At 73.3% G+C, this 44,926-nt stretch carries 42 protein-coding genes (2 of these 42 cut by a window edge); 17 read left to right on the top strand and 25 right to left on the bottom strand.

The window, feature by feature from the left end; genetic code table 11:
• Positions 1–328 carry the 5' portion of a hemerythrin domain-containing protein gene (locus tag JOF41_RS10085; RefSeq protein WP_189226246.1) on the bottom strand. 218 nt of this gene lie to the left of the window's left edge, so 328 of the gene's 546 nt are visible here — the first part of the coding sequence; its start codon is at positions 326–328; its stop codon lies off the left edge, out of view.
• Between the two features lie 153 nt (positions 329–481).
• Here JOF41_RS10085 and JOF41_RS10080 point away from each other — a divergent pair, with 153 nt between their 5' ends.
• Complete coding sequence (locus JOF41_RS10080; RefSeq protein ID WP_189226247.1) at positions 482–1,102, top strand: DUF47 domain-containing protein; 621 nt, start codon at positions 482–484, stop codon at positions 1,100–1,102.
• The gene (locus JOF41_RS10075) at positions 1,102–2,091 is read left to right on the top strand and encodes an inorganic phosphate transporter (protein WP_209618049.1); all 990 of its coding nucleotides are present in this window, start codon (positions 1,102–1,104) and stop codon (positions 2,089–2,091) included. The genes JOF41_RS10080 and JOF41_RS10075 overlap by 1 nt, the downstream gene beginning before the upstream one ends.
• 12 nt (positions 2,092–2,103) lie before the next feature.
• Here JOF41_RS10075 and JOF41_RS10070 read toward each other — a convergent pair whose 3' ends face one another.
• The 4 genes from JOF41_RS10070 to JOF41_RS10055 all read right to left on the bottom strand — a co-directional run bounded on the left by JOF41_RS10070 (position 2,104) and on the right by JOF41_RS10055 (position 6,422).
• Complete coding sequence (locus tag JOF41_RS10070) at positions 2,104–3,105, bottom strand: zinc-binding dehydrogenase (protein WP_189226249.1); 1,002 nt, start codon at positions 3,103–3,105, stop codon at positions 2,104–2,106.
• An 83-nt stretch (positions 3,106–3,188) separates the two neighbouring features.
• A complete protein-coding gene (locus tag JOF41_RS10065; RefSeq protein ID WP_209618046.1) occupies positions 3,189–4,376 on the bottom strand; it encodes a serine hydrolase domain-containing protein in 1,188 nt (395 codons plus the stop codon).
• 142 nt (positions 4,377–4,518) lie between these two features.
• Positions 4,519–5,178 (bottom strand): response regulator transcription factor, encoded by a 660-nt coding sequence (locus JOF41_RS10060; protein WP_189226251.1) that lies wholly within the window; start codon positions 5,176–5,178, stop codon positions 4,519–4,521.
• Positions 5,166–6,422 (bottom strand): sensor histidine kinase, encoded by a 1,257-nt coding sequence (locus JOF41_RS10055; protein WP_209618043.1) that lies wholly within the window; start codon positions 6,420–6,422, stop codon positions 5,166–5,168. Before JOF41_RS10055 ends, JOF41_RS10060 begins: the two co-directional genes overlap by 13 nt.
• Positions 6,423–6,547: 125 nt before the next feature.
• On the opposite strand from JOF41_RS10055, the gene JOF41_RS10050 reads away from it, so the two are divergent.
• Positions 6,548–6,763: a hypothetical protein gene (locus JOF41_RS10050; protein WP_209618040.1), complete on the top strand. Its 216-nt coding sequence runs from the start codon at positions 6,548–6,550 to the stop codon at positions 6,761–6,763.
• Positions 6,764–6,833: 70 nt separating this feature from the next.
• Here JOF41_RS10050 and JOF41_RS10045 read toward each other — a convergent pair whose 3' ends face one another.
• The 5 genes from JOF41_RS10045 to JOF41_RS10025 all read right to left on the bottom strand — a co-directional run bounded on the left by JOF41_RS10045 (position 6,834) and on the right by JOF41_RS10025 (position 14,071).
• Positions 6,834–7,307, bottom strand: a complete 474-nt coding sequence (locus JOF41_RS10045; protein WP_189226254.1) for a carboxymuconolactone decarboxylase family protein — start codon at positions 7,305–7,307, stop codon at positions 6,834–6,836.
• A gap of 171 nt (positions 7,308–7,478) precedes the next feature.
• Positions 7,479–8,960, bottom strand: coding sequence for a sialidase family protein (locus JOF41_RS10040; protein ID WP_209618037.1), 1,482 nt, complete (start codon positions 8,958–8,960; stop codon positions 7,479–7,481).
• Positions 8,961–8,969: 9 nt separating this feature from the next.
• Positions 8,970–9,860 (bottom strand): M23 family metallopeptidase, encoded by an 891-nt coding sequence (locus tag JOF41_RS10035; RefSeq protein ID WP_189226256.1) that lies wholly within the window; start codon positions 9,858–9,860, stop codon positions 8,970–8,972.
• A gap of 25 nt (positions 9,861–9,885) precedes the next feature.
• A complete protein-coding gene (locus tag JOF41_RS10030; RefSeq protein WP_307867355.1) occupies positions 9,886–11,094 on the bottom strand; it encodes a DUF8814 domain-containing protein in 1,209 nt (402 codons plus the stop codon).
• Between the two features lie 85 nt (positions 11,095–11,179).
• Positions 11,180–14,071 carry an AfsR/SARP family transcriptional regulator gene (locus tag JOF41_RS10025; protein ID WP_209618035.1) on the bottom strand — a complete coding sequence of 964 codons (2,892 nt, stop codon included), beginning with the start codon at positions 14,069–14,071 and terminating at the stop codon, positions 11,180–11,182.
• A 135-nt stretch (positions 14,072–14,206) separates the two neighbouring features.
• On the opposite strand from JOF41_RS10025, the gene JOF41_RS10020 reads away from it, so the two are divergent.
• Together JOF41_RS10020 and JOF41_RS10015 are read left to right on the top strand one after the other, a co-directional pair.
• Positions 14,207–14,869, top strand: a complete 663-nt coding sequence (locus JOF41_RS10020) for a hypothetical protein (RefSeq protein WP_209618032.1) — start codon at positions 14,207–14,209, stop codon at positions 14,867–14,869.
• Between the two features lie 12 nt (positions 14,870–14,881).
• Positions 14,882–16,417, top strand: a complete 1,536-nt coding sequence (locus JOF41_RS10015; RefSeq protein ID WP_209618029.1) for an alkaline phosphatase D family protein — start codon at positions 14,882–14,884, stop codon at positions 16,415–16,417.
• A 94-nt stretch (positions 16,418–16,511) separates the two neighbouring features.
• Here the strand turns inward: JOF41_RS10015 and JOF41_RS10010 are convergent, their stop codons facing one another.
• Both JOF41_RS10010 and JOF41_RS38200 read right to left on the bottom strand, forming a co-directional pair.
• The gene (locus tag JOF41_RS10010) at positions 16,512–18,692 is read right to left on the bottom strand and encodes an MMPL family transporter (RefSeq protein ID WP_209618026.1); all 2,181 of its coding nucleotides are present in this window, start codon (positions 18,690–18,692) and stop codon (positions 16,512–16,514) included.
• 6 nt (positions 18,693–18,698) lie between these two features.
• Entirely contained in the window at positions 18,699–19,307 is a 609-nt protein-coding gene (locus JOF41_RS38200; protein WP_189226261.1) for a TetR/AcrR family transcriptional regulator, read from the bottom strand.
• Positions 19,308–19,475: 168 nt separating this feature from the next.
• Between JOF41_RS38200 and JOF41_RS10000 the strand changes: the two genes are divergently transcribed.
• Entirely contained in the window at positions 19,476–19,856 is a 381-nt protein-coding gene (locus JOF41_RS10000) for a hypothetical protein (protein WP_189226262.1), read from the top strand.
• Positions 19,849–20,274, top strand: a complete 426-nt coding sequence (locus tag JOF41_RS09995; protein ID WP_209618023.1) for a hypothetical protein — start codon at positions 19,849–19,851, stop codon at positions 20,272–20,274. Before JOF41_RS10000 ends, JOF41_RS09995 begins: the two co-directional genes overlap by 8 nt.
• 61 nt (positions 20,275–20,335) lie before the next feature.
• Here the strand turns inward: JOF41_RS09995 and JOF41_RS09990 are convergent, their stop codons facing one another.
• Entirely contained in the window at positions 20,336–21,505 is a 1,170-nt protein-coding gene (locus JOF41_RS09990) for an RtcB family protein (protein WP_189226264.1), read from the bottom strand.
• A 441-nt stretch (positions 21,506–21,946) separates the two neighbouring features.
• Between JOF41_RS09990 and JOF41_RS09985 the strand changes: the two genes are divergently transcribed.
• The 3 genes from JOF41_RS09985 (at position 21,947) to JOF41_RS09975 (ending at position 24,307) form a co-directional block, all read left to right on the top strand.
• Positions 21,947–22,303, top strand: coding sequence for a hypothetical protein (locus tag JOF41_RS09985; RefSeq protein WP_189226265.1), 357 nt, complete (start codon positions 21,947–21,949; stop codon positions 22,301–22,303).
• A gap of 349 nt (positions 22,304–22,652) precedes the next feature.
• Positions 22,653–23,771 carry an LLM class flavin-dependent oxidoreductase gene (locus JOF41_RS09980; RefSeq protein WP_189226266.1) on the top strand — a complete coding sequence of 373 codons (1,119 nt, stop codon included), beginning with the start codon at positions 22,653–22,655 and terminating at the stop codon, positions 23,769–23,771.
• Positions 23,768–24,307 carry a GNAT family N-acetyltransferase gene (locus JOF41_RS09975; protein ID WP_189226267.1) on the top strand — a complete coding sequence of 180 codons (540 nt, stop codon included), beginning with the start codon at positions 23,768–23,770 and terminating at the stop codon, positions 24,305–24,307. Before JOF41_RS09980 ends, JOF41_RS09975 begins: the two co-directional genes overlap by 4 nt.
• A gap of 89 nt (positions 24,308–24,396) precedes the next feature.
• Here JOF41_RS09975 and JOF41_RS09970 read toward each other — a convergent pair whose 3' ends face one another.
• The 8 genes from JOF41_RS09970 to JOF41_RS09930 form a co-directional block, all read right to left on the bottom strand.
• Positions 24,397–25,449: an LLM class flavin-dependent oxidoreductase gene (locus JOF41_RS09970; RefSeq protein WP_189226268.1), complete on the bottom strand. Its 1,053-nt coding sequence runs from the start codon at positions 25,447–25,449 to the stop codon at positions 24,397–24,399.
• Between the two features lie 16 nt (positions 25,450–25,465).
• Complete coding sequence (locus tag JOF41_RS36860) at positions 25,466–25,762, bottom strand: LLM class flavin-dependent oxidoreductase (protein ID WP_189226269.1); 297 nt, start codon at positions 25,760–25,762, stop codon at positions 25,466–25,468.
• 10 nt (positions 25,763–25,772) lie between these two features.
• Positions 25,773–26,324 (bottom strand): NADPH-dependent FMN reductase, encoded by a 552-nt coding sequence (ssuE, locus tag JOF41_RS09955; RefSeq protein ID WP_189226270.1) that lies wholly within the window; start codon positions 26,322–26,324, stop codon positions 25,773–25,775.
• Between the two features lie 17 nt (positions 26,325–26,341).
• The gene (locus JOF41_RS36855; protein WP_229796147.1) at positions 26,342–26,638 is read right to left on the bottom strand and encodes a hypothetical protein; all 297 of its coding nucleotides are present in this window, start codon (positions 26,636–26,638) and stop codon (positions 26,342–26,344) included.
• A gap of 93 nt (positions 26,639–26,731) precedes the next feature.
• The gene (locus JOF41_RS09945; protein WP_189226271.1) at positions 26,732–27,949 is read right to left on the bottom strand and encodes an acyl-CoA dehydrogenase family protein; all 1,218 of its coding nucleotides are present in this window, start codon (positions 27,947–27,949) and stop codon (positions 26,732–26,734) included.
• Positions 27,946–29,082, bottom strand: a complete 1,137-nt coding sequence (gene sfnG, locus JOF41_RS09940; protein WP_189226272.1) for a dimethylsulfone monooxygenase SfnG — start codon at positions 29,080–29,082, stop codon at positions 27,946–27,948. The genes JOF41_RS09945 and sfnG overlap by 4 nt, the downstream gene beginning before the upstream one ends.
• Positions 29,083–29,362: 280 nt before the next feature.
• Positions 29,363–31,567, bottom strand: coding sequence for an RNA polymerase recycling motor ATPase HelR (helR, locus tag JOF41_RS09935; RefSeq protein ID WP_189226273.1), 2,205 nt, complete (start codon positions 31,565–31,567; stop codon positions 29,363–29,365).
• Positions 31,568–31,813: 246 nt separating this feature from the next.
• Entirely contained in the window at positions 31,814–32,728 is a 915-nt protein-coding gene (locus tag JOF41_RS09930) for an RNA polymerase sigma-70 factor (RefSeq protein WP_209618020.1), read from the bottom strand.
• 166 nt (positions 32,729–32,894) lie between these two features.
• On the opposite strand from JOF41_RS09930, the gene JOF41_RS09925 reads away from it, so the two are divergent.
• The 3 genes from JOF41_RS09925 to JOF41_RS09915 all read left to right on the top strand — a co-directional run bounded on the left by JOF41_RS09925 (position 32,895) and on the right by JOF41_RS09915 (position 35,675).
• On the top strand, positions 32,895–33,380 hold the full coding sequence (locus JOF41_RS09925) for a carboxymuconolactone decarboxylase family protein (protein WP_189226275.1): 486 nt from the start codon (positions 32,895–32,897) through the stop codon (positions 33,378–33,380).
• Positions 33,381–33,520: 140 nt separating this feature from the next.
• Positions 33,521–35,068: an FAD-dependent oxidoreductase gene (locus JOF41_RS09920; RefSeq protein ID WP_189226276.1), complete on the top strand. Its 1,548-nt coding sequence runs from the start codon at positions 33,521–33,523 to the stop codon at positions 35,066–35,068.
• 118 nt (positions 35,069–35,186) lie between these two features.
• A complete protein-coding gene (locus JOF41_RS09915; RefSeq protein WP_189226277.1) occupies positions 35,187–35,675 on the top strand; it encodes a hypothetical protein in 489 nt (162 codons plus the stop codon).
• A gap of 10 nt (positions 35,676–35,685) precedes the next feature.
• Here the strand turns inward: JOF41_RS09915 and JOF41_RS09910 are convergent, their stop codons facing one another.
• Both JOF41_RS09910 and JOF41_RS09905 read right to left on the bottom strand, forming a co-directional pair.
• Positions 35,686–36,825, bottom strand: coding sequence for a hypothetical protein (locus tag JOF41_RS09910; RefSeq protein WP_209618018.1), 1,140 nt, complete (start codon positions 36,823–36,825; stop codon positions 35,686–35,688).
• Positions 36,826–36,935: 110 nt separating this feature from the next.
• Positions 36,936–37,334 carry a MerR family transcriptional regulator gene (locus JOF41_RS09905; protein ID WP_189226279.1) on the bottom strand — a complete coding sequence of 133 codons (399 nt, stop codon included), beginning with the start codon at positions 37,332–37,334 and terminating at the stop codon, positions 36,936–36,938.
• A 148-nt stretch (positions 37,335–37,482) separates the two neighbouring features.
• Here JOF41_RS09905 and JOF41_RS09900 point away from each other — a divergent pair, with 148 nt between their 5' ends.
• Genes JOF41_RS09900 through JOF41_RS09890 form a run of 3 tightly spaced genes read left to right on the top strand, consistent with a single transcriptional unit; the run spans position 37,483 to position 40,846 of the window.
• Complete coding sequence (locus JOF41_RS09900) at positions 37,483–38,805, top strand: hemolysin family protein (protein WP_307867354.1); 1,323 nt, start codon at positions 37,483–37,485, stop codon at positions 38,803–38,805.
• Entirely contained in the window at positions 38,802–39,869 is a 1,068-nt protein-coding gene (locus JOF41_RS09895) for a hemolysin family protein (RefSeq protein WP_189226281.1), read from the top strand. The genes JOF41_RS09900 and JOF41_RS09895 overlap by 4 nt, the downstream gene beginning before the upstream one ends.
• Positions 39,869–40,846 (top strand): sporulation protein, encoded by a 978-nt coding sequence (locus JOF41_RS09890; protein ID WP_209618012.1) that lies wholly within the window; start codon positions 39,869–39,871, stop codon positions 40,844–40,846. The genes JOF41_RS09895 and JOF41_RS09890 overlap by 1 nt, the downstream gene beginning before the upstream one ends.
• Before the next feature lie 46 nt (positions 40,847–40,892).
• Here JOF41_RS09890 and JOF41_RS09885 read toward each other — a convergent pair whose 3' ends face one another.
• The gene (locus JOF41_RS09885) at positions 40,893–42,356 is read right to left on the bottom strand and encodes a class I adenylate-forming enzyme family protein (RefSeq protein WP_209618009.1); all 1,464 of its coding nucleotides are present in this window, start codon (positions 42,354–42,356) and stop codon (positions 40,893–40,895) included.
• Complete coding sequence (locus JOF41_RS09880) at positions 42,346–43,899, bottom strand: NAD(P)-binding domain-containing protein (protein WP_209618007.1); 1,554 nt, start codon at positions 43,897–43,899, stop codon at positions 42,346–42,348. The genes JOF41_RS09885 and JOF41_RS09880 overlap by 11 nt, the downstream gene beginning before the upstream one ends.
• A gap of 62 nt (positions 43,900–43,961) precedes the next feature.
• On the opposite strand from JOF41_RS09880, the gene JOF41_RS09875 reads away from it, so the two are divergent.
• On the top strand, positions 43,962–44,926 hold the 5' portion of the coding sequence (locus JOF41_RS09875; RefSeq protein ID WP_307867353.1) for an aromatic amino acid ammonia-lyase. Its footprint extends 583 nt past the window's final position; 965 of the gene's 1,548 nt are visible here — the first part of the coding sequence; it begins with the start codon at positions 43,962–43,964; the stop codon falls past the right edge of the window.

Here is a 44,926-nt window from a genome sequence, read left to right as displayed (position 1 = left end):
TCAGCTCGCTCAGCAGCTGGTCGAAGCCGGGGTCGGTGGGTGCCAGGCCCTCCAGCTCCCTCATCACCTGCTCGGCTTCGGCGTGCTCCCGCAGTTCGTGGTCGGCCACCTCGTCGCCGTCGGGCAGCGCCTGCCGCGCCGCCGGGTACATGAACTGCTCCTCGGCCGCCGCGTGGCGGGCCAGCTCGCTGATCGCCCGGTCGGCCAACGCGCGGCGGTGCTGCGGGGTGCCGCGCCCGCTCTCCAGCTCTTGGAACAGCCGCTCGACCGCGCGGTGGTCGGCGGTGATCACGCGGATCAGGTCGGTGTCGTAGTCGTTGGCGGCCACGGGTCCTCCAGACGCTCGGGTGGCCGCGGCGTACCCGTGCCGCGGGTGACCAACCGACGATCACCTGATCGTGTGCCACGCCATCGGTGCAAGGGGCCAGCCCGAATGGGGCCTTTCCGAGTCGGCGGCGCTGACCGGGGGTATCCGCAGCTCATGCGCTTCAGCCGCAAGCCGACGGGCAAGCAGTTCTTCGAGCTGTTCACCGCGATCGGGTCGAACATCGGGCACAGCGTCGAGGTGCTGCGCGAGTTCGTGCGGGCACCCGCCGAGCAGCGCGCGGAGCTGGCCGCCCGGATGCGGGAACTGGAGCACGCGGGCGATGACGCTACCCACGCGATCATCGAGCACCTCGACCGGTCGTTCGTCACGCCGTTCGACCGGGAGGACATCTACCGCCTGGCCGTTCGGCTCGACGACGTGGTGGACCACATGGACGCGGCGGTCGACCTGGCCACCCTCTACCGGGTGCAGGAGCTGCCCGATGGCGTGGAGGCGCTGGTCGGTCTGCTGTGCCAGGCGGCCCAGCTGACCGCCGAGGCGATGCCCCGGCTGGCGTCGCCGCAGAACCTGACCACCTACTGGGTCCGGGTGAACGAGCTGGAGAACGACGCCGACCAGGTGTACCGGAGACTGCTGTCGGCGCTGTTCAACGGCAGTCGGGACGCGCTGGAGGTGCTGAAGCTGAAGGACGTGGTGGACGAGCTGGAGTCGGCCGCCGACGCGTTCGAGCACGTGGCCAACGTGGTGCACTCGATCGCGGTCAAGGAATCCTGATGCTGACCACCGGGCTGGTGCTGGTCGTCGTGCTCGCCCTGGCGTTCGACTTCACCAACGGCTTCCACGACGCGGCCAACGCCATCGCCAGCGCGGTGTCGACCCGAGCGCTGGGCCTGCGGGGCGCGCTGGCGCTGGCCGCGGTGATGAACCTGATCGGGGCGCTGCTGGGCACGGGGGTCGCGGTCACCATCGCCTCCGGCGTCATCGACACCCCGGTCGGCGAGGACGCGCTGCACGTGGTCACCGCAGCGCTGGTGGGCGCGATCACCTGGAACCTGATCACCTGGTACTTCGGTCTGCCGTCGTCGTCATCGCACGCGCTGGTCGGCGGGCTGGTCGGGGCCGCGCTGGCCTCGGCGACCTCCGTGCACTGGGCGGGCGTGCTGGAGAAGGTCGTCGTGCCGATGGTGGCCTCGCCGGTGGTCGGTCTGCTGCTCGGCTACGCGGTGATGACGGCGATCCGGTGGGCGTTCCGCAACACCAACCCGCACCGGGCGGGCCACCTGATGCGGCGGGCCCAGGTGTTCTCCGCGGCGAGCCTGGCACTGGGGCACGGCCTGCAGGACGCCCAGAAGAGCATGGGGGTCATCGTCCTGACACTGGTGGTGACCGGGCACCAGCAGGACTACCGGGTGCCGCTGTGGGTGGTGGTGGCGTGCGCGCTGGCGTTGGCGGCGGGCACCTACTCGGGTGGCCTGCGGATCATGCGCACGCTGGGCAGGCGCATCTTCCACCTGACCCCGCCGCACGGCTTCGCGGCGGAGCTGTCGGCCTCGTCGGTGCTGTACCTGACCGCCTTCGCGTTCGCCGCCCCGATCTCCACCACGCACGTGATCACCTCGGCGGTGATGGGCGTGGGGGCGACCACGCGCCGCTCCGCCGTGCGCTGGTCGGTGGCGGGTGACATCGCGAAGGGCTGGGTGCTCACCCTGCCGTGCTCGGCCGCCGCGGCCGCCGCCGCGCACGTCGTCGTGTCGCTGCTGTGAGGACCGGGCCGCTCATGGCCGCAGCACCAGGCGGACCGGGTCGCCCTCCTTGCGGATCAGCCGGTCCACGGCCTCCTGCGCCCGCGCCAACGGCAGCACGTCGGTGACGGAGCGGCTGAAGTCGATCCGCCGGTGGGCGACCAGCGCCACCAGCTCGGTCAAGTGCTGGGGCTCGGAGCCGTAGTGGCCGCGCACCTGCTGCTGGAAGTAGCTGAACGCGGTGCCGTTGGTGATGGTCAGCGGCTGGTTGGTCAGCCCGACCAGCACCAGCCGCCCGCGCGCCGCCAGGCAGGACACCGCCTGCTCGCGCACCGCGGCCACACCCGCGAAGTCGAAGGCCGCGGCCAAGCCCTGCCCGCCGGTGACCTCGCGCACCCGCTGCGGCAGTTCCGCGTCGGCCGGGTCGAGGACCAGGTCGGCGCCGAAGGCCAGGGCGCGCTCCCGCGCGGCGGGCAGCGGGTCGACGGCGACGACGGGGGCCGCGCCCACCAGGCGCAACAGCTGCACGGCGTGCGCGCCCAGGCCGCCCGCGCCCCACACCCCCACCGGCTCGGCCGGGCGGACCTGCCCGGTGGCGGTGATGGCCGCCCACGGTGTGCTGACCGCGTCGGGGATGATCGCGGCCTGCTCGAACGGCAAGTCGTCCGGGATGGGCACGACCGTGTCCGCCGCGGCGAGCGCGTGCTCGGCCCAGCCGCCGTCGTAGTCGACCCCGCGCGTGTAGACCACGCCCTCGCGCTCCTCGCCCGCCTGCAGCAGCACCCGCTGCCCCGTGGCCACGGCGGTCACGTCCGGGCCGAGCGCGTCCACGGTGCCCGCCACCTCGTGACCGAGGGTGACGCTGTCGTCGGCCAGGAACAGCGGCGAGAGGCTGCCGTCGATCAGGTGCACGTCGGACAGGCACACGCCCGCGGCGGCCACCCTGATGCGGACCTGCCCCGGTCCCGGTTCCGGCGTGGGCACCTGGTCCACCACCAGCTCGCGGGTCCTGACGTTCAACCGGGCTGCCAACATGGACGACTCCTCACAGCAGGACTGTCGGCCTCGGACTGTTCCGTCCTACTGACCGGGCGGCGGACCCGCAACAGGAGGTCGGGCTACTCGCACAGCGCGGTGTCCAGCGCCGCCTCGACGCGCTGGTAGGCGGGCAGCGTCGAGGACAGCGCGGTGACCACCACCGTGGCCGCCTTCCCGTCCGGTCCGACGCCGTTGGCGGTGGTGTAACCGGGGGCCAGCCCGCCGTGGGTCCAGGCGAACCCGCCGCAGCTGAGCTTGAAGGTGGCGATGCCCAGCCCGTAGCGCGACTCGCCCACGGTGTCGAAGCCGGGGGCCTCGACCGTGGTCCGCATCTGCCGCAGCAGTTCCGGCGCGAGCAGGGTGCCGTCCAGCAGCGCGGTCATGAAGCGGTTGAGGTCCCTGGGGGTGCCGACCAGCTGGCCTGCGGCCCAGCCTCCCGAGGGGTCGGACTCGGTGACGTCGACCGGCGTGGTGCTGCCCTGCGGGGTGAGGTAGCCGTGCGGGTGCGCGCCCCGGATGCGCTGCTCGCCGACACCGGGCCAGTAGGTCTCGCGCAGTCCGAGGCGGTTGATGATCCGGTTGGTGATCTCCTCGCCGATCGGCCTGCCGGTGACCTTCTGCACGACCAGTCCCGCCAGCACGTAGTTGGTGTTGGCGTAGCTCCACCCCGGTTCGGGTCGCGGCTGCGCCAGCGCCACGTCGACCAGCTCCCTCGGTTCCACGTGGACGTGCAGCGTGGAGACGACGTCCTTGAGCACCGCCTCGTCGTAGTCGGGCAGGCCGCTGGTGTGCTGCAGCAGCTGGCGGACGGTGATCCGGTTGCCGTCGAAGCCGTTGCCGCGCACCACGCCGGGCAGATAGGTCTCCACCGGTGCGTCCAGGTCGATCCTGCCCTCGCCCACCAGTTGCAGCACGACGGTCGCGGTGAACATCTTGGTGTTGCTGGCGATGCGGACCTGGCCGTTGACGGGGACCTCCGCCTTGGTCTTCAGGTCGGCGACTCCCGCTGTGTAGTCGCGGACCCGGCCGTCGCGCTCCCGCACCGAGGCCAGCGCGGCGGGGAACTGGTGGTCGCGGACCAGGCCGTCCAGGCTCCGCTGCACCGCGTCGGGGTGCCGGGCGGATTCGGTGTCGGCGGCGCTCGCCCGGACGGCGGTCACCCCGCCCGCGACGGCGAGCGCGGTCAGCACCGCGATCCAGCCACGCCCTGCCCGCGCACGGGTGGGGCGGGACTTGACGGAGGTGGTCTCGACTGGACGAGCGGACATGGGATCTCCCCTGCTGCGCCGGTGTTCCTCGGACGTGGCCAGCATGTCCGAGAACCGGCGCCCCATCGATCCCGTGGCCTGGACAGTGGTGGTACGGCTGGCTGTACCACCACTGTCCGCAAAGGACCGCGGAGCAGGCGGATCAACGCCGCCGACGGGTGTCGTCCAGGTAGCGCAACACGGCGGTGACGCGGCGGTCCGAGCGGTCGGTCGGCGCCAGGTCGAGCTTGGCGAAGATGTTGCGGATGTGCTTGTGCACCGCGCCTTCGGTGACCACCAGCCGGTCGGCGATGGCGGTGTTGCCCAGCCCCTCGGCCATCAGCGCCAGCACGTCGCGCTCCCGCGGGCTGAGGCGCTCCAGCCTGCTGTCGGGGCGCGTGCGGGCCAGCAGCTGGGCGACCACCTCGGGGTCGATGGCGGTGCCGCCCCCGGCCACCCGGTGCAGCGCGTCCAGGAACTCCTGCACCCGCCCGACCCGCTCCTTGAGCAGGTAGCCGAGGCGGGCACCGCCGTGGGAGAGCAGCTCGGTGGCGAAGGCCTGCTCCACGTAGGCCGACAGCACCAGCACCGCCAGGTCGGGGTGCCTGCGGCGGGCCTCGACGGCCGCGGTGATCCCCTCGTCGCTGTGCGTCGGCGGCATCCGCACGTCCACGATGGCGGTGTCCGGCCGGTGCTCGTCGACCGCGGCCAGGAACTCGTCCGGGGTGCCGGTGGTGGCCACGACGTCGAGGGACTCGGCGCGCAGCAGCAGCGCGAGGCCCTCGCGCAGCAGTGGGTCGTCCTCGGCGATCACGATCCGCACGGCAGGCTCACCACCAGCGCCGTCGGTCCGCCGGGCGGGCTGGTGAGGACGAAGGTCCCGTCGTGCGCCTCGACGCGGCGGCGGATGCCCGCCAGGCCGGACCCGGTGCCCTCGTCCGCCCCGCCGCGGCCGTCATCGGTGATCTCGATGCGCAGTCGGTCGTCATGGCGGCGAAGCGTAACGGTGGCCTGTCGGGCGCCGCTGTGCCGGGCGACGTTGGTCAGCGCCTCGGCGACCGCGAAGTAGGCGGTGGCCTCGACCGACGCGGCGCACCGCTCGGGCAGGTCGGCGTCGACCCGGCAGGGCACCGGGCAGTCCGCCGCCAGCGCGGACAGGGCGTCGGAGAGGCTGCGGTCGGCCAGCACCGGCGGCAGGATGCCGCGCACGACCGCGCGCAGCTCGGCCAGCGCCTGCTCGGCGGCGCCCTGGGCGCGGTCGAGGGCGGCCTCGGCCGTGGCGGTGTCGCGGGTCAGCGCGCGGCGGGCCGCGCCGAGCAGCACGGTGACCGCCACCAGCCGGTTCTGCGTCCCGTCGTGCAGCGCCCGCTCGATCCGCCGCAGCTCGGCGGTGTGCGCGTCCAGCGCGGCGGCCCTGGTCGCGGTCAGCTCGGCCACCCGCAGCGCCAGGTCCGCGCCTCGGTCGGGCGGCAGCAGGCGACGTCCCGGCCACGCCTGCAGCCGCGCCATGCCCGGCGTGACCGCGAGGCTGACCACCAGCCACAGCAGACCCAGCAGGGAGGTGGCGAAGGCGCCTGCCCAGTCGTGCACCACCCACAGACCGAGGCCCGCGGTGGTGTCGACGTCGCCTTCGAGCTTCCACCACAGCGGGTAGGACAGGTCCCGCACCGCGTTGAGGGGGAGCGTCAGCGCCGCCAGGCCGAGGAACAGCCCCAGTGTCGAGTGGACCGCCACCCACCCCAGCTCCCGCCGGACCGACGCGTCCCGCAGTGCCTCGCGCAGCCTCGGGGGCACCGGGTCCGGACCGAGGATCTCCGGTCCCCACCGGGACAGCCGGGCGCGTTCCCGGTCCGCCACCACCCGCAGCACGCGCAGGGTGGTGGGCGCGAGCACCACCCCCACGCCCACCAGGCAGGCCACGGCGGTGACGAGCAGGAGGAACAGCGCGACCACCGAGAGGATCGCCGTGCCCAACCCGCCGACGAGGTGTTCCAATCCGTCCAGCGTGGTGCGGGCGCGGGCGGCGACGTCCCACCGCCGGGCGGGTTCGGCTCCACTGGTCGACACCGGCCAAGGACACCACTTCACCGGGCGGGACGCCAGGGCGGGGTCCGAGGAGTACAGCCTGCTGTACCCGGTCCGGCCTGCTGGCGGGATCGCCGAGGCCGGTGCCCGCTGCGTAGCTTCCGGGTATGACGAACATCCGGTCGAACTCGCACAACTCCTCCCCCGTCGGCTCCAGCGCGGCGCGCCCGGTGCTCTGGGTGGTCCTGCTGGTCAGCGGGGTGGCCAACATCATCACCGCCCCCATGGACATCAACGTGGTCGTCGACACCGCGCTGGGCCTGATCACGCTGTCCTCGGGCGCCGCGCTGATCGTCGACCACTACAAGCGGCGACGTCGTTGAGCGGCCGTGGGCGGGGCCGGGCAGTGGTTACCGGCCCCGCCGGGGGCGTCGGGTAGTACTTGCCGGTGGGTCAGGCGAACTGGCCCACCTGGTAGTCGCCCGCGGGCTGGCGGACGATGACGTTGAGCCGGTTGTAGGCGTTGATGAGGGCGATGAGCGACACGAGCGCGCCGAGCTGCTCCTCGTCGTAGTGCTTGGCGGCGTTGGCCCACGCCTCGTCGGTGACGCCGCCCGCGGCGTCGGCGATGCGGGTGCCCTGCTCGGTCAGCTCCAGCGCGGCGCGCTCGGCCTCGGTGAACACCGTGGCCTCCCGCCAGGTGGCGATCAGGTTCAAGCGCAGCTGCGTCTCCCCCGCGTGCGCGGCTTCCTTGGTGTGCATGTCGGTGCAGAAGCCGCAGCCGTTGATCTGGCTGGCGCGGATCTTCACCAGCTCCTGGGTCGCCGGGGGCAGCGTCGAAGTGGTGATGGCCTTGCCCGCCGGGGTGAGGTGCTTGACGAACTTGGCGGCGACGGGGTTGCCGAAGAGGTTCAGACGCGCGTCCATGGTGATCTCCTTGCCGTGTCGGTGCTTCCACAGCGATGACGGGGCGGGAGGAGCAGATGTGACAGCTCGGCTTGTGACGTGCGTCGCACCGGTGACGCGCTCCCCGGCGAGCACGCGGAACGCCCGCCACCTCGGGGGGTGAGGTGACGGGCGTTCCCCTGCGGCAACGGATCAGCCGCAGTGCTCGAACTGGCTCTCGTACGACGACGCGCCCGCGCCGCCGCCCCATTTGACGCACTTGCCCGGCGCGGCGGCGGAGACCGGTCCCGCGAAGTACCCGAACTCGCCCGCGTCGACGCGCCGAGCCGAACCCTGGACCTCCAGGAAGGCCGAGGTTTGCGACGGCGTGCCCAAGGAGGCGGTCTTCGTGGTGGCCACGCAGTTGTTGCCGTTGGCCGCGTTGTAGGACAGGTACACCCGGCCGTCCCGGCCCAGCGGCGCGGAGTCGACCACCGAGTAGCCGCTGCCGCACACCGGCGCGCCGAGGTCGGCTTCGGTCACCACCGACCAGCGGATCGTGGCGTTGGCGTTCATCGCGGGCCCGGCCTCGTACAGCACGCCCGCCGAGGTGGCGGAGAGCTGCACCATGTCGGAGTAGGCCGCGTCCTGGTCCCAGACCACGACGCCGCCTGCCTTGCCGCCCCAGTTGCCCCCCTCGTCGAACGAGGAGCGGATGACCAGCTCCTTGCGGCGGTCGCAGACCGACGGCGCGGCGAACAGGACGCGGTTGTGGCCCGCGCCCCGGTCGGTCGCGCTCATCCGCAGCGTCGAGCCCTGGACCACCGGGGTGACCAGGTCCTCCTCGAAGGCGAACCCGCCGTCGAAGGTCGCGCCGCCGTCGGCGCTGATCGCGTACGCCCGGTTGTTCCGGCCGCCGTTGAGGCACTTGTCGTCGTTGTTGGCGTTGTTGCGGGCCGCTGCGTAGACGCGGCCGTCGGCCAGCTCGACCAGGCTGATCTCCTGCGGGTTCAGGCTCGCCGTGCCCGTGCCGGTGGCCCCGCGCTGCCAGGTGACGCCCTTGTCGTCGCTGTAGATGATCGAGCCGTGGTTCTTGCCGTTCCAGTGGTAGCTCATCCCGGCCACCAGCCTGCCCGCGTGCGCGCCCCTGGTCAGCACCAGCCCGTGGGACGGGCCGGTGGCCAGCCAGCTCGGCGCGCCGCTGAAGCCCAGCTGCTCGGTCAGCACCCTGGGCGCGGACCAGGTCTGCCCGTTGTCGTCGCTGATCGAGACCCGCGGGATGCGGTTGCAGTCGGGGTTGCGGTCGCACTCCATCACCGACAGCAGCACGATCCGGTCGCTGCCGGGGACGACGATCGGGGTCGGGTTGCCCTTGGTGTCGCCGTGCCCCTCGATGACGACCTTCAGCGCGCCCCAGGTCCGGCCGCCGTCGGTGGAGCGCTTGACCACCAGGTCGATGTCGCCCAGGTCGTTGCAGAAGCTCGCGCCGCCGTTGCGGCCCTCGGCGAAGGCCAGCAGGTCGCCGTTGCCCGCCTTGACCACCGCCGGGATGCGGAAGCAGTCGTAGCCCTCGGTGTTCTCCTTGTAGACCACCGTGTTCGGCACGTCGTTGGCCGCTCGCGCCGGGGTGGGCGACAGCGCCGAGACGGCCGAGGCGGCGGCCAGGACGACCGCCGCTCCGGTCAGCAATCGCATGTCAGCCTCTCAGCCGCAGTGCTCGAACTCGCTGTCGTAGGCGGCGGTGCCGACGGAACCGCCCCACTTGACGCACTTGCCCGCGGCCACCGCGCTCACCGGGCCCGCGTAGTAGGTGAAGTTGCCCTGGTCGGTGATCCGCGCCTGGCCTTGGACTTCCAGGTAGGCCGTCGTCGCGCTGGCCGTGCCGATCGAGGTGCCCTTGATGGTGGCCACGCAGTTCTTGCCGGTGGTGGCGTCGTAGAGCAGGTGCACGGTGCCCGCCGAGCCGGGCAGCTGCGCCGTGTCGATCACGCTGTAGCCATCGCCGCAGACGTCCTCGGCGTCGTGCGGGTTGTCGCTGCCGCCGCCGTCGCAGGTGTTGCGGGAGGTCAGCGTCTGGTTGGGGTAGCCGAACCGGACGCCGTTGAAGTAGGCCGGGCGGAGGTTGCCGGGGTAGGACCCGTCCACGCGCACCTCGTAGTGCAGGTGGGCGCTGATGTTGTTGCCCGGCTTGCTGGTGTGCCCGACCTCGCCGATCTTCTGGCCCTGCGCCACGGTGGCGCCCACCGAGACGGTGCGGACGCGCAGGTGGGCGTAGTAGGTGTACCAGCCGCCGCCGTGGTCGATCTTGATCAGGTTGCCGTAGCGGTTGACCTCGCCCTGGTGGGCGGAGATCACCACGGTGCCCGCGGCGGCGGCCACGACGGTGTCACCCTCGTCCGCGCCCGCGCTGCTGCCCCGGTTGAAGTCGATCTCCCAGCTCTGGTGCGCGTTGCTGTTGTCGTTGTCCCCGTTCCACGACTGGCCGCAGGGGAACGGCAACTGGAAGCGCGGCTCGGCGGCGGACGCCTGCGCGTTGGAGAGCACCAGCCCGGACAGCGCCGTCACCAGCGCCAGTGCCGCGGTTCTGATTCTCATGTCGGTTCTCCTCTGGGGGCGGAAGTCAGCACTTGGGCGCGACGGGCGCGTCCGAGCCGGTCAGCAGGTAGGTGTCGGAGACGTAGTGGTCCGGTCCGATGCGGTCCCAGATGGTGCTGGTGCCGTACGGGCCGGTGACCTCCTCGCCCTCGACGTAGCACTCGACGATCACCTTGGCCTTGTTGGCGGCCAGGCCCTTGATGGCGGCGGTGGTGCTGGGCGCGGCGCGCAGGTTCAGCGGGCTGCCGCTGGTGTTGACCACGCCGGTCGGACCGGTGCCGGTCCACAGGTAGGACACGTTGATCCAGCCGTTGTCGGACATCTTCAGGCCGTCCCAGAAGGTGCCGTCACCCAGGTCGATGCCCGCCGGGTTGGCGGGCCTGCGGCCGAACTCGTCCTTGCCCCCGTTGTAGCCGTCCTGGTAGGCGGCCTGCGCCTCGGGCTTGCCCTGCGGCAGGTCCTTCCACATCTGGCGGGTGGCCGAGGGGTTCCAGTAGTCGTCCATGGTGTTCCACGGGCCGACGTCCCACACCGGCGCGTACTCGCAGCGGCTGTTGTCGGTGCGGCACAACCGCACGGTGTAGTCACCGGTGTTCTTGGGCGCCAGGCCGCGACGCGAGGGCAGAGCGACGAAGTGGTCCCGGTTGCCGATGACGTGGCCGTTGGCGGTGGTGCGCCCTGCCAGCCCTTCCCTCGTGGCGAACACGCGGTAGGTCAGCGGCGCGGCAGCGGCACCGACCTCGGCGGCCCGCGTGCGCGGCGCGGCGTCGGCGGTGAGGTCGACGCGCTCGACGCTGGGCGCCGCACCGGTGGCGGACAGGGTCACGCGCACCTGCACGGTGGTCACCGAGGCGGGCAGCACTTCACCGGCGGGCGTCCACTCCGTCCAGTCGCGGTCGGAGGTCTTGCCGCGCACGTCCACCTCGACCGCGGCACCGGCCGGGACGTCGGCCTCGGCGCGGGCGCTGATCCGGTCCACCGGTCGGTCCAGCGACCGCTCGCCGAGCAGCAGGTAGCCCTGACCGGCGCGCTCGGCGCTGCCCAGGGTCAGCTCGCCGTCGCGCACCGCGACACCGACGTCGTCCCCGTCCACCGCGGACAGGTCGGCTGACCAGCTCGGTCCGGACTGCTCGGCCTGCGCGGGCGCCACGGCCGCGGCCAGCGCGGCGGGCACCGACAGGGCGGCGACGCCGAGCGCCACCGCCCGACTGGAGATCTTCGTTCGCCTGGTCACCGCAGAAATCCCCTTCCCCAGTGGCACGGGGTGTCCGTGCCAGGGCAGGACTCAACGGGTCGCGGCTACAAGATCCGTACAAACCTCAGGCGAGCGCGGTGCGCAGCCGCTCCGCCAACGCCCGCTCCTCGCGCGAGGCGGACAGCTCCCGCCACAGCGCCAGCGCCGCCTCGAAGTGCTCGCGCGCCTGCTCCAGCCGCCGCGCCCGCTGGTGCAGCTCCCCCAGCAGCTCGCGGACCACCGCCTCGGAGCGGCGGTCGCGGTTGCGGCGGTGCGCGGCCAGGCAGCCGCCCAGCAGCACCTCGGCGTGCGCCGGGTCGCCACCGCGCAGGTGCACCTCGGCCAGGTCCTGGTGGGCGTAGACGACGCACTTGTGGTCGCCGAGGTCGTCGAAGATCGCCACCGCCTCGTCCAGCCGCTGCCTGGCCTGGTCGAGCTCGCCCCGGCGGCGGGCCAGCTCGGCCAGCCGCTGCCGGGCGTGCGCGGCGCGGTGCCGGTCGTCCACCGCCTCGGCCAGCGCCAGTGCGCCCGCGAACCACCGCTCGGCGTCGCGCAGGTCGCCGCGCTCCATCCGCACCGCGCCCAGCGCCAGCTCCAGCGCCGCCTGGCGCTGCCGGTCGCCGCGCCTGGTGAACACCGCCAGCGCCCGGCCGCCGCGGTCCAGTGCGGCGTCGTGCTCGCCGCGGATGCGCAGCACGGTGATCGCGCCGGTCAGCGCGATGGCCGCGCCGTGCTCGTCGCCCGCCCGCTCGAACAGCTCGCGGGAGGCGTCGAACGCGGCCATCGCCTCGGCGTAGCCGTCCTGGTAGACGTGCACCAGGCCCAGGTTGCGCAACAGGATCGCCTCGCCCCGCTCGTCGCCCGCCCGGCGCGCGGCGGCCAGCGCCACCCGGTGCGTGCGCAGCCAGTCCTCGTGCCTGCTGCGCAGGTCGAAGTACGGCGCGAAGGCGGCGGCCAGCCGCCAGGCCAGGTCGTCGTGGCCCCACTCGGCGGCCAGCGCCACCACGGAGACGCCGGTGCCGGTCGTGGTGTCGTACCAGACGTCCGGTCGCGCCACCAGCGACTCCACGGCGGGCGGGCGCCACGCTCCGGCGGTCTCCCAGGACGGCACCAGGCCGAAGTAGTTCGTCGGCAGGCCGTCCGCGGCGGTGACGGCCAGCGCGAGGAAACCCTCCGCCACCCGGCGCACGGCCGCGCGGCGGTCCTGCCGCGGATCGTTCTCGGACTGCTCGCGGGCGTAAACGCGCAGCAGGTCGTGCAGCCGGTACAGGGGCTCGCCCCGGCTGTCCGCGCTGGCCAGCTCGACCAGGTGGGCGTCGACCAGCACGTCGAGCACGTCGTCGGCCTCGGGGCGGTCCAGCAGCGCGGCCACCACCCAGGAGGGGAACTGCCCCCGGCCGAGCAGGCCCAGACCGCGGAAGGCGCGGGCGGCGGTGCCGGACAGCTGGTCGTAGCTCAGCGCGACGCTGGCGCGCACCGCCAGGTCGCCGACGCGCAGCTCGTCGAGCAGCCGCCGCTCGTCGGCCAGCCGCTCGGCGAACCGGCGCAGCGTCCACTGCGGGCGGTGCGCCAGCCGGGCCCCCGCGACCCGGATCGCCAGCGGCAGGTAGCCGCACGACTCCAGGATCGCGGTCGCGCCATCGGGCTCGGCGGCCACCCGCGCGGCACCCGCCACGTCCGACAGCAGGCCCGCGGCCTCGTCCAGGGGAAGCACGTCCAGCTCGACGGTGTGCGTCCCGCCCAGGTCCGGCAGCCGGGTCCGACTGGTCAGCAGCACCGCCGACCCGCCCGCACCGGGCAGCAGCGGCCGCACCCGCGCGGCCTCGCCCGCGTCGTCGAGCACCACCAGAACCCTGGACGCGGCCAGCTTCGACCGCAGCAGCGACGCCCGGTCGGCCACCTCGCGGGGCAGCGCGGTCTCCGGCACGCCCAGCGCGCGCAGCAGCTCCACCAGCACGTCGCCGGGCCGCCGCGGGTGGTCGGTGGTGCCGCCGAGGTCCACGTGCAGCTGGCCGTCGGGGAAATCCGCCCGCACCTCGTGCGCCACCCGCACCACGACCGCCGACTTGCCCACGCCGGGCGGGCCGGAGACGATCGCGACGGTGGGCCGCCCGGCCCGGCCGCGCTCGCGCAGCAGGCCGACCAGCCGGTCCACCACGGCCTGCCTGCCGGTGAAGTCGAGCAGGTCCAGCGGCAGCTGGCAGACCGGCTCGTGCTCACCCGCCTCGGCGGTGACCAGCGCCGAGCGCAGCCCGCGCAGCCGGGGGCCCGGCTCCACGTCCAGCTCCTCGCGCAGCACCCGCTCGGCCTCGGCGTAGGCGCCCAGCGCCTCGGCCCGGCGGCCCGCCCCGTCCAGCGCGGTCATCAGCTGCACCCAGCGCTCCTCGCGCAGCGGGTCGTCGTTGAGCAGACCGCGCAGCTCGACCACGGCCTCGCCGTAGCGGCCCAGCTCGATCTGCACGCGGGTGCGCAGCTCCTGAGCGGACAGCCGCAGCTCGGCCAGCCGGGCCAGCGGCGCGCTCCAGGCGTGCCCGTGCGGCAGGTCGGCGAGCACGGGGCCGCGCCACAGCGCCTCCGCGCGCGTCAGCTCGACCAGGGCGGCCTCCTGCTCGCCAGCGTCGAGGGCGCGCTGGGCGGCGGCGACGCGGGCCTCGAAGACGACCCGGTCGACCTCATCGGGGGCGGCGTGCAGCAGGTAGCCCGCCGAGCGGGCCTCGATGCGCTCGGCCAGCTCGGCCTCGTGCTCGGCCAGGCCGCGGCGCAGGGCGTGCACGTAGGTGCGGATGTTCGCGGCGGCCGACCTGGGCGGCCCGCCGGGCCAGAGCACGTCGGCGAGGACGTCGGTGGACACGGTCACGCCCGCCTCGAGCACCAGCGCGGCCAGCAGGGCGCGCGGCTTCGCCCCGCCCAGCGCGACGCTGCGGCCCCCGACCACGACTTCGAGCGGTCCGAGCAGGCGAAACTCGACGGCAGACACGCAGCTGGCTCCCCCCAGAGACCTGGCCTTCGGAAACGGGCCGTTCTGGATCGTATGGGCAGGCCAGACCGACGACAATGGCCTCGCGCCGAACGCTTGTACGGCTCGTGTGCGCACCGCCGCGACGCTGCGCCCATGACGTCTTCACGGATCAGGCGGATGGGTGCGGCCGCCGCGGTGCTGATCACCGCGGCGGTGGGATTGGCGGCGGGCGTGACGCCCGCGGTGGCGGCGGCGGCGACCGGCACGGTGGTGACGGCGGGCGATCCCCTGACCGTGCGCCGCGCGCCCACCACCTCGGCGACCGCGATCGGCTCGGTGGCCAACGGGACCTCCGTCGGCATCGACTGCCAGCTCAACGGGGTGTCGGTGGCAGGCCCCCTGGGCACCACGACCATCTGGGACTACGTGCCCGCCCTGGGCGGGTACATCTCCGACGGCTACGTGCGCACCGGCTCCGACGGCCGGGTGGCCCCGGACTGCGGGGTGGGCACCGGCAGCGCGGCCTGCTCGACCGGCGCGTGCGCCGGGGAGGCGCAGTTCCGCTCGAACGGCCCCCGCTTCTCCGTGTACGACCGCGACGCCGACGGCAAGTCCGCGGTGGTGGCCTACTGGCTCAGCAACGGCACCGGCCCGTTGTACGCCTGGAACTCCGGCGGCGAGGGCACGGTCGCGGAGAGGACGGTCTCCGCGACCAAGGGCGACTGGATCTCCTACAAGGTCTGCGTCGCGGACTACTCGGCCACCGACCCCACACTCCAGTCCTGCAGCGCCGGGCTGACCGACTACGTCGCCTGAAAGGGAACCGCGATGCCTCCGATGAAACGACGCGCCGTGCTGCTGGGCGGACTGGCCACGGCGGGCGCCGCGGCGCTGCCCTCGTGGGCGCACGCCCGCACCGCCGCCGCCGCGCCCGCGATCCGCGACCCGTTCCAGCTCGGCGTGGCCTCGGGCGACCCGCTGGCCGACAGCGTGGTGCTGTGGACGAGGTTGGCGCCCGCGCCGCTGAACGCCGACGGCTTCGGCGGGATGCCCGACGCCACCTACGACGTGGAGTGGGAGATCGCCACCGACCAGGCGTTCTCCTCGGTGGTCCAGCGCGGCACCACGACCACCACCCGCGCGCTGGGGCACAGCGTGCACGTCGAGCCGGTGGGCCTGGCCTCGGGCCGCGAGTACTTCTACCGCTTCCGCACCGGCGGGCACATCTCCCCCGTGGGCCGCACCCTCACCGCGCCCGCCGCCGGGGCGTCGGTGAGCCAGCTGAAGTACTGCTTCGCCTCCTGCCAGCACTGGGAGGAGGGGTGGTACCACGCGCACCGCGGCATCGCGGCCGACAACCCGGACCTGGTGCTGTTCCTCGGCGACTACATCTACGAGAAGCCCTCCGGCAGGGACGCGGCCGAGAAGGTGCGCGGGGTGTTCTACACCGACGAGACCACCACGCTGGCCGGGTACCGCGCACGGTACGCCCAGCACCGCACCGACCCCAACCTCCAGGCTTCGCACGCCGCCGCGCCGTGGCTGGTGGTGTTCGACGACCACGAGGTGGAGAACAACTGGAACAGCTCGACCAGCCCGGCGACCGCGGCCCGCAAGGCCGCGGGCTTCCAGGCGTTCTACGAGAACATGCCGGTCCGCTCCACGGTGAAGCCCAGCGGGTCCGCCATCAAGCTGTACCGCAACTTCCTGTGGGGCGACCTGGCCCGGTTCCACATGCTCGACACCCGCCAGTACCGCAGCGTGCAGACCAGCGGCACCACCTGCACGCCCTACCGCGACACCTCGCGCACCATCACCGGCGCCGCGCAGGAGCAGTGGCTGCTCAAGAGCTTCGAGTCGCACCCGGCCACCTGGGACTTCCTCGGCCAGCAGGTGTTCTTCGCGCAGCGGGACGGCGACGGCGACAAGGCCACCTGCGAGAGCCCCGACTCCTGGGACGGCTACCAGGCCTCCCGCGACCGCATCGCCAAGGGCTGGGTGGACCGCCGCGTGCCCAACCCGATCGTGCTCACCGGCGACGTGCACCGGCACTGGGCCGCCGACCTGCGCCTGGACTACTACGACCACAGCGACCCGATCATCGGCTCCGAACTGGTGACCACGTCGGTGACCAGCCAGAACGACTCCTCCGCGCCGAGCTCGGCCTGGCGGTCCAACAACCCGCACATCAAGTACGTGCAGAACAAGCGGGGCTACGTCCGGGTGACCGCCACACCGGATCGGCTGACCGCCGACTTCCGGGTGGTGTCCAACGCCCTGGAGATCGATCCCGCCAAGGCCCTGCTCAGCACCGACGCCAGCTACGTCGTCGAAGCGGGCGCCAAGGGCCTGAAGCGGGCCTGATCACCGTGCTTCCCCGCCCAGGGGCCCTGGGCGGGGAAGCCACTCCTCGGCACCACGCGAGGCCGTCTGGGGGCGGCCTCGCGTGGTGCCGGGATCACGCCGAGCCGACCTCGGCGCGGGGGCGCTCCCGCGTCGCGGCACCCGGCTGGTCGTCCAGGTCGGTGCCCTCCACGTCGAGCGCGGGCAGCCAGCGCAGCCACTTGGGCAGCCACCACGCCTTCTCGCCCAGCAGCGCCAGCGCCGCGGGCACCAGGACCATGCGGACCACGAAGGCGTCCACGAGGATGCCGACCGCCAGCGCGAAGGCGATGGACTTGATCGGGCCCTCGCCCGCGGGCACGAAGCCCGCGAACACCGAGAACATGATCAGCGCGGCGGCCACGACCACCGGCGCGGCCTGCCGGAAGCCGGTGGTGATCGCGTCGCGGGGCGAGCCGCCCCGGTGGTGCGCCTCGTGCATCCGGGAGACCAGGAAGATCTGGTAGTCCATGGCCAGGCCGAACAGGATGCCGACCATCAGGATCGGGGTGAGGCTGAGCAGCGGGCCGGTGGTGTCGAGGTTGACCGCGTCGGCCAGCCAGCCCCACTGGAACACCGCCACCGTGGCGCCCAGCGACGCGCCGATGGTCAGCAGGAAGCCCAGCACGCCCACCAGCGGCACCAGCAGCGACCGGAACACCAGCACGAGCAGCACCAGCGCCAGGCCGACGACCAGGGCCAGGTAGACCGGCATGGCCTCGTCGAGGGCCACGGCCACGTCGACGCTGACCGCGGTGGTGCCGGTGACGTAGGCGGTCGCGCCGTCGACCTCCGCCAGCCGGTCGCGCAGGGCGGTGACCAGGTGCTCGGTGGCCTCGCTGGTCGGGCCGGACTTCGGGATGACGGTGAGCATGGCGGCGCTGCCGTCGGCGTTGGGCACCGGCGGGGTGACCAGGGCGACGTCCTCGACCCCCCGGACGGACTCGGCGGCCCGCGTCGCGGTCCCCACCGCCTGGCTGCCCTCGAACAGGACCACGAGCGGGCCGTTGAAGCCCTCGCCGAAGCCACGGGCGAGCAGCCGGTCGGCGCGGGCCTGGGTGCTGTCCTCGGCCGGGGTCTGCACCAGGGTGGTCTGCATCGAGGTCACCGGGAGCGCGACCGCGCCCAGCGCCACCACCGACAGCAGCAGGGCCACCACGCGGTTGCGGGTGATCCCGCCGATCCAGCCCTGGTAGAAGCCGCGCTCGTGGGCGTCGGCCCGCTCGGCGGGCGCGGTGCGCTGCTTGCGCGGCAGGGCGCGCTTGCCGAGGTAGCTGAGCACCGCGGGCACCAGGGTGATGGCGACCAGGACGGCGACGACGATGGTCAGCGCAGCGGCCACGCCCATCTGGGTCAGGAACGGGATGCCCACGACGGCCAGCCCGGCCAGCGCGATGACGACCGTCAGGCCCGCGGTGACCACAGCCGAGCCCGCGGTGCCCACGGCGGTGCCGATGGCCTCGCCCACGTCCAGGCCGCGGCGCAGCTCCTGCCGGTAGCGGTTGATGATGAACAGGGCATAGTCGATGCCCACCGCCAGGCCCAGCATCGCGGCCAGGATGGGGGTGGTGGACTGCAGGTCCATGAAGCCGGTGGCGATGGTGATGCCCAGCGCGCCGATGCCCACGCCGACCGCGGCGGTCAGCAGGTTCATGCCCGCGACGACCAGCGAGCCGTAGGTCAGGGCCAGGATCAGCAGAGCCACCACCACGCCGATGACCTCGGCCGCGCCGCCGATGTGCGGCGGGGCCTGCGCGGCCTCGCCGGTGACCTCGACGGTCAGCCCGCCCGCGCGGGCGTCGGTCACGGCCTCGGTCAGCGCGGTGCGCTGCTCCTCGGTCACCTCACCGGCCTTGGCCTGGTAGGTGACCGTGCTGTAGGCCGTGTCCTGCTGGGGGTTCACGGTCGGGGCCTGCGGGTCGAGCGGGTTGCTCGCCGAGGTCACACCGGGCAGCGCGCCCAGTTCCCGCACCAGCCCGACGATCTTCTGCGCGTTCTCCGGCGCGGTGAGCTGCTGCCCGTCGGGGGCCTTGACCACCACGCGGGCGGTCGCGCCGCCGCCGGAGCCGAACTGCTCCTTGATCTTGTCCAGGGCGGTGGTCGACTCCTGGCCGGGGATGGCGAAGGAGTTGGCGGTGGCCCCGGCCAGGGTGGTCGCGCCGATGGCGGTGCCCACCAGCACCACCAGCCACAGCAGGACCACCGCCAGTCTGCGCCGGTGCGCGCCGAATCCGAGTCGGTACAACAGACGTGCCATGCGAGATCAGGCCTCCACCTGGGCGGAACGGGATGCCGACGCGTCCGGACCTCGGTGGCCGAGCGCGTCGAGACAGGTAGTGATGATGTGCGGCCGCCAGCCGGTCCGATCGCCCGCGCGGTTGGCGGCCAGGCTGAGCACGGCCAGGGCGCTGAGCGTGCCGACGACCCGGACCAGGCGCTCGGTGTCGCCGGAGTCGGGGTCGACGTCGAACACCGCGAAGACCAACCGGTCGACGCCGTCCAAGCCGTCGTCGGCGGAGGCGTCGACATCGGTGCCCAGGGTGTTGATCGCCCTGGACGCCAGTGCCACCAGGCCGGGGCGGTCGAGCGCGAAGTCGGTCATCAGCTGCACCGCCCGCCGGTCGCGGGCCTGCCCAGCGGGCGTCCGCATCACCTGGTCGAGCACCTGCTGGCACTGCGCGCGGCCCATCGCCGTCGCCGCCTCGAACAGGGCTTCCTTGCTGGGGTAGTGGTGCAGCAGACCGGCCTTGGACAGGCCGACGGCGTCGGCGAGGTCCTTCAGCGAGGTGTGGGCGAAGCCGTGTCGCGCGAACAGGCCCGCCGCGCGGTCGAGGATCTCCTCGTCGGCTTGCTGCCGGAACGATCGTGCCACTCGACCGAATCTACTAGCCCACCGACCGAACTGGTCGGTAAACCGACCGCATCGGTTTGTGACGCTGCTCGCAGCGGCCCGACCGGTGCGGACCACCGCCCGACCCCGCCGCACCGGCGTGGGGCTACCGTCTCGGCAGGTACCCGACCACTGCCCGAGGACTTCCCGATGATCGACTCGCTGGCCCTGGCGCTCACCGTCGCCGCGCTCGTGGCCGCGGCGTGGGCGCTGCTGCTCGTCGCGCTGAACAAACCCCTGGCCCTGGACACCAAGCTCACCCTGGGCATCGCCGGGCTGACCCTGCTGCTGGAGGCGGGGCTGCTGGTCCAAGCGGTGATCGGGATCGTGCGACTGGTCGGCACCGACCGCGAGCTGTCCGGCGCGACCTTCGTGGGCTACCTGCTCGCCCCGGTGGTGGTGCTGCCGCTGGCCGGGCTGTGGGCGGTGGCCGAGCGCAGCCGCTGGGGCGCCTCCGTGCTGGCGGTGGGCTTGCTGAGCGTGCCGGTGATGATCGTGCGCCTGCAGCAGATCTGGGCGGGCCATGCCTGAGGACACCTTGGCGCGGACGACCCGCTCCGGACCGGGCAGGCTGCTCATCGCCGTCTACGGCGTCTTCGCGCTGGCCGCGACCGCCCGCTCGGCGGTGCAGATCGCCACCCGCTTCGACCAGGCCCCGCTGGCCTACCTGCTCTCCGCGCTGGCCGCGGTGGTCTACGTGCTGGCCACGGTCACCCTCGCGCTGGGCAGCCGGGCCTGGCGGCGCGTCGCGCTCGCCTCGTGCGCGGTCGAACTGGCGGGTGTGCTCGCCGTGGGTGCGATCAGCTTCCTCGCGCCGGACTTGTTCCCCGACGCCACGGTGTGGTCGCACTTCGGCAGCGGGTACGGCTTCATCCCGCTGGTGCTGCCGGTGCTGGGCCTGCTGTGGCTGCGCCGCACCGCGAGCGCGCCGCGCGACCGGGCCGCCTGACCGGGCGGGGCGACCGGGCTGCCGGTCCCGGTCACCCCGCGCCGATGACCGTCCACAGCGGTCAGTCGCCCTTCACGTTGACGATCTGCCGCAGGGTGTGGCGCACCTCGACCAGGTCCCGCGCGTCGCGCATCACGACGTCGATGTCCTTGTACGCGGCCGGGATCTCGTCGATGAAGGCGTCCGTGTCGCGGTACTCGATGCCCACCATCGCCTTGCGCAGGTCCTCCCGGCTGAACGTCCTGCGCGCGGCCGAGCGCGAGTACTCGCGGCCCGCGCCGTGCGGCGAGGAGTTCAGCGAGACGGGGTTGCCCTTGCCCACCACCACGTACGAGGCGGTGCCCATCGAACCGGGGATCAGCCCCGCCCTGCCCTTCTCGGCGTTGATGGCCCCCTTGCGGGACAACCACACCTGCTTGCCGTAGTGCGTCTCCCGCTCGGTGTAGTTGTGGTGGCAGTTGACCACTTCCGACCGCCGCACCTCGAGCCCCATCCAGTCGGACACGCACGCCACGACGCGGTCCATCATCTCCTCGCGGTTGAGCCAGGCGAACCGCTGCGCCCAGCGCATCTCGCGGATGTACCGCCAGAACTCGTCCTCGCCCTCGACCAGGTAGGCCAGGTCCGGGTCGGGCAGGTCGACCCAGCGGCGCTCGCACTGCTCGCGGGCGACGCGGATGTGCTTCTGGGCGATCTTGTTGCCCACCCCGCGCGACCCGGAGTGCAGGAACAACCAGACCTGCCCGGTCTCGTCGACGGTGACCTCGATGAAGTGGTTGCCGCTGCCCAGGCTGCCCAGCTGGAGCTCCCAGTTGCCCGCGTAGGAGCCGGGGTCGAACTCGGCCTGCTCGGCGGCCCTGGTCAGCTCCTCCACCCGCTCGCGCGCGGTGTCGGTGAGGCGGGTGTTGTGCTTGCCCGCCGACAGCGGCACGGCCTTCTCGATGGCGACCCGCAGCCGCGCCAGCGGGCGGGCGCGGAACTCGTCCTCGGTGAACTGGGTGCGCACGGCGATCATGCCGCAGCCGATGTCGACGCCGACCGCGGCGGGGATGATCGCACCCAGGGTGGGGATCACGCTGCCGACCGTGGCGCCCTTGCCCAGGTGCGCGTCGGGCATCAGCGCCAGGTGCGGGTGGATGAACGGCATCCGCGCGGTCTTCTCCGCCTGCACGCGCGTGCCGGGGTCCAGGATGGACGCCCAGTTCACCAGTCGCTTGCTGATCTGCTCCACGGCGGTTCTCTCCTCTGCTCGAGGTAGAAGTTAAGCGCCTGCGGGCAGGTTCGCGAGCGAGATTCACGGCCCCTCGGCCGACACCCACGCGCGGCAGGCCCGCCCACCGGGTGGGTTTCCGATGTGCGGACTTCGACCACCCGCACCGGTCGACGGTCGGCGGAGCCCGCCGCTGTCGACCAAGCCGGTGAGCGCGGTGAGGAGCAGGCGACGATCCGTGGACGCCCCTTCGGCAGGCCCTCACCGGTGAGAATTCGCGATGATGACACGCGCCTTCGGCGGCACGTTCACCCACAAGGCGGAATCTGCCCGAAAGTCTCCGATCCCTGCACTAACCGGAAGAGCCCCCCAGTTAAGGCTTAAGATCGACACGTGGCATGGACGAGGTAATTGCCCACCTCCTCGTCGGCCCCGTACAACCCCCAGGAAAGGGCGAGACCGATGTCGTTCCTCCCCAAGAAGTTCGCTGTCGCCGCGGCCGGAGCCGCGGTGCTGGCCGCGGTGGCCGCGGCCCAGCCCGCCGCGGCGGCCACCCCCCAGATGGTCTTCTACACCGGCGCCTTCCTGACCGGCAGCAAGACCGTCGCCGACCTCGACACCTCCGGGCAGTGCCAGAACCTGGACCCGGTCGCCTGGTCCGCGCACAACCCCTCCTCGGAGAAGGTCGAAGTCTTCTACAAGGCCGACTGCGCGCCGGGGTTGCCCGGCATCCCGAACGACGACAGGCGCGTCACCATGTTGGCCGGTTACTACGAGAGCTTCCGGCTTCCCGCGCTGAGCTACCGCGTGGTCGACTGAGCACCGCGAACACCTCCGCCGCCCCGTCGTCACCTGCCGGTGACGACGGGGCGGTTCGCTTTCCACGGGTGCGCGGCCCCGCACGGCGTCGCGGCGGTTGCGAGTCCACCGAGGACGACCGTCCACGACTCCATCCCCGTGGCCCGTGGACCAGTTCACACCCCACTACCCGGTGGACCGAAGAAACCCAGCGCGTCAAGGGTGTCCGACTGCTGGACCCGGCCGCCGCGCCGTTGACGGCCGGGTCACCGCGCTGGTGCACTGATCGCGCTGGAGTCCCCGCGAGGCGTGCCGGGCGCGAGTCGAAATCCCGGCTTCCCTTGCCCTCAACTCGTCGAAGGGTATGGACGTGCCCGTCGAATTCCTCGGCATGGGCGGCACCAACGACGGCTCGGAGACGAGCCCGCGCACCGGTCCCGCCTTCGACAAGGACTACACCCTGCGGCTGGCCAAGGCGCACGAGGAGCACGGCTGGGACCGCGTGCTGTTCGCCTACGCCTCGGGCGCGCCGGACCCGGCCCAGGTCGCCGCCTACGTGGCGGCGCGGACCGAGCGGCTGGAGATCCTGCTGGCGCACCGGCCCAACGTGTCCTACCCGACCTTCGCCGCCAAGACGTTCGCCACGCTGGACCAGATCAGCGACGGCAGGCTCACCGTGCACTTCATCACCGGCGGCACCGACCACGAGCAGCGCCGTGAGGGCGACTTCCTGGTCAAGGACCAGCGCTACGCGCGCACCCGCGAGTACATCGGGATCGTCAAGCGCGCGTGGACCTCCCGGCAGCCGTTCGACCACGAGGGCGAGCACTACCGGTTCGCCGACTTCGTCAGCGACGTGTTCCCCGCGCGGTCACCGCGCCCGGACGTGTCCTTCGGCGGCTCCTCCCCCGCCGCCTACCGGGCCGGTGGCGCGGAGGCCGACATCTACTGCCTGTGGGGCGAACCGCTGGCCGACACCGCCGAGCAGATCGAGTCGGTCCAGCGCGCGGCGCGGGAGGCCGGGCGCACCGACGTGCCGCGCATCCAGGTCGCGTTCCGGCCGATCATCGCGCCGACCGAGGAGAAGGCGTGGGAGAAGGCGCGTGACGTGGTCGAGCGGATCACCGCGCGCACGAGGGGCGGCACCGCGCCGCTGACCCGGCGGCGCTCGCTGACCAACCCGGAGAACCGGGGTTCGCAGCGGCTGCTGGAGGTGGCCGCGCGCGGTGAGCGGTTCGACCGGGCGCTGTGGACGGCGACGGCCGCGGCCACCGGGGGCGCGGGCAACTCCAACGCGCTGGTCGGCACGCCCGAGACGGTCGCGCAGGCGCTGCTGGACTACTACGACCTCGGCGTGGACATCATCTCCGCCCGTGGCTACGACACCCTCGCGGACGCGATCGACTTCGGTGAGCGGGTGATCCCGATCGTGCGCGAGGAAGTGGCCAAGCGCGATCGGGAGCGCGCGGCGCTCGCGGGCCGCGGATGATCAGACGGATCTCGGTGCACCGCACGCGGGCGGACGCGCCGGAGGCGGCGGTGATGATGCGGGAGCTGACGCACGAGTACGTCAGCCGCTACGGCGATGGCGGGTTCCGCGAGATGACGCGCTTCCCGCCCGAGGAGTTCGCCCCGCCGCACGGGAGCCTGCTGCTGTTGCTGGAGGGCGGCTCGCCGGTGGCGGGCGGGGCGCTGCGCCGCCGCGACGAGCGCACCGCCGAGGTCAAGCGGGTGTGGACGCACTCGGCGCACCGCAGGCGCGGGCTGGCCCGGCGGGTGATGGCGGAGCTGGAGCGGGAAGCGGTCGCCCTGGGCTACTGCCGCGTCTACCTGACCACCGGCCCACGCCAGCCCGAGGCCAGGCAGCTCTACCTGGCGACGGGCTACACACCGCTGTTCGACCCGGCGTGCCCGCCTTCGGCTGCCCCGCTGCCGTTCGAGAAGTCGCTGGAGCGAGGAGGTGGCCCGTGCGGTGGTGTCGACGGCGGGGGCGACGGGCGGCGGTCTTCACCACCTCGCTGCTGACCTACGTCCTCAAGCTCGTCGCGTCCGGCTGACGCGGCAGGAGAACCGGGGTGCCCGCCGGAACTTCGCCCGGCGGGCACCCCGGCCCGTCACTCCTCCAGCTCCGCCCACGCCAGGGCCAGCAGTTCGAACGAGCGCACGCGGTCGGCGTGCGCGTGGACCGTCGTGGTGACCAGCAGTTCGTCGGCACCGGTGCGCTCGCGCAGCGCGGCCAGCTGCTCCGCGGCCCGGCGCGGTGAGCCCACGATCTGGGTGTCCAGCCGGTCGCGCACCAGGCCGCGCTGCGCCTCGGTCCACGGGAACGCGGCGGCTTCGAGCGGACCTGCCACCGGCACCGCGCCCCGCCCGCTGCGGATGGACAGCACCCACGACCCGTACGGCTCGGCCAGTTCCCGAGCGGTGGCGTCGTCCTCGGCCACGACGACCTCCGCGGAGACCAGCACCCTGGGGCGGTCCAGCCGCTTGGACGGCACGAACGCCTCGCGGTAGGAGGCCACCGACTCGTCCACCGTGTTCGGGCTGACGTGGAAGTTGGCGGCGAACGGCAGCCCGAGCCCACCCGCGGCCAGGGAGCTGGGGCCGGCGCTCGACCCGAGCACCCACACCTCCAGATCGGCGCCGGTGGCCGGGAGCGCGAGCCTGCCGCCCTCGCCCGAGATCAGGTCCAGGATCGTCCCGACCTCGCCCGCGTAGTCCTGCCCGCCGTCGGGCCGCACGCCCAGCAGCCGCTGCTGCTCCTCCAGGCGTGCCACCAGCTCCTCGGTCACCACCGGGGATCGCCGCAGGTCCTGCGCGCGCAGCAGGCCGGAGCGGCCAAGGCCGAGGTCCACCCGGTCGGGGTGCAGCTGGGCGACGGTGCCGAACTGCTCGGCCACCACCACCGGCTGGTGGTGACCCAGCAGCACCGCTCCCGAGCCGACGCGGATGCGGGAGGTGGCCGCTGCGAGCAGCCCCACCAGCACGGCCGGGGCGGAGGAGGCGACACCGGACACGAAGTGGTGCTCGGCGACCCAGAACCGGTGGTAGCCGAACTCCTCGGCGCGATGCGCCAGTTCCACGGTGTTGCGCAGCGCGTCCGCGGCCGTGCCGCCGGCGGGCACCGGGGACAGGTCCAGCACGGACAGCGGGGTGTGTCGCGTCATCGGGCTCCTCGCCGGGTCAGCGCGTTGGCGCGAACGCCACCGCGCTCGCGGTGTCCTCGGGCAGGACGACCTCGGTGACACCCGCCGCGTGGTACTCCGCGATCCGCTCGGCGACCTCGGCGTGGCTGCCCACCAGCGCGGTGCCCGCGCCGGTGAACCCCGGCTGCTCGGCGCGGCGGGCGACCTGGCCAGGGCGGGCCGGGGTGACGGGCCGGTCGCCGCCCGCGACGGTGGTGGCGACCCCGTGACCGCCGCCGACGAGGTAGCGGCTGTCGCCGCGGGTCGGCAGGGACCAGTGGAGGGTCAGCGACATGGTGTCCTCGTCAGGGGGTGGTGATCAGCGTGCGGCGGTGGCTCACGGCGGCGGAGAAGCCGTCGAGCACCTCGTGCAGCGGGCGCTGCGACTCGGGGGCCAGCGCGAGGGTGTCGCCCTCGGTGGTGATGTGCTTGTCCAGCACGAACCACCCCTGCACCACGTGGTGGGCCCCCAGCGCGGACAGCACCGGCCGCAGCGCGTAGTCCACGGCCAGCACATGCGCGGGGCTGCCGCCGGTGAGGACAGGAAGCACCACCTTGCCCGCCAAGGCGAACTGCGGCAGCAGGTCCAGCAGCGCCTTCAGCACGCCGCTGTAGGCGGCCTTGTAGACCGGTGAGGCCACCAGCACGCCGTCGGCGTCGGCCAGCGCCGCGACCACCTCGGCGATCCGCGGGTCGCCCACGTCGGCGCTCAGCAGCGCTTCGGCGGGCAGGTCGCGCACGCGCACGGTGCGCACCGCGTGGCCGTCACCGCGCAACCGGTCCGCCAGGTGCTCGGCCAGCGCCGCGGTGCGGGAGGTCGGGGAAGGGCTGCCGGACAGCACCAGGATCGAGGACATGTCCACCTCCGGTCAGATCAGCGGGGTGCCGTTGAGGCGTAGCGGCCGACGTGCTGGACCTTCCAGCGCACCGGGTCGTGCAAGGTGTGGGTGCGGGTGTTGCGCCAGTCCCGGTGCGGGTTCACCCCGTCCAGGCAGGCGCGGGCGCCCGCGACCTCGAACAGCGCGCCGGTCGCGTAGTGCTTGGTGCCGTCGAGCACGAACCCGCCTTCGGAGTGCCGGAGCAGCCGGGTCCGGCAGTCCTGCGCGTGCCCGGCCCGCGCCTCGCAGCGGGCGTTGCCGAACCGCTTGCCCGCCAGCACCTCGCCGAACAAGAACGCCTGCTGCTCGGGCGGGCACCGTGATGCCCAGCAGCCCGCCCGCCGACAACTCGGCCGCCGTCCGCGGGGCCTCGGCGTCGTCGGCGATCAGGTGTACCACGTGGGCTCCGGCACCTGGCCCAGCAGCGCGTAGCGCCCGACCTCCGCCCGCTTGTAGGCGATCGGGTCGTGCAGGCTGTGGGTGCGGATGTTGCGCCAGAAGATGTCCAGTCCGACCGAGTTGGCCGACGCCCGCGCGCCGGTCACCTCGAAGATCCGGGTGCCGATCTCCAGACCGGTGTCCACCGCCCGCTGCTTGGCCGCGGCGATGACGACCGCGGCCTCGCCGCGCTCCCGCGCGGTCACCTCGTCCGGGTGCGCGTTGATCCGCTCGATCAGCTGCGCGGCCCGCTCGGCCAGCGCCTCCGCCGCCCACAGCTTGGCCTGCAGGTCGCCGTAGGTCTCCAGCACGTGGAACTCCTCGGCCGCGGATTCCTTGTTGTCCCCGCCGTAGGGCCATGGCCGGGTCCGGTCCCTGGTGTAGGCGGTGGCGGTGGTCAGCGCCCCCTTGGCGATGCCGAGGTAGAAGTTGGTGAACACCAACTGGATCAGCGGCACGTTGAGGGTGTTGTAGGTGCGGGGCCGGAATTCCTTGTCCACATACCCCGCGGCCTGCGTCCACGGCACCCGCACGCCGTTGACCTCGACGCTGCCGCTCTCGGTGAGCCGCTGGCCCAGGTTGTCCCAGTCGTCGTTGAAGACGATGGCGTCCTGCCTCGACGGCACGATGGCGAAGATGTGCTTGTCGCTGCCTTCCAGGACCCCTTCCAGCACCGTGACGTCGGAGACCTTGCCGCCGGTGGAGAACGACTTGCGGCCGGTGAACACGATCTCGTCGCCCTCGTCGGTGATCACCAGGTCGTCGTCGCGCGGGTTGACCGCGCCGCCGAAGAACCACCGCTCGCGGGTGGCCCGCTCCTCCACGGCGACCACCTGTTGCGGGGTCGCCACCAGTCGGGCGGCCCAGAACCACAGGTAGTGGTAGCCGATCAGCTGGCCGATGGACCCGTCGCCCGCGGCGACCTCCCGGATGACCCGGTAGGCGGTGGTCCAGTCCTGCCCGCCGCCGCCGTGCTCGACCGGGCCGAGCAGGGTGACCAGCCCGGAGTCCTTGAGCAATCGCACCTCCGCGTGCGGGGTGGCGCCCGCCCGGTCGCGCGCCAGCGCGTCGGTGGCCAGCAGCGCGGCGACCTCCCGTGCGCGGGCGACCCACTCGTCCGAAGTGGTGGGCGCGGTGGTCCACACGCGCTGCGCGGCACCGGTCACGGCTGGACTCCGATCGGTTCGGGGGTGGCGGAGGAGGTCTCCAGGGACGCTTCGAGCTCGCGGACCAGGGGCAGCACGCGCTCGCCGAAGTAGGCGATTTCTTCCTTGTAGTGCAGGAAACCCAGCAGCAGCAGGTCCACCCCGCGCCGCTTGTACTCCACGATCCGGTGCGCGATCTGCTCGGGCGTGCCGATGAGCTTGGACCGGAAGCCGTCGTTGTACTGCACGAGATCCTCGAACGAGGAGTCGGCCCACATGCCCTTCTTGTCGGCGGTGGAGCGACCCGCCTGCCGCACCGCGTCGCCGAAGCCGCGCACCGCGTCGACATCGGCCTTGGCGACGATCTCCCGCAGCACCTCGCGCGCTTCCGCCTCGGTGTCGCGGGCGATGAGGAACCCGTTGAGCCCGAAGCGCACCCTGCGACCGTGCGCCGCCGCCGCGGCGCCGACCTCGTCGACCTGCTCGGTGACGCCGTCGTAGTCCTTGCCGTTGCTGAAGTACCAGTCCGACACCCGAGCGGCCATCGCGCGCGCCGCGGTGGAGTTGCCGCCCTGGAAGACCTCCGGGTGCGCCCGGCCGGGCAGTTCCAGCGGCTTGGGCTTGAGGGCGTAGCCGCGCAGCCGGTAGAAGTCGCCCGCGAACTCGGCGGACTCCTCGGTCCAGCTCGCCCGCAGCACGCGGATGAACTCCTCGGCGCGGCGGTAGCGCTCGTCGTGCTCCAGCCACGGTTCGCCCAGGGCGGTGAACTCGCCCTTGAACCACCCGCTGACCACGTTCACCGCGGCCCGTCCGCCGGAGACGTGGTCGACCGTGGCGATGAGCTTGGCCAGCACGGCGGGGTGCCACAGGCCGGGGTGCACGGCCGCGATCACCTTCAACCGCCGGGTGGCCAGCAGCAGGGCGAGGCTGAAGCTGGTCGACTCGTGCTGGTGGGCGGCGCCGTAGCTGGCCAGGTAGCGGACCTGGCTGAGGGCGTACTCGAACCCGTTGTCCTCGGCGAGCACGGCGAGTTCGCGGTTGTAGTCGTAGGACCAGTCGGTGCGCTGCTCGATCTCGCTGACGACGAGGCCACCGCTGACGTTGGGCACCCAGTAGGCGAACTTCAGCGGCTCCCGCTCCCGGTTCTCGGGCACGGCAGGACTCCAAGCTTGAGGTGGCGAGGGTGGGGTGGGACCGTCCGCGAGGGACGGCGCGCGGTGTCGTGGTCTAGTCGCGATGTGACCGGCGCGGGAGACAGCCCTGAGCCGCCACGCGGACGAAGTCCACGTGGCGGCGTCGGGTCAACACCACCGGTCGCTGCACGTCCCCCACTCCAGCAGCACAGCGCTACCCGGTCAACGCACGCCGTGCGGCTCCCACATGATGAACGCGCCGGACCCGCATCACCCGGACGGACCTGCCGCGCTCGGGCCGCTACGCCGACCGCGCGCTTCCCGTCCCCGCCGGTGCGCCGGTGTCCGCGAGCCCGACCAGCGCCCGCGGCAGCGGATCCCGGTGCAGGACGCCGAGGCGCTGGGTGGCGCGGGTGAGGGCGACGTAGAGCTCGGCCGCGCCGCGCGGGCCGTCGGCGAGGATGCGGCCGGGGTCCACGACCAGCACGGCGTCGAACTCCAGGCCCTTGGTCTGCGACGGCAGCAGCGCACCGGGCACCCCCGGCGGTCCGATCACGGCGCTGGTGCCCTCGCGGCCGGCTTCCTCGCGCACGAACTCCTCGATGGCGTCGGCCAGTTCCCCGTCGGTGACCGGCCTGGCCCACGGCCGGACGCCGCACGCGCGGACCGACTCCGGCGGCTGGACCCCCGGTGCGAACTCGGCGAGCACCGCGGCGGCGACGGCCATGATCTCGGCCGGGGTGCGGTAGTTCACCGACAGCGACCGGTAGGCCCAGCGGCCGGGCACGTACCGGTCGAGCATCCGGCCCCACGACGTCGCGCCCGCCACCGACCGGCGCTGCGCGAGGTCGCCGACCACGGTGAAGGACCGGTTGGGGCAGCGCCGCATCAGCACGCGCCAGTCCATTTCGGACAGTTCTTGCGCCTCGTCGACCACGACGTGCCGGTAGGTCCAGTCCCGGTCCTCGACGGCGCGCTCGACGAGTGCGCGGGTGTCGTGCTCGACGAAGCGCTCGGCCAGGTCCTCGGCGTAGAGCAGGTCCTGGGCCAGCAGGTGGTCCTCGTCGTCCATCAGGTCGTGGCGCTCCACCTGCAGGATCTCCAGCACGCCCGCGCTGTACTCGGCCTCGGCCTCGCGCTCCCGCTCCGCTGCCCGGTCCGCCTGCCCGGCGGGGCCGAGCAGGTCGACCAGCTCGTCGAGCAGCGGCACGTCCGACACCGTCCAGGCGTCGCCCTCGGCGCGCAGCAGCGCCGGGTCGGCGCCCGCCGCCCGCAGCCGTTCCGGGGAGGTGTACAGCTGCGCCAGCAGGGCCTGCGGGGTCAGCACCGGCCACAGCTGGTCGAGCGCGGCGGTGAAGTCCGCGTTCTGCGCGAGTTCCGCGACCAGGTCCTCCCGCAGCTGCTCCCAGGCTTCGCGGTCGGACCTGGTGAACCAGCCCCGGCTGATCCGCGCTATCGCCCGCTCGGTCAGCACGTAGGTGACGATCTCGGTGAACACCGCGCGGGCCTCGTTGTGCGGCAGCCCGCTCGCCCGCGCCTCCTCCCTGGCCCACCGCGCGGTCTCGGCGTCGATGCGCACCGTGACGTCCCGCAACTCGACCGGCAGCGGGTGCTCGGGCAGCCGCTGCCGGTCGGCCACCGCCGCGGCCAGCACGTCGAGGATTTCCAGCGAACCCTTGAACCGCGCGGCTTCCGGGGTGTCCTCGGCGGTGACGCGCAGACCCGGCACTAGGTCGCCGGTGGTCGCGAACACCACGTCGGACTCGCCCAGGGACGGCAGGACGCGCCCGATGTGGTTCAGGAACGCCGGGTTGGGCCCGACCACGAGCACGCCGTGGCGCTCCATCCGCTCCCGCTGGGTGTAGAGCAGGTAGGCGACGCGGTGCAGCGCCACCACGGTCTTCCCGGTGCCGGGACCGCCCTCGATCACCAGCACACCGGGGTGGTCGAGCCGGATGATGTCGTCCTGCTCCGCCTGGATCGTCGCCACGATGTCGCGCATCCCGTCACCGCGGGGCGCGTTGACCGCCGCGAGCAGGGCGGCGTCCCCGCGCTCGCCACCGCCGGGACGGCCGAGCACCTCGTCGGTGAAGTCGACCACCCGGCGCCCGCGCGTGTGGAACTGGCGGCGGCGGCGCATGTTCTCCGGGTTCGCCCCGGTCGCGACGTAGAACGGACGCGCCGCGGGCGCCCGCCAGTCCAGCAGCACCGGCTCGTAGTCGTTCCCCTCGTCGAACAGACCGATCCGGCCGATGTAGGAGCGCTCACCCGAGACGCTGTCCAGCCTGCCGAAGCACAGCCCGCTGTCCGCCACGTCCAGCCGCTTCACCTGCTTGGCCAGCGCCCGCACCGCGACGTCCCGCTCCACGAGGGTGCCGCCGTCCCCGCGCAACGCCGCCTGGTACTCGCCCTTCACCCGCGCGCGCTCGGCGTCGAGCCGCGAGTAGAGCCCGGCGACGTAGCTCCGCTCGGCGCGCAATTCCTCTTCGTAGTCCTGGTTTGACACATTTCCCCCGGTGCGGCTAAAATGGTTCCAGATACGGCCTGCCATCCCTTGCCCTGCGGATGGCAGGCCGATTTTCTATTGTCCGCCGCTTGTCAAACCTGGTGCCGAACACGCACTCGGCTGCTCCTGTTCCACGCAGGTCCCGGCTTCGAGCGGGAATTCTGCGGCCCCACCGGGGGCTTGCCGCAAGTCCCCCGGTGGGCTATACCTTGGAGTGGGACGAAAGACATCCCGCATCGCCCCGGCTCAACGGCACAGGACGATCTCGCGCGCCATGTGCGAAAGCTTCTCGGGATTGCGCACGGCGTAGAGCCCGCTGATCAGACCGTCGTCGACGCGCACCGCCACGACGGTGTCGATCTCGCCGTCGAGCAGGACGACCAGCGCCGGGCAGCCGTTGACCTGCGCGGGCCGCAGCGACAGCGCGTCGGCGACGCGCTCCAGCCCGGCGGTCATCAGACGCCCCACCTTGTCGGCCCCCACGACGGGCCGCAGGACGGCCTGCTTCACCCCGCCGCCGTCACCCAGCAGGACGACATCGGGAGCCAGCAGGTCGAGCAGGCCGCGCAGGTCCCCCGTCTCCACCGCCCGCCGGAACGCCTCCAGCACGCCGCGGGTCTGGGCCGGGGACACGGCCCCGCGCGGCCTGCGCGCCGCGACGTGCGCCCGCGCCCGGTGGGCGATCTGGCGGACCGCGGCGGGAGTCTTGCCGACGGCTTCGGCGATCTCGTCGTAGGCCAGGCCGAACACCTCGCGCAGCACGAACACCGCGCGCTCGGTCGGCCCCAGCGTCTCCAGCACCAGCAGCATCGCCATCGAGACGCTGTCGGCCAGCTCCACGTCCTCGGCCACGTCGGGCGCGGTCAGCAGCGGCTCGGGCAGCCAGGGGCCGACGTAGGACTCCTTGCGGCGGCCCAGCGCGCGCAGCCTGCCCAGCGCCTGGCGGGTGGTGACCCGGACCAGGTACGCGCGCTGGTCGCGCACCTGGTCGAGGTCGACGCCCGCCCACCGCAGCCAGGTCTCCTGCAGGACGTCCTCGGCGTCGGCCGCCGAGCCGAGCATCTCGTAGGCGACGGTGAACAGCAGGTTGCGGTGGGCGAGGAACGCCTCGGTGGCGGGGTCGGGGCGACCGTGGGGTGCGACCTGCGGCGTACCGGCCATGAGTGGTTCTCCCCTCGCGCGTGACTGCGTTGCCCATCAGATGCCGCGGCCCGTCGTGCTGTGACACCCATCCGCCGTGGCGTGCGTCACGCCGCCGTGCTGTCACGGGGGCAGGCGCGCGGGCATCTGGTGTTCGTCCGGTGCCGCACCACGAGAGGACGAAGTCATGGACGCCCGGTTCGACCTGTTCCACAACGAGATCGCCGCGAAGTTCGCCAAGCGGTTCGCCAACACCGGCATGGTGGTCCACCAGTCGCCGCTGCCGAAGTCCACTCAGGAACTGGTGTCGCTGCGCGCCAGCCAGATCAACGGCTGCGGCTGGTGCGTCGACATGCACGTCAAGGAGGCCGCGGCGGCGGGCGAGACCCCGGTCCGGCTCGCCCTGGTCGCGGTCTGGCGCGAGTCCACCGTGTTCACCGAGGCCGAGCGGGCCGCGCTGGCGTTCGCCGAGGAGGGCACCCGGCTCGCCGACGCGCACACCGGCGTGTCCGACCAGACCTGGGCCCTGGTGCGCGAGCACTACGACGACGACCAGGTGGCCGCGCTGATCTGCCTGGTGGCCCTGATCAACGCGGCCAACCGGCTCGCCGTGATCGCGCACCAGCGCGGGGGTTCCTACGAGCCCGGCGCGTTCGCCGCCGCGTTCGACTGATCCGGGGAGGAAAGAGCACAGTGGACGGTGGCGGAGAAGGACTCTGTCCCGTCCACTGTCAACATATAGCGCAACCGGGGCCTTGCGGCAAGACCCCGGTCCTGCCCCAGAATCCTCCGCCGTAAGCGGGAACTGGGGAAATGAGGAACGCCGAAGTGCGTGCGCCGTGGGAAACCGATGTGATCGTGGTGGGCGCGGGCCCCACCGGCCTGATGCTGGCCGCCGAGCTGCGCCTGGCCGGGGTGCGGGTGCTGCTGCTGGAGCGGCACCCGCGGCAGCGGCAGACGCCGAGGGCGGGCGGGCTGGGCGGGCAGGTCGTGCACCTGCTGCGCTACCGGGGGCTGCTGGAGCGGGTCAGGGAGGTCGTCCCCGGTCCCCACCCCGCTCCGCGGTTCCCGTTCGGCGGTGTGCACCTGGACCTCACGGGGCTGGCCGATCCCCCGCTGCAGGCGCTGCCGCTGCCGCAGACGCGGCTGGAGCACCTGCTCGACGAACGGGCCCGCGAACTCGGCGCCGAGGTGCGCCGCGGACACGAGGTGACGGGGTTCGCCCAGGACGACGACGCGGTGACCGCAGAGGTGCGCGGCCCGGACGGACCGTACCGGGTCAGCGCCCGGTACCTGGTGGGCTGCGACGGCGGGCGCAGTCGGGTGCGCACCATGGCGGGCATCCCGTTCCCCGGCACCACCTACCCGGAAGTCAACCGGCTGGGGCAGGTCACCTTGCACGACTCGGTGACCGCGCTGGACAACGGCGACCTCGACGTGCCCGGCCTGGGCCGGGTGCGGGCGGGGTTCACCCGCACCGAGGCGGGCATGTTCGCGGTCGGCTCGCTCACCCCCGGCGTGCTGCTCATCCAGACCACCGAGGACGAGGCCGCCGAAGTCGACGACGACGCGCCGATGACGCTGACCGAGCTGCGGGACAGCATCCGCCGCGTGCTCGGCGGGGAGCTGCCCCTGGGCGACCCGCTGCGGCTGTCCCGCTACCAGTTCCAGGCCCGGCAGGCCGAGCGCTACCGCGACGGGCGCGTCCTGCTGGCGGGCGACGCGGCGCACCTGCTCCCCGCCACGGGTGTGGCGATCAACGCGGGCGCGCTCGACGCGGTCAACCTCGCCTGGAAACTGGCCGCCGAGGTCCACGGCTGGGCGCCGCCCGGCCTGCTGGACACCTACCACGAGGAACGTCACTTCGCGGGCGCGCGGGCGCTGCTGCAGACCAGGGCGCAGGTGGCGCTGCGGCGCGGGCACGACCCGGCCGCCCAAGCCCTGCGCGAGGTGTTCCAGGAACTGCTCCGCGACGAGCAGCCCCGGCGCCGCCTGGCGGCCCTCGTCGCGGGGGCCGACACCCGCTACCCCGACGCCGCCGCCGACCACCCGCTGACCGGGGCCTTCGTGCCCGACCTCGACCTGCGCACCGACCAGGGCGCCACCAGCGTCGCGGAGCTCATGCGCGCCGCGCGGCCCGTCCTGCTCGACCTCGCCGACCGACCGGAGCTGCGCCGGGCCGCCGAGGACTGGGGGCACCGCGTCGACCTGCGCACCGCGAAGACCGGTGACCGACCGGCCGACGCACTGCTCATCCGCCCCGACGCCCACGTGGCCTGGACCGTTCCCCTGGACCAGCCCGCCGACACCGCCGTCCCCGCGCTGCGGGAGGCGCTGGCCCGCTGGTTCGGCACGCCGTGAGACCGGCGGTCCGCAAGAGGTGAGGATCACACGCTTTTCGTCCGGCAGATGACCGGTAGGCCCAGGTCGCGGACATAGGGTCGGCCCGTCATCCCGACACGGAGGAGGAGCGACGGCGTTGGCCAAGGTGCAGTCGGACCCGCAGCGCGTGGAGCAGGACGCCCGCACCAGGTTCGCCAACCTGGACGAACCGCCCCCGGCCGTCCGCGACGCCGACAACCGCCTGGTGCAGCTGACGCCGAACGCCCGGTTCCTGGAGATCAGGCGCCGGGCCCGGCTGATCGCCGTCAGCGACGGGCTCGCCGAGGCCGTGGCCCTCCTGCTCGGCGGCGACGGCGCGCGGGTGAGCGTGGACCACGTGCGGGTCGACCCCGCCGAGTCCCGCGACGAGCAGGTGATGGCCGTGCGGGGCACCATCCGGGGCGTCGACGCGGTGGTGCCCCTGCGGCCCGGCGCCCTGCACCTGCACGCCTACCCGGCCACCGACGACATCGAGCTCACCGGTGAGCCGCTGCTGAGCGTCGAGCTGTCGCCCGATGTCCGCCAGAGCGACGGCTGGGTGCCCGCGGCGGCCATCGTCGCCGCGCTGCGGGAGCACTTCGGCTGAAGCCGGGCCGTCAGGGCAGGGTCCACCGGAACGCGCGCGAGGTGTCGCGGTACAGGGTGTTGCCGACCACCACGCCCGCGTTGTTCAGCGCCGCCGGTTTCGCCGGGAGGTCGTCGGGGGTGGGCAGTCCGATGAGGACACCGGCGCGCCAGTGGAACGGGCGCGGCTGCCCGTCGACGGTGTGCCAGCCGACGACCTCGCCGCGGTCGTTCACCGCGACGGCCTCGCTCTCGCCGGACGTGCCGAGGTCGACCAGCGCGCCGTCGCGCCACAGCGCCGCCTCGCGCACCCCCTCGTCGAGGTGCCAGCCCACCACGTCGCCGTCCTCGTTGATCGCGCGGGCGTTGTCGGCGACGCCTGCGACATCGCCGGGCAGGACCGCGGGCCGGTCGGCGGTCCACACCACCGCCCGGCTGGTCGAGCCCACCGACCAGGTCGCGGCGACCGAGTCGGACTCGTTGATCGCCGCGACGGAGTAGGAACCCCCGTCCCCCGCGACGGGCAGCCGGGCGCAGCCGGTGGCCGAGCAGCGGAACGCGAAGGCGGCGGCGCCGTCCTTGGGCGCCAGGGAGCCCGCTGTCGAACCCCGGTGGTTCGCGGCCTGGTGGTACGACCGCGCGCCCTGGGGGGACAGCGGCAGGTCGGCGAACGCACCCTGCCGCCACGCGCCCGCGCGGTCGTTGTCGTAGAACTCGGGGTCGTTCACGTTGTTGTACCCGACCGGGATGACGCCCGCGTCGCTGATGTCGCGGATCGTCATGCGGCCCGTCCCGCGCTGCGGTGGTGTCCGGTCGACCACCCGGCCGTTCTCCCAGGCGCGTGCGTAGTGGACTTGGGCGCCGCCCTCCTTGGTGACGAACGAGAACACCACGTCGCCGCGCTCGTTGATGCCGCTGCCGTGACCGGTTCCCAGGATGGCGGGTGTCGTGCCGTCCCAGCGGACGGCTTCGAGCCGACCGGGCAGCGGACCGGAGGTCGGTGGCGTCCAGCCCGACCCCGCCGCCTGTCCGGCCTCGTTGAGCGCCGACACCACCGCGGCGGCCACGTGCGGCGGCGGTGGCAGCTCCTCGAATGCGACCGCCGCGTGGGCGGGTGGCGCGGTGAGGGCGAGCGTGGCGAGCACGGTCAGCGCGGGCGGCGACCATCCCATGGCGGTACCCCTGCCTCGTCGGGTGCGTGGACGGCCAGGAGCACGGTAGTGGCGGCAGCGGCCGACCGGTCCCGCCGAGCGGGTCCACCCGCGGCTGGGCCGGTCGGGTGTCAGGACAGCGGCAGGTCCGGCGGGATCTGCAGCGCCACGGTGATCAGCGAGTGGATGCGGTTGGCGATGGCCGCCAGCAGGCCGTGCACCTCCGGCGACGCGGTCTCCGCGGCGGTGTGCAGGGTGCGCAGGTCCTCGTCGATGCGCCCGAGGATCGCGCCGACGTCGGCGGTGCGCGCGGACAGCGCCGCGGCGATCTCCTCCAGCGGCAGGCCCTGCACCTCCAGTCGGCGCACGAGGTGGATGCGGTCCACGTCGTCGGCGGTGTAGAGGCGGTAGTTGCTCGCCGTCCGCTTGGCGGGCGTGAGCAGGCCGAGCGTGGTGTAGTAGTCCACCGTGCGGATGCTGACGCCCGCACGGGTGGCCAGCTCGCCGATCCTCAGCAGCGCTTCCGCCACGACACGCCCCCTCCGCCCAAGTACGGAAAACCGTACAGTGTCACGTGCTACCGTGAAGTATGCCTGACGACGCTGACGCCGACGCGTGTAGTAGCAGGCCGGGTGCGTCCCGGCTGAGCGAGTTCGTCCCCGCCGCGGGTGCGGCGTGGTGATCCTGTCCGGTCTCGCGGCGATCGTGGTGCTGACCGCCGCCACCGGTTACTTCGTGGCCCAGGAGTTCGCCTACATGGCGGTCGACCGGGGCAGGCTCCAGCACTTGGCCGAGGGCGGCGACCGGGCCGCCGCGCGGGCGCTGCGGGTGACCCGGCGGCTGTCGTTCATGCTCTCCGGCGCCCAGCTGGGCATCACGGTGACCGCGCTGCTGGCCGGTTACGCGGCCGAGCCGCTGCTGGGGGCGGGGCTGGCCGCGCTGCTGGGGCCCACCGGCCTGCCCGAGGCCGCGGCGGTGCCGCTGTCGATGGCGGTGGCGCTGGTGTTCGCCACGGCGGTGCAGATGGTGCTCGGCGAGCTGCTGCCGAAGAACCTGGCCATCGCCGAGCCCGAAGCGCTGGCCAAGGCGCTCGCGGGCAGCACGCTGGCCTACCTGGCCGTGGCGGGCCCGGTGATCCGGCTGTTCGACACCGCGGCCACCGGGCTGTTGCGCGCCATGGGCGTCGAGCCGGTGGAGGAGCTGCCGCAGGGCGCGGACCCCGAGGACCTGCGCCGGATCATCGGCGACGCGGCCAGCCAGGGCCACCTCGACGCGGAGCTGACGCGGCTGCTGGAGCACGGGCTGGGGTTCCGCGAGCTGGTCGCCGAGCAGGCGATGACGCCGCGCGTGGCGGTGCGCACCGTCCGCGCCGACGAGCCCGCCGCGCGCGTGGTGGAGCTGCTGGACACCGGGCACTCCCGGTTCCCGGTGGTCGGCGACGACCTGGACGACCTGCGCGGTGTGGTCGGGTTGGCCGAGGTGCTGGGCGTGGAGCCGGAGCGGCGCGGGTCGACCCCGGTGGGCGGCATCGCCTCCCCGGCGCTGGTGGTGCCCGCGACGCTGCCGCTGCCCGCGGTGCTGGAGCGGCTGCGCGCCGAGCACCGGCAGCTGGCGTGCGTGGTGGACGAGTTCGGCGGGTTCGCGGGCGTGGTCTCGCTGGAGGACCTGGCCGAGGAGCTGGTCGGTGAGATCCACGACGAGGACGACCTGGTCGAGGAGGTCGTCCGGCCGCTGGAGGACGGCGCCTGGCTGGTGCCCGGCCGGATGCGCGTGGACGAGATCGAGGACGCCACCGGGGTGGTGCTGCCCGCCCACGACGCCTACGACACCGTGTCCGGGCTGGTGCTGCACCGGCTCGGCCGCACGGCCCGGATCGGGGACGAGGTCGCGGTCGGGGACGTGCGCGTGCGGGTGGCCGCGGTGACGCGGAACGTGCCCGGCAGCGTGGTGCTCACCAGCCGCGCGCAGGACCGGGCGCAGGACCGGGAGGAGGCTCGGTGAGCACCTCGTGGTCGTTGCTCGTCTCGCTGTTCCTGCTGGCCGCCAACGCCTTCTTCGTCGCCGCCGAGTTCGCCCTCATCGCCGCCAAGCGGCACCGCCTCGAGCAGGCGGCGGGCACCAGCCGCGCCGCGCGCGCGGCGGTGGCGGGCACCCGCGAGCTGTCGCTGATGCTGGCGGGCGCCCAGCTCGGCATCACCCTGTGCACGCTGGGACTGGGCGCGCTGGCCAAACCCGCCGTGGCCGACCTGGTCGGCCCGCCGCTGCGCGCGCTCGGCCTGCCCTCGGGCGCGTCCTCCGCCGTCGCGTTCACCACCAGCCTGGTGCTGGTGGTGTTCCTGCACATGGTCGTCGGCGAGATGGCCCCGAAGTCCTGGGCGATCTCCCACCCCGAGCGGTCGGCGCTGCTGCTGGCGCTGCCGTTCCGCGCCTTCGCCACGGCGACCCGCTGGCTGCTCAGCGGGCTCAACCGCACGACCAACGGGTTGCTGCGCCTGGCCAAGGTCCAGCCGCAGGAGGAGCTGGCGCAGGCCCACCGGCCGGAGGAGCTGCGGATGCTGGTGCGGCAGTCCGGCGAGCACGGGCTGATCCCCGAGGGCCAGCAGCGGCTGCTGACCAGGATGCTGCAGCTGCAGGCCACCACCCTGGCGCAGGTGGTGGTGCCCCTGGACCGCACGCTGACCGTCGCGGAGGGCACCACCGCGCGGGAGATCGAGCGCCGCAGCCGGGAGTCCGGGCGCTCCCGCTTCCCCGTCACCGCCCCCGACGGGCGGTTCGCGGGCCTGGTGCACGTCCGCGAGGCGGTGCGCGCCACGGCCCGCGGCCGCGCGTCGACCGCCCGCGACCTGATGACCGCGCCGCTGACGCTGCCCGCGACCATGCCCGTGGCCAGCGCGGTGACCGCGATGCGCGCGGACCGCGCGCAGCTGGCGCTGGTGTCCGACGCGGACGGTCGCGTGGTGGGCATCACCGCCCTGGAAGACCTCCTCGAAGAGCTGATCGGCGACTTCGAGGACGAAACCGACACACCCCTGCGCGCGAGCGCACCGCCTGGAGGAAAACCCTGATGTTCAAACGGATGCTCAGCGCTTTCGGCGTCGGCGGCCCGTCCGTGGACACCGTGCTGGACTCCCCGCACGCCACGCCCGGCCAGGTGATCACCGGCCAGGTCCGCATCCAGGGCGGCAGCGTCGACGCCCACATCGACCAGATCGTGCTGTCGCTGGTCACCCGCGTCGAGGTCGAGCACGGCGACCACGAGTTCGGCGGCACGGCCGAGTTCCTGCGCCTGCCCGTCGCCCGGGGCGTCCGGGTGGCGGCGGGGCAGCCGCTGTCGGTGCCGTTCCAGCTGCCGCTGCCGTGGGAGACCCCGATCACCGCGGTGGGCGGGCAGCCGCTGCCGGGGATGACCGTGGGGGTGCGCACCGAGCTGGTCATCTCCGGCGCCCCCGACAAGGGCGACCTGGACCCGGTCCTGGTCGGGCCGCTGCCCTCCCAGGAGCGCGTGCTCGACGCCTTCGGGCAGCTGGGCTTCCAGTTCCGGGGCGCGGACGTGGAGGCGGGCCGGATCCACGGGGTGAACCAGCAGCTCGGCTTCTACCAGGAGATCGAGTTCTTCCCGCCCGCCCAGTTCGCCGGGCGGCTCAACCAGGTCGAGCTGACCTTCGTCACCAGCCCGCACGAGCTGGTCGTGGTGCTGGAGGCGGACAAGCGCGGCGGCCTGCTGCACTCCGGCGGCGACGCCTTCGGCCGCTTCCACGTCTCCCACCAGGACGCCGCGGGCACCGACTGGGCCTCCGCGATCAACCAGTGGATGACGCAGGTCGCCGAGCGCGGCGGGCACGCCGCCTACGGGCACCCCGGTTACCCGCAGCCGGGCTACGGCCACCACGGGCACCACGGCCACCACGGTTCCGGCATGGGCGGGGTGGTCGCGGGCGCCGCGGCGGGCATCGTCGGCGGCATGGTCCTCGGCGAGGTCGTCGAGGAGGTCTTCGAGGACGACGGCGGGGACTTCGGCGGGGACTTCGGCTTCGAGGAGTGATCCGCTCGGCCCCGGCGGCGCGGCGCGCCGCCGGGGCCGCCCCCGGTCAGCGGCGGCCTGCCGGGTGGGCGGCCACCAGCAGTCGCTTGTCCGGCTTCCCGCTGGGCGCCAGCGGCACCTCGTCGATCACCGCGATGCGCGCGGGCACGCACGCCTGGCCGAGGTGCTCGCCCACCAGTGCCCGCAACGAGGCCACGTCGGGGGTCCGCCCCGCCGACGGCACCACGAAGGCGTGCACCGCCTCTCCGGTGTCCTCGTCGGGCACGCCGACCACGTGCGCCTCCGCGACGTCGGGGTGGGTGGCCAGCAGCCGTTCGATCGGCCCGGTGTAGTAGAGGTTGGCGTTGACGATGACCACGTCCCGCGTGCGCCCGACCAGGTGCAGCCGCCCGTCGGCGTCGAAGCGGCCGAGGTCGCGCGTGCGCACCCAGCCGTCGACGAACACCCGCGCGGTCTCCTCCGGATCGGCCCAGTAGCCGGTGGCCTGCCCTGGGGTGCGCACGTACAGCTCACCGTCCACACCGGACGGCACCGGTTCGCCGTCCGGGCCGCGTGCCACCACGTCCACGGGCGGGAACCCGACCGAGCCGGGGGTGTCCCACGGCGTGGCCATGGAGATCGTGCCGGTCTCGCTCTGCCCGTACCCGTGGAAGACAACCGGCCCGAGCACGTCGAGCGCTTCGCGGTGCGCGGACGCCTCCAGCGGTGACCCGGACACCACCAGCGCCCGCAGGCCGCTCAGGTCGACGGGGGCCGCGCGCTGGGCGGCGACGAGCTTGCGCAGCCGCGGCACGGTGATCACGCTCGCGGACGCCCGGTGCTCGGTGAGCGCGCGGGGGAAGGCGGGCTGGTCGGCGACGACCATGGTCCCGCCCGCGGCGATCGAGAGCACCCCGTACTCCAGCATCACCTGGCTGCTCAACGAGCCGAAGACCAGGTAGCGCCGCAGTCGGGGCGCCAGCTCCCGGATCGCGGGGGGCCACGCCTCCGGTCGGGCCGTCCACGCCGCGCCCAGCGCGGCGTAGGTCTGCGCGCAGGCCTTCGGGTCGCCGGTGCTGCCGCTGGTGCAGATGAGCCTGGCCACGTCGTGCGGGCGGCCGGACAGGCGCAGCGGGCCCTCCTCCTCGGGCGCGGTCAGCAGTTCGGCGACGGTCAGGGTCCTCGGCGCGTGCGGGGGCTCGGTGGCGGCGTCGGTCACCACCGCGTCGACGTGCAGGCCCATGACCTGCCGCAGCTGGCGGTCGGTCAGTCCCGGCCGCACACCGACGACCCGCGCCCCGACCACGTGGCAGGCCAGGATCGCCGCGAACGCCTCGGCGTTGACCCCGACGACCGCGGCGACACCGCTGCCCGGCCCGATGCCCGCCGCTCGCAGCCCGGCCGCCAGCCGCCGGACCAGCCCGAGCAGCCCGGTCCCGCTGGTGCCGCGCGCGCCGTGCTCGAAGACGGTCCGGTCGCCCGCCGCGGCGAGCAGGTCCAGCACGCGCCGGGGGTAGGGCTCACCCGTCACTGGCCAGGCACCCCTTGACGAACACCGCCAGCGGTTGCTGGTGCACCGACGGCAGGTTCCACTCGTTCTCCAGGTTCTCGGCCAGGTGGTGGGTGCCCGCCAGCGCGCCGTGGCGGTAGTACCGCACCACCGGGTGCAGGTAGCTCGCGTCGTGGGCGTTGGCGGCGTCGTTCTCCGCCACGCGCGGGACGGAGATGTCGAACGGGTCGACGCTGTCGTGGTCGGGCCCGTACTCCAGCGTGGTGACGAACCGGTGCTCGGCGTCGCCGAGGCCGCCGTCGGCGATGTAGGCGGTCGGCACCTCTTCCTGGTACAGCGCGGTGGAATCGTCGACCGTGACCACGTCGCCCATCACGGCGAACTGCTGCCACAGGGCGGAGGAGCGGTTCACGCGGGCGATGATCGCGTCGCTGATGGCCTCGGGGGTGGGCTCGACCTTCTCCGCGGGCCAGTTCTCGCCGTGGTAGCGGCTGGCCAGGATGCGGTGCAGCGCCCGGACCCCGTACCGGAAGCCGTGGATGAACCCGCTGGTGGACTTCTTGAAGTCGCGCTGCTGGGTCACCGTGCCCGCGAAGTACAGGTCGGGCACGGTGGTCGACTCGTAGGCCGGGGTCTGCTCGGGGAAGCGGTCCTTGATGACCAGCGCCGGGCGGCAGCTTTCGTCGAACACCGAGGCGTCGAAGCGGAAGCCGGTGCAGGCGATCACCCGGTCGTAGAACAGCTCGCGCAGCTTCTCCACCGTGCGGGCGTAGCGGAACACCACCCGGTAGCGGCCGTCGTCGCGGCGCTCGATGCTCTCCACGGTGCCGTCCAGAACCGCGTTCTCGGACTTGAGCTGGTAGGTGTCGAGGAAGTTGTTGTTCACCGCGCGCAGGTGCCCGACGTAGTGCGTCTGCCAGGCCAGCTTGACCGAGTGCGGCCCGGCCAGGTGGATGACCGCGGCCTTCTCCACCAGCGCGTCGGCGGTCTCGAACCCGGAGTTGCCCTTGCCGATCACCAGGACCCGCTGGCCGGTGAAGGAGGCCGGGTCGGTGTCGAAGGTGTCGTAGCGCTCGGCGGTCTCGATGCCGGGGATCGGCGGGAGGTAGAGCTGGGACACCCCGGTGGCCATCACCAGCCGCCGCCCGCGCCAGGTCCGTCCACTGTGGTCGGTGGCGGTGAAACCGCTGTCGTCCCTGCTGATCCGGGTGATGTCGGTGTCGTAGCGCACGCGCGCACCGGTCTTCGAGGCGAAGTCGGACAGGTAGCGCACGAGATCGTCGGCGGCCGGGAAGTACCGCTCGCTGTAGCGGGTGAACAGCAGTTCCGGGTCGTCGCTGAGCAGCGAGTTCCAGTCCATCCGCATCCGCCGCTCCGGGTCCTGGGAGCCGGTGTGCACCTTGTTGATCGAGATCAGCTTGCGGTGGCGCGGGTACCGCGTGAAGAAGGTGCCGGGACCGCTGCCGCGCTCCAGGACGAGGTAGTCGTGACCGTCACGCTCCAGGTGGGCGGCGAGCTGCAACCCGGCGGGCCCGGCCCCGATGATCAGGTAGTCGTGCGTCATGCCGGGGAAGTTACTGGCGTGATCTCAGAGCCTTCTGAGATCACGTCCCTAGGGTTTGGGGCGTGCCCAGCAACGTGCCTGCCGACAACTCCGCCGAAGGCCCCATCGACCTCGGCGCCCCGCTGAGCCTGGCCGACCTGCGCCGCGCCGCGGCACCGGTGCCCGTGGTGCTCGGCGCCCCCGTGCGCGACCGGGTGGAGCGCGGCCGGGAGTTCCTGCGCTCCGTGCTGCGCGAGCAGGACCGCCCGGTCTACGGCGCGACGACCGGTTTCGGCGCCCTCGTCGGGTTCGCGGGCCGCCGGGACGAGGCCGACCAGTGCGACAACACGCTGGCCCACCTGGGCGCGGGGCAGGGACCGGACCTGCCGCCCGAGGTGAGCCGGGCCGCGCTCCTGGTGCGCGCGTGGTCCCTCGCGCAGGGCGTGTCCGGGGTGTCCGCGCACGTGGTCGACGGGCTCGCCGCGATGTTCGCGACCACGTTCGTCCCGGCGATCCCCCGCTACGGCTCGGTCGGCGCCAGCGGGGACCTGATCCCGCTGGCCTACGCCGCCCAGGCGCTGCGCGGCCGGGGCCACGCGCACTTCGACGGGCGGCGGATGCCCGCCGACGACGCGCTGCGCCTGGCCGGGCTGACCCCGTTGTCGCTCAACGGCCGCGACGCCCTCGCGCTGGTCAACGGCACCTCGCTGACCACCGCCGCGACGGCGCTGGCACTGGCCGAGATCCGGGCCTGCCACCGCGCGGTGTGCGCGCTGACCTGCCTGCTGGTCGACCTGCTCGGCTGCGATCCCGGCTTCCTCGACGCGCGCCTGCTCGGCGCGTACGGCCACGCGGGCGCGGGCGCCGTCGCCGAGGACATGCGCGGGGTCCTCGCCGGGCTCACCCCCAGCGGCACGCGCGCCTTGCAGGAGCCCTACAGCATCCGCTGCTCGCCGCAGCTGCTGGGCGCGGCCGAGGACGCCCTGCGCTACGTGGACGGCGTCGTCCGGGCCGACCTGGGCAGCGTCAGCGACAACCCGCTGTTCTT

The sequence above is a fragment of the Saccharothrix coeruleofusca genome, from assembly GCF_017876325.1.
GTDB lineage: Bacteria > Actinomycetota > Actinomycetes > Mycobacteriales > Pseudonocardiaceae > Actinosynnema > Actinosynnema coeruleofuscum.
Note: the sequence above shows the minus strand (reverse complement) of the source record. Positions and strands in the feature narration are given on the sequence as shown.

Excerpts from the sequence above, each read along its gene's own strand:
- JOF41_RS10080 (WP_189226247.1), top strand. The coding sequence starts at position 482 with ATGCGCTTCAGCCGCAAGCCGACGGGCAAGCAGTTCTTCGAGCTGTTC.
- JOF41_RS10075 (WP_209618049.1), top strand. The coding sequence starts at position 1,102 with ATGCTGACCACCGGGCTGGTGCTGGTCGTCGTGCTCGCCCTGGCGTTC.
- JOF41_RS10070 (WP_189226249.1), bottom strand. The coding sequence starts at position 3,105 with ATGTTGGCAGCCCGGTTGAACGTCAGGACCCGCGAGCTGGTGGTGGAC.
- JOF41_RS10065 (WP_209618046.1), bottom strand. The coding sequence starts at position 4,376 with ATGTCCGCTCGTCCAGTCGAGACCACCTCCGTCAAGTCCCGCCCCACC.
- JOF41_RS10050 (WP_209618040.1), top strand. The coding sequence starts at position 6,548 with ATGACGAACATCCGGTCGAACTCGCACAACTCCTCCCCCGTCGGCTCC.
- JOF41_RS10045 (WP_189226254.1), bottom strand. The coding sequence starts at position 7,307 with ATGGACGCGCGTCTGAACCTCTTCGGCAACCCCGTCGCCGCCAAGTTC.
- JOF41_RS10040 (WP_209618037.1), bottom strand. The coding sequence starts at position 8,960 with ATGCGATTGCTGACCGGAGCGGCGGTCGTCCTGGCCGCCGCCTCGGCC.
- JOF41_RS10035 (WP_189226256.1), bottom strand. The coding sequence starts at position 9,860 with ATGAGAATCAGAACCGCGGCACTGGCGCTGGTGACGGCGCTGTCCGGG.
- JOF41_RS10020 (WP_209618032.1), top strand. The coding sequence starts at position 14,207 with ATGACGTCTTCACGGATCAGGCGGATGGGTGCGGCCGCCGCGGTGCTG.
- JOF41_RS10015 (WP_209618029.1), top strand. The coding sequence starts at position 14,882 with ATGCCTCCGATGAAACGACGCGCCGTGCTGCTGGGCGGACTGGCCACG.
- JOF41_RS10010 (WP_209618026.1), bottom strand. The coding sequence starts at position 18,692 with ATGGCACGTCTGTTGTACCGACTCGGATTCGGCGCGCACCGGCGCAGA.
- JOF41_RS10000 (WP_189226262.1), top strand. The coding sequence starts at position 19,476 with ATGATCGACTCGCTGGCCCTGGCGCTCACCGTCGCCGCGCTCGTGGCC.
- JOF41_RS09995 (WP_209618023.1), top strand. The coding sequence starts at position 19,849 with ATGCCTGAGGACACCTTGGCGCGGACGACCCGCTCCGGACCGGGCAGG.
- JOF41_RS09985 (WP_189226265.1), top strand. The coding sequence starts at position 21,947 with ATGTCGTTCCTCCCCAAGAAGTTCGCTGTCGCCGCGGCCGGAGCCGCG.
- JOF41_RS09975 (WP_189226267.1), top strand. The coding sequence starts at position 23,768 with ATGATCAGACGGATCTCGGTGCACCGCACGCGGGCGGACGCGCCGGAG.
- JOF41_RS09970 (WP_189226268.1), bottom strand. The coding sequence starts at position 25,449 with ATGACGCGACACACCCCGCTGTCCGTGCTGGACCTGTCCCCGGTGCCC.
- JOF41_RS36860 (WP_189226269.1), bottom strand. The coding sequence starts at position 25,762 with ATGTCGCTGACCCTCCACTGGTCCCTGCCGACCCGCGGCGACAGCCGC.
- ssuE (WP_189226270.1), bottom strand. The coding sequence starts at position 26,324 with ATGTCCTCGATCCTGGTGCTGTCCGGCAGCCCTTCCCCGACCTCCCGC.
- JOF41_RS09930 (WP_209618020.1), bottom strand. The coding sequence starts at position 32,728 with ATGGCCGGTACGCCGCAGGTCGCACCCCACGGTCGCCCCGACCCCGCC.
- JOF41_RS09925 (WP_189226275.1), top strand. The coding sequence starts at position 32,895 with ATGGACGCCCGGTTCGACCTGTTCCACAACGAGATCGCCGCGAAGTTC.
- JOF41_RS09920 (WP_189226276.1), top strand. The coding sequence starts at position 33,521 with ATGAGGAACGCCGAAGTGCGTGCGCCGTGGGAAACCGATGTGATCGTG.
- JOF41_RS09910 (WP_209618018.1), bottom strand. The coding sequence starts at position 36,825 with ATGGGATGGTCGCCGCCCGCGCTGACCGTGCTCGCCACGCTCGCCCTC.
- JOF41_RS09890 (WP_209618012.1), top strand. The coding sequence starts at position 39,869 with ATGTTCAAACGGATGCTCAGCGCTTTCGGCGTCGGCGGCCCGTCCGTG.
- JOF41_RS09880 (WP_209618007.1), bottom strand. The coding sequence starts at position 43,899 with ATGACGCACGACTACCTGATCATCGGGGCCGGGCCCGCCGGGTTGCAG.